At 73.9% G+C, this 53,617-nt stretch carries 60 protein-coding genes and 1 pseudogene (2 of these 61 cut by a window edge); 30 read left to right on the top strand and 31 right to left on the bottom strand.

The features are described 5' to 3' along the window. A protein-coding gene (locus IF88_RS0121625) for a carboxylesterase/lipase family protein (protein ID WP_037806529.1) crosses the window boundary here: on the top strand, positions 1-895 show its 3' portion. 731 nt of this gene lie to the left of the window's left edge; the window shows 895 of its 1,626 coding nt (coding positions 732-1,626); its start codon lies off the left edge, out of view; its stop codon occupies positions 893-895. Between the two features lie 82 nt (positions 896-977). Here the strand turns inward: IF88_RS0121625 and IF88_RS0121620 are convergent, their stop codons facing one another. Then, positions 978-2,063, bottom strand: coding sequence for a DUF2330 domain-containing protein (locus IF88_RS0121620; protein ID WP_030714787.1), 1,086 nt, complete (start codon positions 2,061-2,063; stop codon positions 978-980). Positions 2,064-2,149: 86 nt separating this feature from the next. Here IF88_RS0121620 and IF88_RS0121615 point away from each other — a divergent pair, with 86 nt between their 5' ends. The 4 genes from IF88_RS0121615 (at position 2,150) to IF88_RS0121600 (ending at position 6,497) form a co-directional block, all read left to right on the top strand. Next, complete coding sequence (locus IF88_RS0121615; RefSeq protein WP_158754494.1) at positions 2,150-2,662, top strand: hypothetical protein; 513 nt, start codon at positions 2,150-2,152, stop codon at positions 2,660-2,662. Positions 2,663-2,780: 118 nt separating this feature from the next. Beyond that, entirely contained in the window at positions 2,781-3,335 is a 555-nt protein-coding gene (locus tag IF88_RS40620; protein ID WP_107050587.1) for a DUF4232 domain-containing protein, read from the top strand. 289 nt (positions 3,336-3,624) lie between these two features. After that, positions 3,625-4,908 (top strand): SGNH/GDSL hydrolase family protein, encoded by a 1,284-nt coding sequence (locus tag IF88_RS0121605; protein WP_030714782.1) that lies wholly within the window; start codon positions 3,625-3,627, stop codon positions 4,906-4,908. 110 nt (positions 4,909-5,018) lie between these two features. Further along, on the top strand, positions 5,019-6,497 hold the full coding sequence (locus IF88_RS0121600; RefSeq protein WP_051837268.1) for a condensation domain-containing protein: 1,479 nt from the start codon (positions 5,019-5,021) through the stop codon (positions 6,495-6,497). 29 nt (positions 6,498-6,526) lie between these two features. Here the strand turns inward: IF88_RS0121600 and IF88_RS0121595 are convergent, their stop codons facing one another. The 3 genes from IF88_RS0121595 to IF88_RS0121585 form a co-directional block, all read right to left on the bottom strand. Beyond that, complete coding sequence (locus IF88_RS0121595; RefSeq protein ID WP_030714777.1) at positions 6,527-7,747, bottom strand: RNA polymerase sigma factor; 1,221 nt, start codon at positions 7,745-7,747, stop codon at positions 6,527-6,529. A gap of 68 nt (positions 7,748-7,815) precedes the next feature. Beyond that, positions 7,816-8,175, bottom strand: coding sequence for a YciI family protein (locus IF88_RS0121590; protein ID WP_030714774.1), 360 nt, complete (start codon positions 8,173-8,175; stop codon positions 7,816-7,818). Positions 8,176-8,301: 126 nt separating this feature from the next. Beyond that, a complete protein-coding gene (locus tag IF88_RS0121585) occupies positions 8,302-8,571 on the bottom strand; it encodes a hypothetical protein (RefSeq protein ID WP_030714771.1) in 270 nt (89 codons plus the stop codon). Between the two features lie 91 nt (positions 8,572-8,662). Between IF88_RS0121585 and IF88_RS0121580 the strand changes: the two genes are divergently transcribed. From IF88_RS0121580 to IF88_RS0121570, 3 genes are all read left to right on the top strand, one after another. Beyond that, positions 8,663-9,001, top strand: coding sequence for a thioredoxin family protein (locus IF88_RS0121580; RefSeq protein ID WP_030714768.1), 339 nt, complete (start codon positions 8,663-8,665; stop codon positions 8,999-9,001). A 123-nt stretch (positions 9,002-9,124) separates the two neighbouring features. Further along, entirely contained in the window at positions 9,125-9,478 is a 354-nt protein-coding gene (locus IF88_RS0121575; RefSeq protein WP_030714764.1) for a DUF1304 domain-containing protein, read from the top strand. Further along, complete coding sequence (locus tag IF88_RS0121570) at positions 9,475-10,053, top strand: TetR/AcrR family transcriptional regulator (protein ID WP_030714761.1); 579 nt, start codon at positions 9,475-9,477, stop codon at positions 10,051-10,053. Before IF88_RS0121575 ends, IF88_RS0121570 begins: the two co-directional genes overlap by 4 nt. Positions 10,054-10,137: 84 nt before the next feature. On the opposite strand, the gene IF88_RS0121565 is transcribed toward IF88_RS0121570, so the two are convergent. Together IF88_RS0121565 and IF88_RS0121555 are read right to left on the bottom strand one after the other, a co-directional pair. Next, on the bottom strand, positions 10,138-10,344 hold the full coding sequence (locus IF88_RS0121565; protein WP_030714758.1) for a cold-shock protein: 207 nt from the start codon (positions 10,342-10,344) through the stop codon (positions 10,138-10,140). Positions 10,345-11,061: 717 nt separating this feature from the next. After that, positions 11,062-11,430, bottom strand: coding sequence for an HGxxPAAW family protein (locus IF88_RS0121555; RefSeq protein WP_030714752.1), 369 nt, complete (start codon positions 11,428-11,430; stop codon positions 11,062-11,064). Between the two features lie 92 nt (positions 11,431-11,522). On the opposite strand from IF88_RS0121555, the gene IF88_RS0121550 reads away from it, so the two are divergent. Both IF88_RS0121550 and IF88_RS0121545 read left to right on the top strand, forming a co-directional pair. Next, positions 11,523-12,017 (top strand): MarR family winged helix-turn-helix transcriptional regulator, encoded by a 495-nt coding sequence (locus tag IF88_RS0121550; protein WP_030714749.1) that lies wholly within the window; start codon positions 11,523-11,525, stop codon positions 12,015-12,017. Positions 12,018-12,195: 178 nt separating this feature from the next. Then, entirely contained in the window at positions 12,196-13,572 is a 1,377-nt protein-coding gene (locus IF88_RS0121545; protein WP_051837303.1) for a DEAD/DEAH box helicase, read from the top strand. 71 nt (positions 13,573-13,643) lie between these two features. Here the strand turns inward: IF88_RS0121545 and IF88_RS0121540 are convergent, their stop codons facing one another. The 4 genes from IF88_RS0121540 to IF88_RS0121525 form a co-directional block, all read right to left on the bottom strand. Continuing rightward, positions 13,644-14,114 carry a hypothetical protein gene (locus IF88_RS0121540; RefSeq protein WP_030714743.1) on the bottom strand — a complete coding sequence of 157 codons (471 nt, stop codon included), beginning with the start codon at positions 14,112-14,114 and terminating at the stop codon, positions 13,644-13,646. A gap of 167 nt (positions 14,115-14,281) precedes the next feature. Continuing rightward, the gene (locus tag IF88_RS0121535; RefSeq protein WP_030714742.1) at positions 14,282-14,929 is read right to left on the bottom strand and encodes an N-acetyltransferase; all 648 of its coding nucleotides are present in this window, start codon (positions 14,927-14,929) and stop codon (positions 14,282-14,284) included. A 186-nt stretch (positions 14,930-15,115) separates the two neighbouring features. Beyond that, on the bottom strand, positions 15,116-15,673 hold the full coding sequence (locus IF88_RS0121530) for an SRPBCC family protein (RefSeq protein WP_078893036.1): 558 nt from the start codon (positions 15,671-15,673) through the stop codon (positions 15,116-15,118). 83 nt (positions 15,674-15,756) lie between these two features. Next, positions 15,757-16,905, bottom strand: coding sequence for an NUDIX domain-containing protein (locus IF88_RS0121525; protein WP_234323631.1), 1,149 nt, complete (start codon positions 16,903-16,905; stop codon positions 15,757-15,759). A 544-nt stretch (positions 16,906-17,449) separates the two neighbouring features. Between IF88_RS0121525 and IF88_RS0121520 the strand changes: the two genes are divergently transcribed. After that, the gene (locus tag IF88_RS0121520; RefSeq protein WP_030714736.1) at positions 17,450-18,406 is read left to right on the top strand and encodes a hypothetical protein; all 957 of its coding nucleotides are present in this window, start codon (positions 17,450-17,452) and stop codon (positions 18,404-18,406) included. A 22-nt stretch (positions 18,407-18,428) separates the two neighbouring features. Here the strand turns inward: IF88_RS0121520 and IF88_RS0121515 are convergent, their stop codons facing one another. From IF88_RS0121515 to IF88_RS0121505, 3 genes are read right to left on the bottom strand one after another with little or no spacing between them, the layout of a single operon-like run. Further along, a complete protein-coding gene (locus tag IF88_RS0121515) occupies positions 18,429-18,782 on the bottom strand; it encodes a UBP-type zinc finger domain-containing protein (RefSeq protein WP_030714733.1) in 354 nt (117 codons plus the stop codon). Then, positions 18,779-20,290, bottom strand: coding sequence for an ATP-binding protein (locus tag IF88_RS0121510; protein ID WP_051837264.1), 1,512 nt, complete (start codon positions 20,288-20,290; stop codon positions 18,779-18,781). The genes IF88_RS0121515 and IF88_RS0121510 overlap by 4 nt, the downstream gene beginning before the upstream one ends. After that, a complete protein-coding gene (locus tag IF88_RS0121505; protein WP_030714729.1) occupies positions 20,287-21,963 on the bottom strand; it encodes an FAD-dependent oxidoreductase in 1,677 nt (558 codons plus the stop codon). The genes IF88_RS0121510 and IF88_RS0121505 overlap by 4 nt, the downstream gene beginning before the upstream one ends. Before the next feature lie 215 nt (positions 21,964-22,178). Between IF88_RS0121505 and IF88_RS49060 the strand changes: the two genes are divergently transcribed. From IF88_RS49060 to IF88_RS0121485, 5 genes are all read left to right on the top strand, one after another. After that, a complete protein-coding gene (locus IF88_RS49060; protein ID WP_267884508.1) occupies positions 22,179-22,307 on the top strand; it encodes a hypothetical protein in 129 nt (42 codons plus the stop codon). Positions 22,308-22,331: 24 nt separating this feature from the next. Continuing rightward, on the top strand, positions 22,332-22,589 hold the full coding sequence (locus IF88_RS43810; protein ID WP_078893035.1) for a hypothetical protein: 258 nt from the start codon (positions 22,332-22,334) through the stop codon (positions 22,587-22,589). A 157-nt stretch (positions 22,590-22,746) separates the two neighbouring features. Further along, entirely contained in the window at positions 22,747-23,406 is a 660-nt protein-coding gene (locus IF88_RS0121495; RefSeq protein WP_030714727.1) for an NAD(P)-dependent oxidoreductase, read from the top strand. Between the two features lie 131 nt (positions 23,407-23,537). Beyond that, the gene (locus IF88_RS0121490) at positions 23,538-25,337 is read left to right on the top strand and encodes an RNA ligase family protein (RefSeq protein ID WP_030714725.1); all 1,800 of its coding nucleotides are present in this window, start codon (positions 23,538-23,540) and stop codon (positions 25,335-25,337) included. Next, positions 25,337-28,273 (top strand): poly(A) polymerase, encoded by a 2,937-nt coding sequence (locus IF88_RS0121485; protein ID WP_030714722.1) that lies wholly within the window; start codon positions 25,337-25,339, stop codon positions 28,271-28,273. Before IF88_RS0121490 ends, IF88_RS0121485 begins: the two co-directional genes overlap by 1 nt. 18 nt (positions 28,274-28,291) lie before the next feature. Here IF88_RS0121485 and IF88_RS0121480 read toward each other — a convergent pair whose 3' ends face one another. The 3 genes from IF88_RS0121480 to IF88_RS0121470 form a co-directional block, all read right to left on the bottom strand. Continuing rightward, positions 28,292-29,209 (bottom strand): NADP-dependent oxidoreductase, encoded by a 918-nt coding sequence (locus tag IF88_RS0121480; RefSeq protein WP_030714719.1) that lies wholly within the window; start codon positions 29,207-29,209, stop codon positions 28,292-28,294. A 202-nt stretch (positions 29,210-29,411) separates the two neighbouring features. Beyond that, on the bottom strand, positions 29,412-30,008 hold the full coding sequence (locus IF88_RS0121475) for an HD domain-containing protein (protein WP_030714717.1): 597 nt from the start codon (positions 30,006-30,008) through the stop codon (positions 29,412-29,414). A 26-nt stretch (positions 30,009-30,034) separates the two neighbouring features. Continuing rightward, positions 30,035-31,111, bottom strand: coding sequence for an RNA ligase (ATP) (locus tag IF88_RS0121470; RefSeq protein ID WP_030714716.1), 1,077 nt, complete (start codon positions 31,109-31,111; stop codon positions 30,035-30,037). Between the two features lie 161 nt (positions 31,112-31,272). Between IF88_RS0121470 and IF88_RS0121465 the strand changes: the two genes are divergently transcribed. Next, positions 31,273-32,025 (top strand): SDR family oxidoreductase, encoded by a 753-nt coding sequence (locus tag IF88_RS0121465; RefSeq protein WP_030714715.1) that lies wholly within the window; start codon positions 31,273-31,275, stop codon positions 32,023-32,025. Positions 32,026-32,141: 116 nt separating this feature from the next. Here the strand turns inward: IF88_RS0121465 and IF88_RS42245 are convergent, their stop codons facing one another. The 3 genes from IF88_RS42245 to IF88_RS47985 all read right to left on the bottom strand — a co-directional run bounded on the left by IF88_RS42245 (position 32,142) and on the right by IF88_RS47985 (position 34,046). Beyond that, on the bottom strand, positions 32,142-32,894 hold the full coding sequence (locus tag IF88_RS42245) for a peptidoglycan-binding domain-containing protein (RefSeq protein WP_030714714.1): 753 nt from the start codon (positions 32,892-32,894) through the stop codon (positions 32,142-32,144). 263 nt (positions 32,895-33,157) lie between these two features. Then, a complete protein-coding gene (locus IF88_RS47990) occupies positions 33,158-33,904 on the bottom strand; it encodes an MFS transporter (protein WP_063754823.1) in 747 nt (248 codons plus the stop codon). Beyond that, positions 33,870-34,046: a hypothetical protein gene (locus tag IF88_RS47985; protein ID WP_234323630.1), complete on the bottom strand. Its 177-nt coding sequence runs from the start codon at positions 34,044-34,046 to the stop codon at positions 33,870-33,872. Before IF88_RS47985 ends, IF88_RS47990 begins: the two co-directional genes overlap by 35 nt. A gap of 674 nt (positions 34,047-34,720) precedes the next feature. On the opposite strand from IF88_RS47985, the gene IF88_RS42240 reads away from it, so the two are divergent. Together IF88_RS42240 and IF88_RS0121445 are read left to right on the top strand one after the other, a co-directional pair. Beyond that, positions 34,721-35,161 carry a hypothetical protein gene (locus IF88_RS42240; protein ID WP_051837262.1) on the top strand — a complete coding sequence of 147 codons (441 nt, stop codon included), beginning with the start codon at positions 34,721-34,723 and terminating at the stop codon, positions 35,159-35,161. 99 nt (positions 35,162-35,260) lie between these two features. Beyond that, positions 35,261-36,100, top strand: coding sequence for a MerR family transcriptional regulator (locus IF88_RS0121445; RefSeq protein ID WP_030714711.1), 840 nt, complete (start codon positions 35,261-35,263; stop codon positions 36,098-36,100). A 12-nt stretch (positions 36,101-36,112) separates the two neighbouring features. Here the strand turns inward: IF88_RS0121445 and IF88_RS0121440 are convergent, their stop codons facing one another. Then, positions 36,113-36,409 carry a hypothetical protein gene (locus IF88_RS0121440; protein WP_037806522.1) on the bottom strand — a complete coding sequence of 99 codons (297 nt, stop codon included), beginning with the start codon at positions 36,407-36,409 and terminating at the stop codon, positions 36,113-36,115. Between the two features lie 127 nt (positions 36,410-36,536). Here IF88_RS0121440 and IF88_RS0121435 point away from each other — a divergent pair, with 127 nt between their 5' ends. After that, on the top strand, positions 36,537-36,998 hold the full coding sequence (locus tag IF88_RS0121435; protein ID WP_030714707.1) for a hypothetical protein: 462 nt from the start codon (positions 36,537-36,539) through the stop codon (positions 36,996-36,998). Positions 36,999-37,059: 61 nt separating this feature from the next. Further along, positions 37,060-37,950, top strand: coding sequence for a GNAT family N-acetyltransferase (locus IF88_RS49360; RefSeq protein WP_078893033.1), 891 nt, complete (start codon positions 37,060-37,062; stop codon positions 37,948-37,950). On the opposite strand, the gene IF88_RS0121425 is transcribed toward IF88_RS49360, so the two are convergent. The 4 genes from IF88_RS0121425 to IF88_RS0121410 all read right to left on the bottom strand — a co-directional run bounded on the left by IF88_RS0121425 (position 37,922) and on the right by IF88_RS0121410 (position 40,586). Next, entirely contained in the window at positions 37,922-38,350 is a 429-nt protein-coding gene (locus IF88_RS0121425) for a hypothetical protein (RefSeq protein ID WP_030714702.1), read from the bottom strand. The genes IF88_RS49360 and IF88_RS0121425 overlap by 29 nt on opposite strands. Positions 38,351-38,439: 89 nt before the next feature. Next, positions 38,440-39,150: a helix-turn-helix transcriptional regulator gene (locus IF88_RS0121420; RefSeq protein WP_037806520.1), complete on the bottom strand. Its 711-nt coding sequence runs from the start codon at positions 39,148-39,150 to the stop codon at positions 38,440-38,442. 65 nt (positions 39,151-39,215) lie between these two features. Then, positions 39,216-39,599, bottom strand: coding sequence for a hypothetical protein (locus tag IF88_RS46625; protein WP_158754490.1), 384 nt, complete (start codon positions 39,597-39,599; stop codon positions 39,216-39,218). Positions 39,600-39,617: 18 nt separating this feature from the next. Further along, the gene (locus tag IF88_RS0121410; RefSeq protein WP_030714696.1) at positions 39,618-40,586 is read right to left on the bottom strand and encodes a helix-turn-helix transcriptional regulator; all 969 of its coding nucleotides are present in this window, start codon (positions 40,584-40,586) and stop codon (positions 39,618-39,620) included. 136 nt (positions 40,587-40,722) lie between these two features. Here IF88_RS0121410 and IF88_RS0121405 point away from each other — a divergent pair, with 136 nt between their 5' ends. The 3 genes from IF88_RS0121405 (at position 40,723) to IF88_RS42235 (ending at position 42,944) form a co-directional block, all read left to right on the top strand. Further along, the gene (locus IF88_RS0121405; RefSeq protein WP_030714694.1) at positions 40,723-41,148 is read left to right on the top strand and encodes a DUF3224 domain-containing protein; all 426 of its coding nucleotides are present in this window, start codon (positions 40,723-40,725) and stop codon (positions 41,146-41,148) included. 74 nt (positions 41,149-41,222) lie between these two features. Then, the gene (locus IF88_RS0121400) at positions 41,223-42,311 is read left to right on the top strand and encodes a DUF5954 family protein (RefSeq protein WP_030714692.1); all 1,089 of its coding nucleotides are present in this window, start codon (positions 41,223-41,225) and stop codon (positions 42,309-42,311) included. Between the two features lie 210 nt (positions 42,312-42,521). Further along, positions 42,522-42,944, top strand: a complete 423-nt coding sequence (locus IF88_RS42235; RefSeq protein ID WP_051837260.1) for an STAS domain-containing protein — start codon at positions 42,522-42,524, stop codon at positions 42,942-42,944. Between the two features lie 628 nt (positions 42,945-43,572). Here IF88_RS42235 and IF88_RS0121380 read toward each other — a convergent pair. The 3 genes from IF88_RS0121380 to IF88_RS0121370 form a co-directional block, all read right to left on the bottom strand. Then, positions 43,573-44,823 (bottom strand): helix-turn-helix domain-containing protein, encoded by a 1,251-nt coding sequence (locus IF88_RS0121380; protein WP_030714683.1) that lies wholly within the window; start codon positions 44,821-44,823, stop codon positions 43,573-43,575. Between the two features lie 4 nt (positions 44,824-44,827). Beyond that, a complete protein-coding gene (locus tag IF88_RS46620; RefSeq protein ID WP_158754488.1) occupies positions 44,828-45,073 on the bottom strand; it encodes a hypothetical protein in 246 nt (81 codons plus the stop codon). A 562-nt stretch (positions 45,074-45,635) separates the two neighbouring features. After that, positions 45,636-46,136 carry a zinc ribbon domain-containing protein gene (locus IF88_RS0121370; protein WP_037806516.1) on the bottom strand — a complete coding sequence of 167 codons (501 nt, stop codon included), beginning with the start codon at positions 46,134-46,136 and terminating at the stop codon, positions 45,636-45,638. 413 nt (positions 46,137-46,549) lie between these two features. Between IF88_RS0121370 and IF88_RS43795 the strand changes: the two are divergent. Then, positions 46,550-47,164, top strand: a pseudogene (locus tag IF88_RS43795) (phosphatase PAP2 family protein); the annotation flags it as partial. A 105-nt stretch (positions 47,165-47,269) separates the two neighbouring features. Here the strand turns inward: IF88_RS43795 and IF88_RS0121365 are convergent. Together IF88_RS0121365 and IF88_RS0121360 are read right to left on the bottom strand one after the other, a co-directional pair. After that, positions 47,270-47,953, bottom strand: a complete 684-nt coding sequence (locus tag IF88_RS0121365; RefSeq protein ID WP_030714678.1) for a response regulator — start codon at positions 47,951-47,953, stop codon at positions 47,270-47,272. Beyond that, positions 47,950-49,470, bottom strand: a complete 1,521-nt coding sequence (locus IF88_RS0121360; protein WP_030714675.1) for a sensor histidine kinase — start codon at positions 49,468-49,470, stop codon at positions 47,950-47,952. The genes IF88_RS0121365 and IF88_RS0121360 overlap by 4 nt, the downstream gene beginning before the upstream one ends. An 81-nt stretch (positions 49,471-49,551) precedes the next feature. Between IF88_RS0121360 and IF88_RS0121355 the strand changes: the two genes are divergently transcribed. Both IF88_RS0121355 and IF88_RS0121350 read left to right on the top strand, forming a co-directional pair. After that, positions 49,552-49,875, top strand: coding sequence for a hypothetical protein (locus IF88_RS0121355; RefSeq protein ID WP_030714672.1), 324 nt, complete (start codon positions 49,552-49,554; stop codon positions 49,873-49,875). Between the two features lie 342 nt (positions 49,876-50,217). Beyond that, the gene (locus IF88_RS0121350) at positions 50,218-50,757 is read left to right on the top strand and encodes a GNAT family N-acetyltransferase (RefSeq protein WP_030714669.1); all 540 of its coding nucleotides are present in this window, start codon (positions 50,218-50,220) and stop codon (positions 50,755-50,757) included. Between the two features lie 8 nt (positions 50,758-50,765). Here the strand turns inward: IF88_RS0121350 and IF88_RS0121345 are convergent, their stop codons facing one another. After that, positions 50,766-51,200, bottom strand: a complete 435-nt coding sequence (locus IF88_RS0121345) for a VOC family protein (protein ID WP_030714666.1) — start codon at positions 51,198-51,200, stop codon at positions 50,766-50,768. A gap of 185 nt (positions 51,201-51,385) precedes the next feature. On the opposite strand from IF88_RS0121345, the gene IF88_RS0121340 reads away from it, so the two are divergent. Then, a complete protein-coding gene (locus IF88_RS0121340) occupies positions 51,386-52,303 on the top strand; it encodes a hypothetical protein (RefSeq protein WP_030714663.1) in 918 nt (305 codons plus the stop codon). 72 nt (positions 52,304-52,375) lie between these two features. Here the strand turns inward: IF88_RS0121340 and IF88_RS0121335 are convergent, their stop codons facing one another. Beyond that, the gene (locus IF88_RS0121335; RefSeq protein WP_030714660.1) at positions 52,376-52,633 is read right to left on the bottom strand and encodes a WhiB family transcriptional regulator; all 258 of its coding nucleotides are present in this window, start codon (positions 52,631-52,633) and stop codon (positions 52,376-52,378) included. A 219-nt stretch (positions 52,634-52,852) separates the two neighbouring features. Here IF88_RS0121335 and IF88_RS0121330 point away from each other — a divergent pair, with 219 nt between their 5' ends. Both IF88_RS0121330 and IF88_RS0121325 read left to right on the top strand, forming a co-directional pair. Continuing rightward, complete coding sequence (locus tag IF88_RS0121330) at positions 52,853-53,161, top strand: hypothetical protein (protein WP_030714657.1); 309 nt, start codon at positions 52,853-52,855, stop codon at positions 53,159-53,161. 55 nt (positions 53,162-53,216) lie between these two features. Further along, a protein-coding gene (locus IF88_RS0121325) for a DoxX family membrane protein (RefSeq protein ID WP_030714654.1) crosses the window boundary here: on the top strand, positions 53,217-53,617 show its 5' portion. 151 nt of this gene lie beyond the right edge of the window; only the first 401 of its 552 coding nucleotides appear in the window; the start codon lies at positions 53,217-53,219; its stop codon lies off the right edge, out of view.

Genomic DNA, 53,617 nt, shown 5'->3' with positions numbered 1-53,617 from the left:
GCTGGCGGCCCCCTCGGCCGCGGGTCTCTTCCATCGGGCCGTGCTGCAGAGCGGTCCGTGCACCCTGCTGCGTACGCCCGACAGCACGAGCGCCGAGGGGCAGGCACGGTCCTTCGCCGCGCAGGCGGGATGCGCCGTTCCGGCCGAGGTGGCCGCCTGCCTGCGCGCCGCCTCCGGTGCGGCGCTGGTCGAGGCGGCCCGTACGCTGCCCACCCCGGGTCCGGTGTCGGGTGACGGGCTGCTGCCGGTCCCGCCCGCGCAGGCCATCGGAAGCGGCGCGTGGAACAAGGTGCCGGTGCTGATCGGGAGCACGCGCGCCGAGGCCCGTTTCTTCGTCGCGCTGACACAGCCGCACCTGACGGCGGAGCAGTACACCACGCAGGTCCTGGCGGACTACGGGGCCGCGGGTCCCGAGGTGCTCGCCCGCTATCCGGTCGCGGCCCACGGCTCGCCGTACCTAGCGCTGTCGGCCGTCATGACGGACTCGACCTTCGCCTGCCACACGGCGTGGACGGCGCAGCTGTTCGCGTCCCAGGTGCCGACGTACGTCTACGAGTTCGACGACCCGCAGTCGCCCACGCTCGCGGGGGCGCAGGTGCCGGGCCTGGACGAGTCGAACGCGCACAGCGCGGAGCTGGCCTACCTGCACGACTTCACGATGGGCGAGCGCCCGCTGACCCCGGCCCAGGCCGCGCTCGGCACCCGGATGAAGCGCTACTGGGCCGCGTTCGCGCGCCTCGGCGCCCCCGTCGTGTCGGGTCAGACCACGTGGCCGCCGGCCGGCGCCGCCGGTACGGTCCTCACCCTGAACCCGTCGGCGACGCGGACGACGTCGTCCTTCGGCGAGGACCACCAGTGCGCCTTCTGGCGGGCCCGGCCTCCCCGGCCCCTCTGAACGACCGGGACCGACCGGCACCGGCCAGGACCGACCGACACCGACCGAGACCAGCCGGGACCGGGCCGCCCCGCGGGGGAGTTCAGGCGGCCTGGTCCTCGCGGAGCCGGCGGCGGCGCCGGACCAGCGCGTAGCAGGAGCCCGCCAGTGCCACCAGGACGGCCGAAACCGTCAGGAGCCAGGCGGGGATGCCGGGCCCCACGGTGAGCAGTTCGTTGTGGTAGACCGCCCGGCGGTACGGGGTGTCCTTCGCGGTGGCGCGCAGTTCGTGGTCGGCGTCGATGCGGCCCGGCTCCGGGAACTCCTGGTCGATCGCGGTCAGGAACACCGGCTTGCCGCCCGCCAGTTCGGCGATCGGTCCGTCCGTCGGGTGCACGCTGCCCGCGAAGGTCACCTTCGGCCTGGAGCCGCCGATCGGGGAGGCGGGCTCCATGCGGTGGTCGGCCAGCACGTACAGGCCGAGTGACTGGGGTGTCTTCGCCATCCGGGAGAGCCGCATCGGGTAGACCAGCCGGTCGCTGTCGAAGCGGATCTTCAGCGGGTCGAGCTCGCCGCGCAGCGCCTTGCCCTGTTGGCGGGGGGCGAGCCGTACCGCCACGTACTCCCAGTGCTGGTCGACGTACGGCTGGACCTCGGCGGCGAGCCGGTCGGGGAGCTTGAAGCCGTTGGTCTCCAGCCAGGTCTTCAGGGCGTTCGGGTCGGTGGCGGTGAGCCGGGCGACGTCGAAGTCGCCGAGCTGTTCGCGGCCGACGACACCGACGGCCGCGTCGCCGGCGCCCGGGGGTGCGGCGCCGGCGAGGTCGCCCCGGCCGGAGGAGAAGGGCCAGTCGCGGTCGCGGGGCCAGAAGTAGTACCGGGCCTTGGACTCGGGCCGGGTCAGGTCCCGCAGTTCGCCGAACATGTCCCCGTCGCCGAGCTCCACCGTGGCCCGCCCGGGCACCGGCATGATCCAGGCGGCCCGCTGGGCGTCACCGCGGACGGTGAACCGCATGACGATCTGCTCGGTCCGGCCGTCCCAGCGCACGACGGAGGTCTCCCGGTCGACGCCGATCCGGGACTGGCCGTCGGGAACCATGGCCCCGCATCCGCACGCGTACGCGGGGTTGACGAGGGCGCCGAGCTGGGTCACGAGCAGCGCGAGGAGCAAGGCCGGAATTCTTCGTTTCATCCACACGGGGTCTCAGACGAAGGCCCTGGTGATCCGGTTCCGACCCCCCTCGCAGAGCGGTGCGCCCTGGGCTCATACTGTGCCCCATGAGGGGGAGCGAGAAGCGGCAGCATGCTCTGCTGCGCCAGGGCGCCGTGCCGCGCAGTCCACTGGTTCCGGACGCGGTGGAGGCGGAGATCGCCCGGCACGACTGGGAGTCGACGGAGTGCGGCTGCGGCCGTTCGGCGGGCCATCTGGTGGCGGCCGTACGGGACGCCGCCGAGGGACATCCGGCCGCGTTCCACGCGCTGGAGGGCCATGTCTTCTTCGCGGAGAACCTCAAACCGCCCGCTCCGGCGGTGTGCGCCGTGCTGATGGCCGTGTGGTCCGCGCGGCCGCCGCGGCAGGCGACCCGCGAGGCGCTGCTGTGGACGCTGCTGGCCCTGCTGTGCACGGTGGACGACGGCGGCACCCACGAGGCCGGGCTGCACGGTCAGTGCGTGGCCTTCATCCGTACGGGCACCGCCGGCTTCCGCCGCGAACTCGCCGCGGCTCCCGGCTCGGGACCCGCCGCCTACGCGGAGGGCATCCTGGAGATCCTCGGCCTGCCGGCTTCCTAGCGGGTGCCTTGTCTCCAGGTCAGAGCGCTACGGGTGCCGTCTGGCAGGGGTGGTGCGGAGGCTGGGAGGAGATGTGGCCCGGCGTGAGCGGGCGTCCTGCGGACCTTGAGGAGACCGCATGAAGGGCACAACGCATGCAGGCATGGCCAGGACCTCGACCCTCTGGCTCGCGACGGGCGCCGTGACCTGCGGCCTGTTGCTGGCCGCGGGCCCCGGCGCCGCGGCGCAGCAGCCGGCCGGTCTGCGGGCCCCCGCCCCGCCCTGCACCAGCACACAGCTCGCCGCGGACGCGCAGCAGATCCGCGGCAGCCAGGTGCGGGTCACCGTGACCAACGAAGGCCCGGAGGCGTGTTCCCTGAAGGGGTTCCCCACGGTGGCCCTCGCCGGTCAGGGTTCGCCGGACCGCAACAAGCCCCTGAACGTGGTCCCCCAGGGCCAGGCACGCGCGGTGGAGCTGCCCGTGGGCGGCCGGGCCTGGACCCAGCTGACCTTCACCCCGGTGCTCGGTGAGGCCGACGGGTACTGTGCCTCCGGCGCCGAGCTGACCGTCGCGCCCTCGATCGTGGTGGGCGTGGGTGGCGGCGGACTCCAGGTCTCGCCCGACGGCGGCGGGGAGTTCGCGCTCTGCGGCACCACGGTGCGCGCCACGGCCTTCCGCGCTGCCAACTCCTGAGGACCGGTTGGCTGCCGGTTGGCTGCGCCGCTCGGGCGGGGGCAGGGGGTGGCCGGTTGTGCCGGCGTCGGGCGCCGGTGGGCTGCGCCGCTTGGGCGGGGTCGGGTGGGGGCCGGTTGGGACGGGGGCGGGCGCGCAAATTCAGCCTCGCCGGCGTTTGAGGCGCGGGGTCCGGGGCGGAGCCCCGGCAGCGGCGCCGCACCGGCTCCCCCGGAACGGCGCACCGGCGACCGCTGATCGACTTTCGTCACGGCTGTCACATCCCACCCCCGGCCCGGGTCAGAGGGGTATGACTGCCAAGAAGATCGTCCTCGCCCTCCCGCTGGCCGCCGCGCTCATGGCCGTGACCGCCACCGCTCCCGTCTCCGCCGCGCACCACGGCCCCTGGCACAGCGCCTGGGGAACCTCGCCGCAGGCGCCCGCCACCACCCCCTGGTTCCCCAACTGGTCCGAGGCGGGCTTCGCGAACGAGTCCGTGCGCCAGGTCGTCCGCGTCGGCGCCGAGGGGTCCGAACTGCGCGTCCGGCTCACCAACGCCTACGGCAAGACCCCGCTGCGGCTCACCGGCGCGACCGTCGCCAGGACCGCCGGGGGCGCCACCGTCCGGCCGGAGTCGCTCCGTACGCTCCGCTTCGAGGGGGCGCAGTCCGTCACGGTCCCGGCCGGCGGGCAGCTCTCCAGCGATCCGGTGACCCTTCCCGTGCAGGCCTTCGAACAGCTCACCGTCACCTTCTACTTCGCGGGTCCGACCGGCCCGGCCACCTTCCACAACGTCGCCATGTCCCTGTCCTACAAGGCCGGCGGGGACCACCGGCGCGACGCGGCGGCGGACGCCTTCGCCGCCGCGCAGCCGAGCTTCTCCTGGTACCACCTGGCCGGCGTCGACGTGAAGAACACCCGTCCGGGCGGCCCCGGGAAGGCGGTCGTCGCCTTCGGTGACTCCCTCACCGACGGTTTCGGGGCGACCCCCGGGGCGGACCGCCGCTATCCCGACGAGCTCGCCAAGCGGCTGGCCGCCGAGGGCCGTTCACGGCCGGTGCTCAACGCCGGCATCGGCGGGAACAGGGTGCTGAACGACTCGGCGTGCTTCGGTGACAGCGCCCTCGACCGGTTCCGGCGGGACGCTCTCGGCCGCCCGGACGTGGGCACCGTCATCCTCTTGGAGGGCACCAACGACATCGTCCTGCCGGACTCCCCCACCCCCGGCCCGTGCACCCTTCCCGGGCCCAGGGTCACCGCCGACGAGATCATCGCCGGATACCGGCAACTCGTCCGTGAGGCCCACGCCCACGGTGTCAAGGTCATCGGCGCCACCATCCCGCCCTTCCACGGCTCGGACTACTGGACCGAGCGCGGCGAAGACGTGCGTACGGCCGTCAACACCTGGATCCGCACCGGCGGCGCCTACGACGGGGTGGTGGACTTCGACCGTGTACTGGCCGCCCCCGCCGACCCCGAGCGCCCCAAGGAGGTCAAGATCAAGGACGAGTACGCCTACGCCGCCGACCACCTCCACATGAACGACGCCGGGTACAAGGCGATGGCCGACGCCGTGGACCTCGACGCGCTCTGATCCCCCCTCCCGGCCCCCGCCCCCCGGCCCGCGGCAAGTGGTTCGTCACTTCCCCGGCCCGGGGGTCGTTAGGGCCTGGGGGTTGATCCGGGGGACGAAGGGATGACGGTATGCGGCAGTTTCCTCTGGAAATGCACCACGTGGCGCCCGGCCGGGTGGTCGAGTGGCGGCTCCGGTCCACGGCGGCGGAGGCCGGCGGCACGGACGATCCGGCGGGCAGGAAGGCGTCCTTCAACCAGGACAAGCACTTCACCGTCGCCGAGGAGAGCCGGGCGGCCGACGACCCGGTCGCGTCCTGGGTCGCGGTCACCTTCGAGGTGACGGGCCCTCTCGACGAGGAGGCCCTGGCGCAGTCCCTGCTCTCCTTCGTCCGGCGGCACGAGGTGCTGCGGTGTGCCTTCCGCCGGCTTGCCGGCGAGCTGGCCTGCGAGCCCTTCGATCCCGCCGGACTCGTCCTCGACCCCCTGGACGTGGGCACCTTCGAGACCGCCGAACTGCTGAACGGATTCCTCGTCGAACGGTTCCAGCAGAGCATCGACACCCTCGCCTGGCCGCTGTTCATCATGGGCGCGGTGATCCGCGAGGACTCCGCGACGGTCTACCTCACCTTCGACCACATCGTCTGCGACGGCATGTCGATGCCGATCGTCGCCCGTGAGGTGATGACCACGTACGAGGGCCTGTGCCGCGGCGAGGACGTCGAACTGCCGCCCGCCCCCAGCTACCTCGACTTCGCCGACGAGCAGCGCCGTCGCTACCTGTCGATCGACGCCCGCGACGAACGCCTGGACTACTGGAAGTCCTTCATGGGCCGGGCCGGCGAGTTCTTCCCCCGCTTCCCGCTCGACCTGGGCGTCGAGCCCGACCGGATGTACCCGATCGTCAACGAGGCTTCCCTGCTGCTGGACGCCGGCGAGGCCGAGGTCTTCGAGAAGACCTGCCTGACGGTGGACGGCAAGCCCTTCATGGGTGTGCTCGCCTCCGTCGCCGTGTGTCTGCGCGAGGCCGGCGGGCCGGGCGTCTACCGGGGCCTCATGCCGGTCAGCGAGCGCGGCCGGGACACCTGGACGAACTCGGTGGGCTGGTTCGTCAACACCATGCCCATCGAGTTCGACGCCTCCCCCGGCCGCGACTTCGCCCAGGTCATGGCCTCGGTGCGGGCCGGCTTCACCGAGATGATCGGCCACGTCGACGTGCCGTTCGTGCGGGCGTGGGAGCTGCTGGCGCCCGAGGAGTTCGCCGCCCGCTCCTGGCCGCATCCGGTGAACTTCTTCTCGTACATCGACATGCGCAGGTGCCCGGGCGCCGAGCGCCACGAGGAGTGGCGGCCCACCACCCACGTGTGGTCGGCGCGCGCCAACGGGGCCTGCTCGTGGTTCCAGCGGGACACGGACGGGCTGCACATGAACTCCCTCTACGTCGACACCCCGGCGGCCCGCCGGACCATGGGCGACTTCCAGGAGGCGCTGCGCCGCACCCTCCAGGAGATCGTCCGCTCCGGCGGCTTCCGCCGGCCCATCGCGCTGACGCCGCCGCGGCGGCCGGTGGGCACCCCGCTGGACGTGGCCGCGCACGCCCGGCGCCGCTGACCCCGGGGCCGGGGGTCGTCGTCCCGTGCTCAGAGACGGGCAGCGCGCCGCAGGAGCAGACTGCGCTCCTGCGCGTTGCGCGTGAGCGAGGCCGCGCGCTCGAACTCCGCGCGGGCCTCCTGCGGCCGGCCGAGCCGCTCCAGCAGGTCGCCCCGTACGGACGGCAGCAAGTGGTAGGCGCGCAGGGCCGGTTCCTCCGCCAGGGCGTCGACCAGCGGCAGGGCCGCCCGCGGCCCCTCGGCCATCGAGACCGCGACGGCCCGGTTGAGCTCCACCACCGGCGAGGGGACCAGCCGGACGAGGCGGCCGTAGAGCGCGGTGATCCGCGGCCAGTCCGTGTCCTCGTAGCGGACGGCTGCGGCGTGGCAGCCGGCGATGGCGGCCTGCACGGAGTAGGGGCCGTTCCCGGCGCGGCCGAGGGCCCGGACACCGCGGGCGATGAGCAGGCGGCTCCACCGGGCCCGGTTCTGGTCGGCGAGCAGCACCGGTTCCCCGTCGGGGCCGGTGCGGGTGGCGGTCCGGGACGCCTGGAACTCCAGCAGCGCGGCGAGGCCGTGCACCTCGGGTTCCCGGGGCATCAGGCCCTCAAGGACGCGGGCCAGGCGTAGCGCGTCCTCGCAGAGGGCGGGACGCAGGAGATCGTCCCCGGCGGTGGCCGAGTAGCCCTCGTTGAAGATCAGGTAGATGACCTCCAGGACCGAGGAGAGCCGTGCCTCTCGGTCGGCTCCGTACGGGACCTCGAAGGGGACCCCGGCCTTGGCGAGGGCCCGCTTCGCCCGGACGATCCGCTGGGCGACGGCGGGTTCGGTGGCCAAGAAGGCGCGGGCGATCTCCTGGGTCGTCAGCCCGCCCATCAGGCGCAGGGTGAGGGCGATCCGGGCCTCGGTGGCCAGGACGGGGTGGCAGGCGGTGAAGATCAGGCGCAGCAGGTCGTCGTCGATGTCGTCGGGGTCCGCCGGTTCGGCCGGCGGCGGCACGTCCTCCAGGGTGCGGCCCACCTCGGCGAGCTTGCGCGCGTAGGTCTCCTTGCGGCGGACGAGGTCGATGGCGCGGTGCTTGGCGGTGGCCGTGAGCCAGGCGCCCGGCCGGTCCGGGACGCCGGACTCCGGCCACTGTTCGAGCGCCGCGACCAGGGCGTCCTGGGCGATCTCCTCGGCGATGCCGACGTCCCGCACGATCCGGGCGACGCCGGCGATGATCCGCGCGGACTCGATCCTGAACACCGCTTCGACCGCCTGGGCCGCACTCACTGCCGTCACGGCCACCCATCAGAGCAGCCGTGACGAGCCAGGGCAAACGCGGCGCGAACGCCCCGGGATCACATCTCCTCGATCTCCCGGACCTCGGCGCCGACGTTCCACTCGGCCGGGTGGATCTCGAGGAACCGCTTGGTCCACTCCAGGGCCTCGGCCTTGTCCTTGCACTGGATCAGGGAGTAGCCGCCGACGACCTCCTTGGTCTCGGTGAAGGGGCCGTCGGTGTAGCTGATCTTCCCGCCGGACCAGTTGACCCGGGTCCCCTCGGGGGTGCGGAGCAGCCCGGCCGTGTCGAGCATGACCCCGGCCTTGGTGATCTCCTCCATGTAGGCGCCCATCTTCTGCAGGAACTCGGGCGGGAACTCGGTGTCGGTGGTGAGCTCCTGCTCATTGATGCGGATCAGCGTCAGGAAGCGCGGCATGGTGACTCCTCGGTCGGGAGGGCGGGGACTGTCCCCGCCTCTCACCCCTGCGTCGAACGGGAGACGCCCCGATCGACAGCTCCCGGGAAATTCTTCGAAGATTTTCCGGGGACGGCCACCGCGACGTCAGCGACTGTCACCCGTCCAGTCCCAGTGGCCCGGGTCCCCGGCGCGGCGGCGGTAGTGAGCGCGGCCGCCCGCTCCGTACCGTCCTATCTCCGTGGGGAGCCGGGCCTCCTCGGCGAGCTGGGGCGCGGTCCAGCCCGTGATGTCCAGGAGCAGCCCGTCGAGCGGCCCGCCGACCAGTTCGCCGTATGTGTGGTCGGGGCGCGGGCCGGGGTCGGGGTCCTCGTGGTCGGCGCCGTAGACCCGGCGCCGGAGCATCCTGTCGTCCATGCCGATCAGCTTCACAGGTGCCACTGACAATCCGGCGATGATGGGGGCCGCCTTCCGGATCGCGGGGGCGTACGAGCGAGGAGCGACACGCATGGCACGTCGGGTGCACCAGCCACTGGAGAACCAGGAGTTCGATTTCATCCTGTCGATGACGAGCGGGCCCGTTCTCGCCTACTTCTGCGGCAGCTGGCCGAAGGCCGTCGAGGCGTGCCGTGCGATGGACGCGGTGGTCGGCGAACTGACCGAGGAGTACGGCACGCGGTTCACCGCCGTCCGCGCCGACATGACGCGGTGCCCAGAGCCGACCCGGCGCTACGGGGTGACCGCGGCGCCGACCGCCGTGCTCATCAGGGACGGCGAGGCGGTCGCGAGCCAGGCGGGCCCGATGACGCGCGAGGAGTTCCGGGCGTTCCTGGACGCCAACCTCTGAGCCTGGGAGCAGGGCAACGGGGCACGGGGCACGGGCACGGGCACGACCATATTTCCTGTACAGTCGTCCAGGAAATAGCGTCCCCCTTCAGTCCCCCTTCAGCCCCCAGAAGTGGAGGCGGCCATGCACACGGTCGCTCAGATCCTGATCGGCCTCGTGGCCGCGCTGCACGTGTACTTCCTGGTCCTGGAGATGTTCCTGTGGCAGCGCCCGCCCGGCCGCGCGCTGTCCGGCTTCGACGCCGACACCGCCCGCCTCACGGCGCCGCTCGCCGCCAACCAGGGCCTCTACAACGGCTTCCTGGCCGCCGGTCTGATCTGGTCGCTCGTCATCGACTCGCTGGCCACGCAGGTGTTCTTCCTCGTCTGCGTGATCGTCGCCGGGGTGTACGGGGCCGCGACCGCCAACCGCCGGATCCTCGTCGCGCAGGCCCTGCCCGGCGCCCTCGCCTTCGGCGCGGCGCTGCTGGCCGCGTGAGCCCGGCGGGCGCCCGCGCACCGGACCCGCGCACGGCCCGGACGAAGGCGCGGCTGAGGGAGGGCCTGCTCGCGGAGTGCGCCGCCACACCGCTCGCGGAGGTCAGCGTCGCGGCGGTGGTCCGCCGGGCCGGCGTCGGCCGGGCCACGTTCTACCTGCACTACGAGGACCTCACCGCGCTCGCCGTGGACGCCTGCGCCGATGTGGTGCACGCCGCAGTGGACGCCCTGCACGCCTGGCAGACCGGTCCGGCGGCGCCGCCCCCGGCGCGGCCGCCCGCCGAACTGGCCGGATTCCTGGCCGGGGCGGCCGAGCGGGGGCCGCTCTACCGCACCCTGCTCCTCCCGGGCGGCGGCGGCCCGCTCGGCGACCGCCTCCACCGGGAGCTGCGGGAACGCGCCCGCGCCGAGCGCGCGGCCGCGGGAGCCCCGCACCCGGACCTGGTCGCCTCGGCGGTGGCCGCCGCCTTCACCGGCGTACTCGCGGACTGGCTGCACGGCGCCGTCCCCGCCGATCCGCCCGCCCTGGCGGACCACCTGTGGCGCCTGCTCCTGGCCCTCCACCGGGCGGGGTAGCGGCCCGGTTCGGGCCCCGGACGTGCGAGAGCCCCGCCGGGGACCGGCGGGGCTCGGCTCACGGGCCGGGCCCGTGAAGCGGCACTACGAGAGGGGGACCACCTGCTCTGCCTGCGGGCCCTTGGGGCCCTGGGTGACGTCGTACTCGACCTTCTGGTTCTCCTCCAGCGACTTGAAGCCGGTGGTCGCGATGGCGGAGAAATGCACGAACACGTCCGGGCCGCCGTCGTCCTGCTGGATGAACCCGAACCCCTTCTCCGAGTTGAACCACTTCACGATGCCTGTTGCCATCTGGCTGATCCTTCTCAACGTTCCACTGCGGGCCGCATATGCGGCCGTCTCGATCCTGCCCAACGGTCCCCTACAGCACACGCTGAACGCGGCCAACCGTGGCGCGGCGCGCATTCGAACTTCCTGTCGACTTGTCCGTGAAAAGGGGGAGCAGCTCCTTCCGGAGGCCTTACGGAAGCCTTCGAGAGGGGACGGACACGAGCGGGTTCGCGACATTCCGGGGGCCCGACCGGGTGACGGGGAGCCCGGTCCGGAGTACCGCGCTGCCAGGGAGGCCTACCTCGCGGGGGTGGGTGCGCTCGGCGAGCGGCTGCTGCGGCTGGTGGCGCTCGGGCTGGGCCCCGGCATCGGGTTGAGCCCCGGCCTTGGGCTTGGGTCCGGCCGGTGTCGACCGGCTCGCCGCGCTGACCCGCGGCGGCCGGCACCACATGCGGGTGCTGCGCTTCCCGGCCGCCTCGCGCACGACGGACGCGGCATCCGGCTGGTCGTCCGTGACCCCCGTACCGGGGGTGCTGACGGTGTTCCCCGGGGACATCCTGCAGTTCCTGACGGGCGGCGCGCCGCTGTCGACCCCGCACAAGGTGCGGCGCGGACCGGGAGCGCCACACGCTGGCCTCTTTCCACGAGCCGCGCTTCGACGCCATGGTCCGGCCGCTGCGGCCGGAGCCGGGGGGGGACGACAGGCGATCCACGACGGGGAGCACTTCACCCGCATGTTCATGCGCTGCTCTCCGCGGCGGGCAACGACACGGCGGATCGAGGCCGAGGGGCTGCTGCTGCGGCTCGGCGCGGTCCGCTGACCCTGCAGCCCAGGCAGTCGGCGTGCCCGGCGCGGGCGGTGGTGTCCCGGTTGCGCCAGTCCCAGTCGGCTTCCGGGCGGGGCCCGCTCGGCTTGCCCCAGCCGGCGAGGTGCAGCAGCCAGGTGACGATCCCGGCCGCGGCGACGACGCCGAGGCCGAGCCAGATCCCGGGGGTCCAGGACGCGCACACGGCGACGCCCGCTCCGGCGAAGCCCAGCAGGGCCAGGGTGGTACCGGTCCAGCCGGCCACCGTGTGGCCGAGATCGACGTGGCCGTGCGCGCTCATGGTTCTCCCTGGTCGGACCGTCGGCAGTAGGCTCGGAGAGAGGAATCATTTATCTCACGAGCTAAGTTACTTAGATGCTAAGGAGTATCGGCGTGGAGGGCAAGCCCCGCCCCGCGGCCACGGCCGCGGAGGCGATGTCGCGCATGGACCAGTACGTCGCCCTGGGCATCGTCGGCCAGCAGGAGGTGGCACAGCGGCTCGGGCTCAACGTCACCGACCTGACCTGCCTGGGACACATCCTGGGAGCCGGGGACACCCCGCTGGCCGCAGGTGACCTCGCCGAGCTGGTGGACCTCACCACCGGCGCCGTCACCGGGGTCCTCAACCGCCTCGAACGCGCCGGATACGCCCGGCGCCGGCCGGACCCCACCGACCGGCGCCGGGTACGGGTGGTGGCCGAGCCCGAGGCCGCCGCCCGGGTCGTCGCGGTCTACCAGCCGTTCTACGACCGGCTCGGCGCCCTGTTCGCCGACTACACCCCCGACGAGGTCGCCGTCATCGCCGACTGGTTCGAACGGGCCGCGGTCGAGGTCCGCGCCCACTGCGCCCAGGTGCGCTCCGGAGAGCTGGACACCGAGGAGGCTTAGGGCCCGCTGGTACCATGGGCGGTTGACCAACTTCTTCTCATCTGCTTATTGCTTCGAAAGGCCCTGCATGAGGAACCCGTCAGTTCACGGACGCTTCGGTGTGAAGGGCGGTGCCCGGCCCGGAGCCAAGTCCGGCGGCAAGACCCCCCGGAGCATCGGGCCGCAGGGCGAGTTCACGATGCACGAGCCGAAGGTGCCGGGGCTGGCGCCGGTGGAGTCGTTCTCGGAGCTCGACCTGCCCCTTGAGCTGGTGACGACCATGGCCTCCCTGGAGGTCACGGAGCCGTTCCCCATCCAGGCGGCGACGCTGCCGAACGCACTGGCCGGGCGGGACGTCCTCGGCCGCGCCCGGACCGGCTCCGGCAAGACCCTCGCCTTCGGCCTGGCGCTGCTGGCGCGTACGGCGGGACAGCAGGCGGACCCGAAGCGCCCGCTGGCGCTGGTCCTCGTACCGACGCGCGAGCTGGCGCAGCAGGTGACCGAGGCACTGGAGCCGTACGCGGCGGCCCTGAAGCTGCGGATGGCCACCGTCGTCGGCGGGCTGTCCATCGGGCGGCAGGTGAGCGCCCTGCGCACCGGTGTCGAGGTCGTGGTGGCCACCCCGGGGCGGCTCAGCGACCTGGTCGGACGTCGGGACGTGCACCTGGAGCGCGTGAAGATCGCCGTGCTCGACGAGGCCGACCAGATGTGCGACATGGGCTTCATGCCGCAGGTCACCGAGATCCTGGACCAGGTGCACCACGCGGGGCAGCGGATGCTGTTCTCGGCGACCCTGGACCGCAATGTGGACCAGCTGGTCCGCCGGTACCTGAAGGACCCGGTCTCGCACTCCGTCGACCCGCAGGCGGGCGCGGTGACCACGATGGACCACCACGTGCTGCACATCCACGCGGCCGACAAGATCTCGGCAGCGACCGAGATCGCGGCCCGGGACAACCGGGTGCTGATGTTCCTCGACACCAAGCACGGCGTCGACCAGTTCGTGAAGCACCTGCGGGCCATGGGCGTACGCGCGGAGGGGCTGCACAGCGGCAAGTCGCAGCCGCAGCGCACCCGGACCCTGGCCCAGTTCAAGACCGGGGAACTCACCGTCCTGGTCGCGACCAACGTCGCCGCGCGCGGCATCCACATCGACGACCTCGACCTCGTGGTCAACGTGGACCCGCCCGCCGACCACAAGGACTACCTGCACCGGGGCGGCCGCACCGCCCGCGCGGGCGAGACCGGCCGGGTCGTCACCCTCGTCACCCCGAACCAGCGCCGTGACATCGTCCGGCTGATGGCCGACGCCCGGATCCGGCCGACGATCACGCAGGTCCGCTCCGGTGAGGCGGCGCTGAGCCGGATCACCGGCGCCAAGACCGCCCCCGGGGTGCCGCTGGCCGGCTCCGCGCCGACCGACGCCAAGGGCCGGCCCTCGGGCTCGGACCTCGGCTTCCGCGGCATCGGCACCCGGCCGGGCCGACCGGGGAAGGGCAAGGAATCCCGCAAGACGGTGGAAGCTCGCCAGCAGGCCGAGGCTCGGCGCGCGGCGCGGGTCCGCCGGGGTATCTGACGGGCGCGGCGCCCGCCGGGGCATCTGACGGGCCGGGCCGCGGCGCCCGCCGCGGCCCGGCCGTTTCCGTTTCAGACCGCGGTCCGCCTGCGCAGGCGGATCGCCGCGGCGTTGCGGACGCGGCCGGTGCGGGCGCTGGTGGCCAGCAGGTGCAGGGCCTCGTACGAGGTGAGCGACTGGGCGGCGGTGCGCTGGCACCAGTCGGAGGCCGCGGTGAGCTCCGCGGCGGACCAGGTCTCGCCCCGGGTGATGGCCTTGAGCAGGATCCACTCCCGCAGCCGGCGCTCGGGGAAGGCCCGCCCCGCGAGCGCGTCGGCCATCGCCCGGGCCCAGGCGGGGAAGGCCTCGTCGGCGAGCAGCCGCGCCGCCCTGCGGTCGAGGTGGGTGACCACGGCGCTCTCGGCCATCACCGGATCGGGATCGCGCAGCACGGCGGCCACGGCCTCGGCTTCGGCGCTCTCCCCCGGCGCGACGGCCAGCGCCTCCAGGTGGCGGCCGTAGCGCCAGTGCTCCGGGGGCCTGGCGGCATCGGAACGGTTCATCGGGCGACGCCTTCGCGCACGCGCCCGGCCCGGCCGGCGTCCGGCACGACCAGGACCCGCTCCGGCACGCCTATGGCGGGTCGCCGCTGCTGCTTTCCTCTCCCCATGGCACCCATTCCACACGACCCCCGTGAACGGCCTGTCGCCAGGGTGCCGTCGGGGCGTTCTCAGCCTGCCGGCGCCAGCAGCAGCGACTCCGCGCCGACCGGCCGGTATCCGGCGGCCTGGAAGGCGCGGATGCTGCGCGCGTTGCCGGCGGCCTGCTGGGACCAGACCGGCTGCCCGTCGGGGACGAGGTGGCGGGCGGCGCGGGCCAGTTCCCGGCCCAGGCCCCGGTGCCGGACGCCCTCGTCCACCTCGATCGCCGTCTCCCAGCGTCCCGCGACGCCCCGGCCGAGGACGAGGACTCCGCCGTCGGCCGACCAGACCCGTACGTCGTCACGGCGCTTCAGGGCCCGCCGCACCCGGGGGTGGTCGGGGTCGGCCATCTCCCGGAGCTCCAGCGGGGGTTCGCCGGGCAGCGGGTCCGCGACGGTGAGCAGGTCTATCGTGTCGGTGCTGCGTCCGGTGCGGTCCAGCAACGCGGCCAGGAAGCGGGCGTTCATGGTGGCCGCGAGCGCGTCGCAGTCGAGGGCGGCGAGGGTGGAGCGCACCCAGTCCGGGTCCTCGTCGGTGAACACCACGGAGTGCGCGGTGAAGGCGATGACACCCGCGTCGCGCCGGTTCTCTTGCGGGACCACGGTGGTGGCGCCGTCCGGCGGCGGGAACCGCCCCTCGGCCGCCGCGTCCAGGATCTCCGTCAGCGTTCGCCCCATGCCGTCAGCCCTGCCGCTCGCGTGCCATGTCCGCGCTCCTGATTCGTGGTTGCTACACATGGTCTCAGGTGCGGTACGGGGCCGTTCGGCCGGGGACGGCGGAGAGCCGGGGACGGCGGAGAGCCGGGGACGGCGGAGAGCCGGGCCGCGCCGTACCCGCCGGGGCACCGGCCCTCCGCCGCGCGGTCACTCCTCTTGCGCCCGGCGGTTCGGGCGGGTCTCGTGCGCCTCGTGACCGCCCGCCCCCTGGCCGCCCTCGTGCTCGGGCTCGGGCAGCGGAGCCCCGGTCTCCAGCAGGGTCTTGAGGCTCGACGCGAGCATCGGCCAGGCCCGCCCGCACATGCCGATCAGGGTGCCGCCGGGCTCGAACCCCTCGTGCAGGATGGTCAGCCGTGCCAGGGTCTCGCCGACCGGCTCGATCTCGTACGTCACCTTCGTGCGCCGCTCCTTGGCCAGTTCGGCCCGCAGCTCCTCGCCGATCCCGACCGAGGCCGCCCACTGCGGGGTGAAGGTGTGCCAGGTGTAGGAGAGCACCCGGTCCGGGATGCAGTCGAGGACCACCTGCTCGGGGTCGCTGGTGCGGGCCCCGCGCTCGACCCAGTCCATCGCCGAGCCCACCGCCCAGTCGGTCTCGAAGGTCAGGCCCCAGTACCGGCGGGTGAGGGCGGGGTCGGTGAGAGCCTGCCAGACCCGGGCGGGATCGGCCTGGATGTACAGGGTGTAGGTGATCGCACTGTCGCTCATGGCCCCATGCTGCGGGACCGGGGACGGCTGACGCCGGATTTCCCGATCATGGCGGTCGCCGGGGCCGGGACGGGGCCGCCGCGTCACCAGCGCACGCCGTCCTCCGGGAGTTCCGTGGGCGGCGTCCGGGTGGGGACGGGGAGGGACAGCCGGGCGCGGGCCGTGTGCACCGCCGCGAGTTCCTGCGCGCCGGCCGGGCCCCAGTCGCTCAGCTCGCGGACCTGTTCGGGAGTGGCCAGCAGCCGGGCGTACGACGGGTCCGTGGCGGGCGGGAGGCCGGTGAGGCGGGCCGCGGTACGGGCGTGGGCGCCCTCGCCGACCCGACGGTAGCCGAGCGCGACGGCCCCGGTGGTCGATCCGGCCCTCGGAGGCGGCAGATGGGCCGTGCCGGTGGCCCGCGCGATCAGGAGCAGCACCCGGCCGTCGGGGCCGAACAGCCAGCCGCAGTGGTCCCGTACGGGCAGCTGCGCCGGGACCGGACCCGGATGCCAGGTGCCGTGCTGCGGGGTCCGCCGGGTACGGAGCACTCCCAGCCGGTCGAGGGCGGTCGGCGCGGTGGGGCGGCCGTCCTCCAGCAGGGCGGTGCCGGAGCCGTTGATGCGGGCGCGCAGGGCGGACAGGGCGCGGCGGGCGTCTCCCGCGTCCATCAGGGCGGGCAGGTCGGCCGGCTCGGCGAAGTGGATGCCGAGGATCTCCTGGTCCGGGAGCCGGACGGCGGCGATCCGCTCGGCGGTCCAGGTACCGCCGTCGTAGACGTGCAGGATCTCGCCGGGAAAGCGCATCGCGGGGGCGAAGCCGGGGGTGTCGGCCGGGATCCAGTCCACGGCGAGGCCCCGCGGGTAGCGGCCGTCGATGCCGAGTTCCTCGCGCAGCTCGCGGGCGGCGGCCGCGGAGGGTGCCTCGCCCGCGTCCACGGCTCCGCCGGGGAGCAGCCGGTCGGCGCGGTAGTCGACGCTCTGGACGAGGATCCGGCCGTCGGTGTCGGTGACGAGGACGACGGCCGCGGTCCACACGGCGGCGCGCGAGGCGCCGTACTCCTCGGGGGTCATCCAGGTGCCCGCCCGCTCGGTCCCGGCCTGATCGGTCCCGGCCTGATCGGTCCCGGCCTGATCGGCAGGAGTCTGCTCGACAGCGGTCTGATCGATCTCCGCCTGGCCGATCTCGGCCTTGTCGATCTCGGCCTGGTCGATCGCGGCTTGGTCGATCGCGCCCTGGTCGGTCAGCTGCGGCATCGGACTCCGTTCACCGTGGGTGGACCCGCCGGCTGTGCAACAGCGGGCGCGGCCCCCGGGTTACGGCGGCCCCCGCGCCACCGCCTCCGACCCTCGCCTTTGCCACCCCTATACCTCCTTATTACGCGGTTATGCCGTCCTTGGTACCTTCCGCTGGCGGACTGGCGGCATGAAAACCGCCGGTCCGACCACGTCACCGCCCCGCACCGCACCCCACCCGGCCGGACCGAGGAGAGACCCCCCATGCGACGCGCTTCCCCCACGGAAGCCGCGGCTTCGCTCACGGCCCCGGCAGCCGGCGGGAGCGGCGGCCGGCTGGCCGGGGTGGACGCCGTGCGGGGTCTCGCCGTCCTCGGCATGTTCGCCGTGCACGTCGGCCCCGGCCCGCGACCCGAGGGCGCCGGTTACCTGCTCGTCGCGGCCGACGGCGCTCTTCACCCTCCTCGCCGGCTTCTCGCTGGTCCTCGCCCAGCACGGCCCGGACGCGGCGCGGCAGCCCGACAGCTGGGACCGGCGCTGGCGTCCGCTGCTGATCCGCTGCGCCGTGCTCGCCGTACTCGGGCTGTTCCTTGCCTCGTTGCGGCCCGGGATCCAGGTCATCCTGGCCTTCTTCGCCGTGTACTTCCTGGCCTCCGAGCCCTTCACCCGGCTGTCGGCACCGGTGCTCACCGCCGTCGCGGGCGTCTCCGTGCCGGCGGGGCCGCTGCGGTCGTTCCTGCTGGGTCCGGTCTTCGGGTACGGGTCGTCCGGGCGGGGCCTGGTCCCGCAGGCCGCCGACCTGGCGAGTTGGTCCGGGCTGGGCACGGTGGTGTGCGAGCTGCTGCTCACCGGGGCGTATCCGCTGGCCACTTACTTCCCGTACGTCCTGGCGGGAATGGCCCTCGCCCGGCTGTTCGACGTGCGGGAGCGGGCGGCGGCACGGCGGATGGCGGGGTGGGGCACGGCGGCCGCGGTCGCCGGATACGGCTCCGCCTGGCTCGCCTCCCATGTGTTCGGGTCCCGGCAGCGACTGCTGGAGGCGATCGCCCTCCACCACCCGGAGGCCCTGGCCGCCGCCGACCCCGTACGGGAAGTACTGAGCGGGCAGTTCGGCGCCGTGCCCAGCACCTCCTGGGGACTGGCTGCTGGTGGCCGATCCGTACAGCCAGACCCCGCTGGAGACCCTGGGCAACGCGGGGGTGGGATGCGCCCTGATCGGCCTGTGCGCCCTGGCAGCCGGCACCGGCTGGGCGCGCGCCTGCTGTGGCCGCTCGCGGTGCTCGGGGCGATGGCGCTGAGCGCGTACGTGCTCCACGCGCTGGTGCTGGCCGGTCCGGCGCACGGCGCCGCGTCCTGGTCCGCCTGGCTCGTCTTCAGCGGCACGGCGCTGGCCCTGACGTGGGCCTGGCAGCGGATCTGGGCGGACAGCCCACTGCGCCGCGGCCCGGTGGAACACGCGCTCCGCCTGGCCACGCGGGCGGGGAGCCGCACGCTCCTCGGCGGCTCGGGGCGCGGAAGGTGACCGCGGGGGGTGGCGCGCCCCTTCAGCGGTGGAGCCGCTGCGTCCAGTCTTGCGGAACCCGATCGGCCGGTCCCGGCACCGACTGGTCCGCGGGATGGCCGCCCGGCGGCGCCAGCTCCGGCCCGGACTCGTACATCTCGTTGCGGCCGTAGTCCCAGAACCAGTCCTCGCCCGGTTCGAAGCTCTGCACCAGGGGGTGACCGGCGGACTTCCAGTGGGCGGTGGCGTGCTGGGCCGGCGACGAGTCGCAGCAGCCGACGTGGCCGCATTGGGCGCAGCGCCGCAGGTGGAACCACCAGCCGCCCACCGCGTCGCAGTCGGCGCAGCCGGTACCGGTGGGCGGGACGCTCGGGTCGATTCCCTTGATGTCGGTCATACGGGCTCCTCGGCGGTCTCGGCTTCGCTCTCGGTCCCGGCTTCGCTCTCGGTCCCGGTCTCGACCTCGGTCTGGGTTTCCGGTGCGGTCAGCGGCAACAGCACCTGGAATCGGGTGTCGCCGGGCTCGGACTCGACCTGGAGGCTGCCGTGGTGCTTGTTGACGACGATCCGCCAGGAGATGTCCAGGCCCAGACCGGTGCCCTCACCCACCGGCTTCGTGGTGAAGAAGGGATCGAAGATGCGGCTGCGGATGTCGGCCGGGATGCCGGGCCCGGTGTCGCGGAACTCCACCAGCAGCCGGTCCCCCTGGCGCGCCGTGTGGACCGTCAGCGTGCCCTCGCCACCGGTGCTCCCGATGGCGAAGACGGCGTTGTCGATGAGGTTGGTCCACACCTGGTTGAGCTCCGCCGGGTAGGCGGGCACGTCCGGGAGGGAACGGTCGTAGTCCTTGACCACCCGGATCCGGCGACCGATCTTCCCGGACAGCATCAGCAAAGTGCTGTCGAGGAGTTCGTGGACGTCGACGACCCGGTGCGGGGCCCGGTCGAGCTGCGAGTACTGCTTGGCCGCGTCCACGAGGTGGGAGATGCGCGTGGTGGAGTCGTCGATCTCGTCCATCAACAGCTCGGTCTCGACCGAGTAGTTGAGCCAGCCGATGGCCGCCGGCAGGATGTCCTCCGCCACGGTCGCCGCGACCTGGTCCAGCCAGTCCGTGTCCAGTCCGGCCTGTACGAAGGTCGGCGCGATCCGCCAGCCCTCCTGGATGCCGTGGTCGTCGAGCCAGTCGGTGAGCTCGTCCTCCCGGTCGGAGGCCTCCAGCGGGCTCAACACCGGCGCCTTGGCGACGCGTTCGACGGTGCGTTCCTGGATCTCGATGAGGTCGGCGATGGTCTCGCGGGAGTAGCCGCCCTGGGAGATGACGGCCAGCTTGTGCCGCATCTTGCCGACCCGTTCGCGCAGGGTCGCGGTGGCCCGGACGGCCGCCGCGGCCGGGTTGTTGAGCTCGTGGGTGAGTCCGGCGGACAACGATCCGAGGGCCTGGAGCCGTTCGCGCTGACCGATGGCCCGCTGGGTGTTCTTCGCGCCGAAGAAGAGTCCTTCCAGCAGGTGGGCGGCCATCGGGAACCATTCCTGCATGAAGTCCGCGAACGACTGCGCGGGCAGCACGAAGAACCGCGTCCGCTCGGTCACCCGCATCGAGTTGGTGTACGTCTGCGGCACCCGGTCGCCCAGGTAGGCCTGCATGGCTCCGGCGTACACCCCGCGCTGCGAGGTCCGGCTCACCTCGACGTCGTCGCCGCCGACCCGGCGGAACAGGACGACGGTGCCCTCGATCATCACGTAGAAGCAGGTCGCCGGGTCGCCTTCGGTGTACACGGGACCGGCTTCGAACCGTTCCACGCGCCCCTCGGCGCACAGCCGCCCGAGCTGCTCCGGGGACAGCTTCTCGAACAGGAACAGCGAGGCGATCTCCTGCGGGCTGCAGGGCATCGCCTGCCCGCTCATGACTGCTCCAGGTACCGGTGGACGAGCATCACGGCCATGGCTCCCTCTCCGACGGCGGACGCGACGCGCTTCGCTGACCGGGCCCGCGCGTCGCCGGCCACGAACACGCCGGGAATGTTGGTCTCCAGGTGGTACGGAGGCCGGTCCAGCGGCCACTCGGCCGGTGGCCGTCCGTCCGCGGTGAGGTCCGGTCCGGCCAGGATGAAGCCGCGTTCGTCGCGCAGCACCGTGCCGTCCAGCCAGTCGGTGCGCGGGGCCGCGCCGATGAAGACGAACATCCACTGCGCGTCGACGCGTTCCGTCGCGCCGCTGTCCACGTCCCGCAGCACCAGCCGTTCCAGGTGCTCCTCGCCGTGCGCCGCCTCGACGACGGTCCGGGTGCGCACCGAGATGTTCGGCGCCTCCTGGATCTGCTGGATCAGGTAGTACGACATCGACGCGGTCAGGGACTCCCCGCGCACCAGCAGCGTCACCGACTTCGCGCCCCGCGCCAGGTACATGGCGGCCTGCCCGGCGGAGTTGGCGCCGCCCACGATGTAGACGTCGTACCCCTGGCAGGAGGAGGCCTCGGTGAGCGAGGAGCCGTAGTACACCCCGCGGCCGGTCAGGTCCGCGCAGCCCGCTGCCTGGAGCTGCCGGTACGACACGCCGGTCGCCAGGATGACGCTGTGCGCGGCGACCGACGAGCCGTCGGAGAAACGGACGACGCGCGCCGGGCCGTTGACCTCCAGCCCGGTGACCTCGCGCGCGGTGAGGATCTCGGCGCCGAACCGGCCGGCCTGGCGGCGGGCGCGTTCGGTGAGCTGGCCGCCCGAGACGCCGTCGGGGAAGCCGAGGTAGTTCTCGATGCGGGAGCTCTGCCCCGCCTGCCCGCCGGTGGCCGACCGCTCGACGAGTACGGTACGCAGCCCCTCGGAGGCTCCGTACACGGCCGCGCCGAGCCCGGCCGGGCCGCCGCCGATCACGACGAGGTCGTAGAACTCGGCGGTCGGCGTCGTCGCGAGGCCCACGTGGGCGGCCAGGTCCGGCGCCTCCGGCTCGACCAGTACGGTGCCCTCCGGGGTGATCACCAGCGGCAGCCGCTGCCCGTCGACCCCGGCCGCCTCCAGCAGGCGCAGTCCCTCGGGCTCGTCGGAGGAGTACCAGCGGTACGGCACCTGGTTGCGGGCCAGGAACTCCCGCACCTGCGAGGAGCGCGCCGACCAGCGGTGCCCGACCACCTTGGTGGCGGGTACCGGCCGGTAGTCGCTGGATCGCCAGGCGGTGAGCAGGTCGTCCACGACCGGGTAGAGCTTCTCTTCCGGCGGGTCCCACGGCTTGAGCAGGTAGTGGTCGAGGTCGACGACGTTGATCGCGTCGATCGCCGCGTTGGTGTCGGCGTACGCGGTCAGCAGCACGCGCCGCGCGCCCGGGTACACGTGCAGGGCCTGCTCGAGGAACTCGATGCCGTTCATCTGCGGCATGCGGTAGTCGGCCAGGATCACGGCCACCAGGTCGCCCCGCAGCTTCAGCTCGTTCAGTGCCTCCAGGGCGGACTGACCGGACTCGGCGCGCACGATGCGGTACCCGGCGCCGTAGCGACGCCGCAGGTCACGGGCGACGGCACGGGAGACTCCGGGATCGTCGTCCACGGTCAGGATGACGGTCCGTGCTGGGTCGGCGACCTCTGCCATACGTCTCCCACGACGGCCTGGACCGGCGGCACGGCGGGCCGCCCGCCCCGGTTCCCGCCCATCGTATGTTCGATCCTCCGGATCCGCTCCGGGAGCCGGTCCCGGGAGCGGCGGTATCGGCACCCGCGCCGCCGCCACCGCAACCCGAGCCGGTGTCGGCCCCGCAGGGGTCCCGCCGCCGCCCCGACCGCACCGGACGGGATCGATCGGTTCGAATGACCACGACATCCACCCGACCGCCCGCCATCATGGTCGCCATGGACACACCGAGCACCGACTGGGTCACGATCACGGCCTACGAGCACCTGGGGCGCCTCCACCCGCTGGCGGCCGCCCGCGCTTGACTGCGCGACCGTGGCATCGACTGAATGCCGTTCGATCCGGGCGACGTCCGCTGCGACTTGTCCTGCGGCATCGGCCCGGACGGCCACTGGCACGGCTGGTTCACCGTCCGCGTCCATGCCGACGCACTGCGCGGGCTCGGCCTGCATCCCGACCAGCCCACTGCCGGGATCACCCGCCCCTCCCCGCCCGGCTGGTGGCACGCCGCCGCTGAACGCCATGCCCTCCGAGGACCATCCCGTCCTCCCGGCCCGAACGCGGTGCGGCGCCGTTCGACCTGGTAGGAACGGCCTGCGCGTTCTCGTTCTCGCTGCTCCCCCGGGCCGGATCATCCGAGTGGCTTCGGCCCGGCTGACCGGTGGGGGTGGGGCGGTTCGGTTGGATGGGTGGGGCGGGGCTCGACCGGGGTTCCGTACAGCCCTTCATCCCCAGGGAGTTGCCATGGCGAAGATCGCCCTCTTCGGCGCGACCGGCAGCATCGGAACCCAGGTGCTGCGCGAAGCGCTCCGGCGCGGCCACGAGGTCACCGCCGTCGTACGCGATCCCGCGAGGCTCGCGGACTCGGGCGGCGGGGCCACGGCGGTGGTGCGCGGCGACGTGCTCGACCCGGCGTCCGTGGCCGGGGCGGTGGCCGGACAGGACGTGGTGATCAGCGCGGTCGGCCCCGGCTCCGGGGACCCCGCCGTCCTCGTGGCCGCCGCGAAGTCGCTGATCGGCGGGGTGCGTTCGCTCGGCACGGACACGCCCCGGCCGCGGGTGGTGGTCGTCGGCGGGGCGGGTTCGCTGCGCACCCCCGGCGGCCCGCTGGTCTGGGACCAGGCGGGCGTCCCCGAGCCCGTCCTGGCCCTGATGCACGCCCACGGGGACGCCCTGGACTTCCTGCGGACCGTGCCCGTGGAGGAGGTCCACTGGACGTGTCTGAGCCCGGCCGCGCAGATCGCTCCGGGCGAGCGCACGGGGACGTACCGGCTGGGGATCGACGACCAAGTGGTCGACGACGAGGGCCGCAGCCGGATCTCGACGGAGGACTACGCCGTCGCCGTGCTCGACGAGATCGAGCTGGACGCGCACGCGGGCCGGCGGTTCACCCTCGGCTACTGAGCGCCGCACAGGCCCCGGCTCCCCCGTGGGATGGGTCCCCGTGGGCTGCTCCCCGTCGGGTTAATGGGTGGATGGGTCTGCGCCGGATACTTACAGTGACGAGGCACCACGTCGTCGAGCAGGAGCGGATCATGCGCACCCACTATCCCCGTACGCCGCACCTGCCCTGGTCCCCCGGGGCCTCGGCGGACGACGTCCGGGCCGTCGGACTGGAGGGGCTGGCGGGGCGCGAGGTGGTGGTGACGGAGAAGCTCGACGGGGAGAACACCACCCTGTACGCGGACGGCCTGCACGCCCGCTCGCTCGATTCGGCGCACCATCCCTCGCGGGCATGGGTCAAGGGGCTCCAAGGCAGGATCGGCCCGGGGATTCCGGCCGGCTGGCGGGTGTGCGGCGAGAACCTGTACGCCCGGCACTCGATCCCGTACGAGGACCTGGACAGCTGGTTCTACGGGTTCTCGGTGTGGGACGGGGACCACTGCCTGGACTGGGACCGGACCGTACGGTTCCTGCGGGGCCTCGGGGTGCCCACGCCGCGCGTGCTCTGGCGGGGCACCTTCGACGCGCGCACGCTGCGCAAGCTGAAGCTCGACACCGCGCGGGAGGAGGGCTACGTCGTGCGGACGGCGGCCGGTTTCGCACGCGAGGACTTCGGGCGATGCGTGGCCAAGTGGGTGCGGGGCGGGCACGTGCAGACCGGTACGCACTGGATGTTCGCCGAGGTCGTGCCCAACGGGCTCGGTCCGGCGGCCCCGTTGTGGGCGGTGCGCTCGGGAGCCGAGCCGGACCTGGCCGGGCTGGCCGCCGCCGTCGGGGCGGACGGGGCCGCCGATGACGCCGGGCGGGATGTGGCGGCCGGTGAGGTGGCCGAGGCCACCGCTCGGATCGACGGGGCGGGGCGGCGCGGCGAGGACCGGCTGGCCGGCGTGCTGGCCGCCCTGCTGCGGCGCGAGCCGCGCGGCCGGATCGCGGCGCGGCTCGCGGCCGGGCCGGCCGGGATGGGACTCGCGCGCCGGGTCGCCGACCTGGTGGGCCTGTACCCGTACGTGCAGCGGCCGTTCCCCGACGCGGACCGGCGGGCCGGGCTGGTCCGGATGGCCATGGCGGCCGATCTCGGGGTGCTGCACGCGCTCGCCGGGGCGCTGGCCGACGGGGCGGAGGCGCGGGAGTCCGTGGAGTGGTCCGCGCTGTGGGCGGAGGAGGCGGGGCTGCTCGGCGCCGAGGACCCGCTGGAAGCCTTGCGCGCCGCGCTGCGGGAGCCCCTCGCCGGGCTGGAGGCGGAGGCGGCGGACCGTTGCTGGGCGGAGGCCCGGCGCGCGTTCGGGCAGGGAAGGATCGCGGCCGCGCGCCTCGGCCGGGGTCCCGGAGTCGGCTGCGTCGCCGTCGAGGAGGCGGTGGCGGCGACCTGGCAGTGGCGTGACGGAACGTTTCCCCGACTGGTGCAGCTCAGCGGCCCCTCGGGCAGCGGGAAGAGCACCTTCGGCCGCGGCCTGCCCGGCGTGGACGCGTACATCAGTCTTGACGACCTGCGCTCCGCCCGGGGTTCCCGCGCGGACCAGCGGGCCAACGCGGACGTGCTGAGCCAGGGCCTCGACCGCCTCGACGCCGCCCTCGCCCGGGGCGGAACCGTGGTGTGGGACGCGACCTCGCTCACCGACCAGCAGCGCGGCCTGGCCGGCTCGGTCGCGCGGCGCCGCGACGCGCTGGTCACCCACGCCGTGGTGCTGGTCGACGAGCCGGAGCTGCTGCGCCGCAACGCCGTGCGCACGCACCCGGTGCCGGATCAGGTGTTGACCTCCCAGCTGCACCGGTTCAGTCCGCCGTACGCCGGCCAGGCGCACCGCACGTGGTACATCGGTGCGGGCGGGGACGTCGAGGACACGGCGGGCGGCCTCGCGGACGGCCCGGATCCGATCTGCGGGGAGTTCTGATGCGTACCAGTGAGCAGCTCTACCACCAGGTCCGCTGGGACCCCCGGTTCGATCCGGCGCGGTTCGTGCTCGGCCTGCTCCAGCGCGGGGCCGCGCCGAAGCGGGTTCCGCTGCCCTCCTTCGTACCCGGCGGCGACATCCCCTGGCACCGGGTGCTGTTCGTCGAGGCGGACGGCGAACTCGTCTGGAACCGGGCCACCGGCGTGGACCGGATCGATGTCAGCGCGGCGGGGCGGGTCCGCGATCCGCGCCTGCTGCGGGCTCCGTTCTTCACCGCGCGCACCCCGTACGCGTGGGACCCGGCCGACGGCGGCGCCTGGCGGCCCGCGCAGCCGCCGCCCCCCGGCACCGCGGCGGGCCCCGCCGCGGTGCGGCTGCTGACCTGGAACACGCTCTGGGACCGGTACGACGCCCCGCGCATCGCCACCGCCCGGCGCAGGCCGTTGCTGCTGGCCGATCTGGCGGCCGCCGACGCCGACGTCATCGCGCTCCAGGAGGTCGAGCCCGAGCTGGTCGGCATGCTGCTGGCGGCGCCGTGGGTGCGGGCCGGGTACACCCTCGGCACGGATCCCGGCGGCCGGGACGTCGCCGAGTGCGGGCTGCTGGTGCTGAGCCGGCTGCCGGTGCGGGAGGCTGCCATGCACCTGCTCGGCAAGCACAAGGCGGTCACGGCCGTGACCGTGGACACCGCGGCCGGCGCCCTGGTCGTCGCCGCCACGCACCTCACCAGCGACCACACCGAGAACGGGCACCTGCGGCGGGACGCCGAACTGGCCCGGCTCGCGGAGGGCCTGGGCGGCATCGACGCCGCCGTGGCCCTGCTGGGCGACTTCAACGACGGCCGCCACGGGGCCGAGGGGCCCGCGGCCGCGCTCGGCATGCGGGACGCCTGGGGCGACGTACACGGGGCGGCGGACGGTACGCCGACCTTCGATCCGGTGGCCAACCCGCTGGCCGCGGTGGGCTCGCTGTCCGGGCGGGCCGCCCGGCTGGACCGGATCCTGCTCGGGTCCACGGGGGCGCGGGTGACGCGGGCGGCGCTGCGCGGCGACGCGCCCGCCGCGGAGGGGCTGTTCGTCTCCGACCACTTCGGTGTCGAGGCGACCGTGGAGTTCGGGGCGCCCGGCGGCGGCCCGGCGCGGCTCGACGTACCGGCGACCGCGCGGACGGCCGTGGCGTGGCTGCCGCCGCAGCTGCCGGAGGCGGTGCGGGAGGTGCGCGAGCGGCACGACCCGCAGGCCGGCCGCTGGCCCGCGCACGTGAACCTGCTCTTCGGCTTCGTGCCGGAGTCCTCCTTCGACGAGGCCCTGCCGCTGCTGGCCGAAGCGGCCGCCGGGACGGCCCCCTTCGACGTCCGGCTGGAGGGCGTGCACAGCTTCGGGCACCGTGAGGACGCCACGCTCTGGCTGGATCCGGCGGCGGCCGGTGAGGGGCCGTGGCAGGAACTCCGGCGCGCCCTGACGGAGCGGTTCCCGGCCTGCCGCGGGCGCGCCGAGGGGTACACCCCGCACCTGACGCTCGGGCGCAGCCAGGACCCGCAGCGGGCGGTCGCCGAGTTCACGGCACGGCTCCGCGGCGCCGTGCCCTCGCGGGTCGGAGAGCTGGCGGTGCTCTCGCGGCGCGGGGACGGACCGATGCGTGTCCGCGCGACGGTGGCACTGGGAACGGGCGAGGTGCGCTGGGAACCGGAGCCGGAGCCGGAGCCGGGCCCGGAGCCTGAGTCCGGTGAGGCGCACGGTCGTACGCCCGCCCGGGCCGAGCAGGTCACCGCCCGCGTCCGGGCCGCCCTCGGCGGGGCACAGGTGCACCTGGCCGGATCGCGCCGGATGGGCTGCGCGCTGCCGGAGGCCGACCTGGACCTGGTCGCGGTGCTGCCCGGGCCGGACGAGGTCGGCGCCGTACGGGACCGGCTGGCGGTGGCCCTGCCCGAAGCCGGGCCGCTGCGCGAGGTGACGGGGGCGCGGGTGCCGGGTCTGCGGTTCCGCGTCGGGGCGCTGCCGGTGGACCTGGTGACGGTGGCCGCCAACGGCCTGGAGCCCGCGCAGGCGGTGGCGCGGCGGGCGGAGCTGGGTGAGGCGGCCGCCGTCGCGCTGAGCGCGGTGAGCGACGCCGACGCCGTACGGGAGCGGGTGGGCGCCGAGCACGCCGCCTTCGCCCGGCTGGCGCGGGAGGTGAAGGCGTGGGCGCGGGCCCGCGGGCTGGACTCGGCGCCGTTCGGCGGGCTGCCGGGGCTGGCCTGGGCGGTCCTCGCGGCGCGTACGGTCCAGGAGGCCGGGTCGCCGGCCCCGGACGACCTGCTGCGGGAGTTCTTCGGCCGGTGGGCCGCCTGGGACTGGCGGGAGCCGGTCGGGCTGCTGCCGTCGGTCGCGGCGACGGCGGACCCGGCTACGGCGGAGCCGGCCGCGGCGCGCGGGCAGGACACGGTCGCGGCGGGCAGCCCGGACCCCGTCACGGTCATCGATCCGGTCACGGTGCTCACGCCCTCGGAGCCGGTGCGCAGCTGCACCGCCCAGGTGGGGCCGGGCCTGCGCGACCTGCTGGTCCAGGAGTTGTACCGGGCCTGGGAGCTGCTGGAGGCCGGCCCCGCCGACGCCGGCCGGGCCCTGGTGGCCCCGCCGCCGCTGCACCGCCGGCACGCCGCCTGGGCGGTGGTGAGCGTACGTGCGCCCGGCGGGGAGTTCGAGGAGACCCTGGGCCGCGTGCGGGGGCGGCTGCGGGCGCTGCTCGGCGCGCTGGAGGGGGCAGGTGTCACGGACGCGCACGCCTGGCCGCGCCCCTTCGAGTCCGCCCCGGGCCTCGCCCGTTACGCGATCGGCCTCGGCTCCGCCCCGCCGGACGCGGCGGACCTGGCCGCGCTGGCCGGCCCGTGGCGGGCCGGCCTGCCGGGGGTCGAGGTCACCCGGGCGGCCTGCGGCGAGGTGCCGGACCTGACCTAGATCGCCCTGCGGGCGGGATCAGACCTCGATGACGATCTTTCCCGGGGTGTGTCCGCCCTGGCTCAGTTCGAAGGCCGCGGCGAGTTCGGCCAGCGGGAAGGTCTTGGCCACCGGCACCTTCAGCTGCCCGGCGTCGGCCAGCCGGCCCAGCTCCGCCAGGTCGCTGCCGACCGGGCGGACCCAGATCCACTCGCCGCCCGATCCGAGCACGCTGGGGTCGGCGACGGAGGCGTGCCGGCCGTCGTCGTGGAGCACTTCCCGGGTGACCCCGCCGACGCCGCCGACGAAGTCCGCGACGACGGTGGGCCCGTCGGGCACGAGGGCGCGGACGCGGTCGGCGAGCCCCTCTCCGTACTCGACGGGTTCGCCGCCGAGTTCGCGCACCCGGTCGTGGTTGCGCGAGGAGGCGGTGCCGATGACGCGGGCGCCGAGCGCGCGGGCGATCTGCACGCCGAACGAGCCGACACCGCCCGCGGCGCCGTGGATGAGGACCGTGTCGTCCTTGCCGGTGCCGAGGCGGGTGAGCAGCTGGTAGGCGGTGAGCCCGGCCAGCGGGAGCCCGGCGGCCTCGGCCCAGCTCAGCGAGGCGGGCTTGTGCGCGAGGGCGCGTACGGGCACGGTGACGAACTCGGCGAAGGTCCCGCCGTGCACGTAGTCCTTGCGTGCGTAGGCGATGACCTCGTCGCCCTCGGCGTACTCGGGGACGTCGATGCCCACGCGCTCGACGGTGCCGGCCACGTCCCAGCCGGGGATCACCGGGTAGACGACGTCCATCAGGGCGTCGAGCCCGCCCGACATGATCTTCCAGTCGACGGGGTTGACCGCGGCGTACTTCACCCGGACGAGCACCTCGCCCGGGCCGTACTTGGGCACCGGCAGCCGGATCTCGGAGAGCACCTCCGTCCCGCCGTACGTCTCGTACGCCATCGCCCGCATGGTTTCCTGGCTGCTCCGGCCCGACTGGGACATGTACCCGACCTCTCCGTGTGCTGGTGGACCCGCCCCCGGTCCATCCCACCACGCACGCCGCGCCCGCCCCACGATGCGGGGCGAACGCGGCGCGGCGCGGCGCGTCCCACACGGGCCCGGCCCACACGGCCGCCCGGCCCACACGCCCCGGCCGGTCAGACGCAGCCGGTCACCCGTGCACGGGAAAGGCCGCCTGGAAGTCGAGCCGCTCGTCCGCCCCCTCGGCGATCCGCCCGAGCACCCCGTCCAGCTCCAGGTACGCCGCCCAGCGCTCGGCTCCGGTCGCCGCGGCGAGCCGGTCCACCACGAGGTCCTCCAGGTCCTGGACCCGCTTGCCCTTCCACACCTTGTCCGCGAGGCTGACCAGCAACTCCTCGATGGTCACCCCGTCTTCGCCCCACGTGGCGTGCGTCGCGGCGAACCGGGCCCGCCCCTCCGTGAACCCGTGCGCGAGCAGCAGCGCCCGCCCGGCCGGCTCGTGCTCGGCGCCCGGCCCGCTGAGTTCGGCCGGGTGGACGGTCTTGCCGATGTCGTGCGTGGCCGCCCCGAAGAGCACCGCCTCCCGGTCGAAGGCCAGGCCCGGGCAGTGCCCGGCCCACCAGTCGGCCAGCTCGTAAGCGACGTCGTGCACGAGCCGCAGGTGCGCGGCCAGCCGGGGCGGGGCGGCCAGCGTGCGCAACAGCCCGGACACGGTGGGCGGAAGGGGCCGCAGCGGCGGTTCCCCCGAGGTGTCGAGCGCCCTCGACAGGGCATCGGTACGGGACATCGGATCATCCTAGGAGCGCTGGACGATCACTCGTACTCGGTACCGCCCTTACGGGTCAGGTAGGCCGGGCTGACCGCCTTGGCGATGGCGCGGCCGCCGACGACCGGGCTGTAGCGCTCCGCCGAGGGGCGGATCACGACGCCCTCGCGCAGGTGCACGGCCCGCCCGGACACGGTCTCGCGACCGCTCGCCAGCTCCAGCACGGTGTCGAGGTCGTACGGGCCCTCGTACAGCCGTGGCACCAGCGGCAGTTCCCCTTCCGTCAGGACGGCGGTCGGGTCCAGCCAGTGCACCTGCCCGTCGATCTCGGCGGACACGTCGAAGACGGCGTATCCGGGTGGCGTGTCGGCGGTCCGCACGTCGGTCCCGTACGCCAGGTCCTGGACGCCCGCGCCGTACACCTCGGCGAAGATGCCGACCCGGGTGGCGCCGAGGCGGGCGGCCAGGGCCGCGGCGACGGCCGGCACGCCGTGGCCGCGTACGGCCCGCCAGTAGAGGTTGCGCTCGTCCTCCTTGAGCGCCAGCCCCTTCGAGCCGAATCCCTTGGACGAGACGATCGACCGCTCCTCCTGGACCACGTACGTGAACAGGCAGGCGGTGCCGTGCAGTTTCTCCGTGAGGACGACCTGCTCGCCCGGCTCGAAGATGTGCGGGTAGCGCTGGAGGTTCTCGATGTCGACCCACGGCATCAGGTCGGCGGCGGCTTCGACGTCGCCGTTCATGGTGGTGGGGATGGGCGGGGACCACTTGGTGATGCCGAGCAGCTCCGCGAAGTCCGTGCCCTCCTCGGCGGCCTGTACGAGGTCGACGTCGGCGAGCGCGCGCGGGCGGCACACCAGGCCCTGCGAGAGCTCGCCGCGCAGCCGCACCGCCTTGACCCGGTCGGCGGAGCTGCCGGCCAGCCGTCCGGTGAGGCCGAGCTCCTCGATCAGCTCGGCCGGCAGCACGGCCTGTTCGGGTATGTAGAGCGCGAACTCGCCCGTATGGTAGGCACCCTTGGCGATCACGGCGCGGTACAGGCCCACCTGGGCCAGCTCCAACGCGTCGGCGTTCGGGTGCTCGTGGACGGTCAGCTCTTCGGCGGTGACTCTCAAGGTCGACATGGACGGCTCCTGCAGTCGTCAGGGACGCGGACGACGTGCCGGTCCTGCGGCGCGTCGGTGACGATCACTCTCCGGGCGCCATTTTCGCTGGTCCAGCGAATATCACGGTGTTAGCCTGCCGCACCGCGCGCGCTGTGTTCCACGTTCCGCAGGAGGCTCCCGTGTCACGTCCTCTTCCTCGTCCGGTCACCGTCATCACCGGCGGCAGCAGGGGCATCGGTGCGGCGGCCGCGCTGCGGCTGGCCGCCGACGGGCACGACCTGGCGCTGGGCTACGTCCGCGACGAGGCGGCCGCCGAGGCCGTCGCCGAGGGGGTGCGGGCCACCGGGGGACGCTGTGTGACCGTACGCGGCGACACCTCCGAGGAGTGCGCCGTAGAGCGGCTCTTCGACATCGCCGGCGCCGAACTCGGCACGCTGACCGGCCTGGTCAACAACGCCGGGGTGACCGGCCCGCTCGGCCGGCTCGCCGACGCCCGGACCGAGGACCTGCGGCGGGTGGTCGAGGTGAACCTCCTCGGGTACCTGCTGTGCTGCCGCCGGGCCGCCCGGGACATGGCGGAGTCGGGCGGCGGGGCGATCGTGAACGTCTCTTCGGCGGCCGCCACCTTCGGCAGCCCCGGGGACTACGTGCATTACGCGGCGACCAAGGCGGCCACCGACGCGCTGACCGTGGGCCTCTCCAAGGAGCTCGGCCCGGACGGGATCCGGGTCAACGCCGTGGCTCCCGGCATCATCGAGACCGACATGCACGCGGCGATGGGGGATCCCGACCGGCCGGCACGGGCCGCGGCCGGAATCCCGCTCGGGCGGCCCGGCCGGCCCGAGGAGATCGCCGGGGCGATCGCCTGGCTGCTGTCCCCGGACGCCTCGTACACGACGGGAACGGTGCTGCGGGTCGCGGGCGGCCGCTGAGCCCCGTCGGGCGCGGCGGCCGCCGGAGGCCACCGGAGCCGGGAGGGCGCCGAAAGCCGCCCATGGCCGCCGGCGGCCTCCGAAAGCCGCCGGTCGCCGCCGAGGGCCGGGCGGCGCTACCTCATGGCCGCCTGGGTCGCGGGCCCGTAGACGCCTGGCGGGTCGCCCTTGATGGACCGGTCGCGCTGGAGCTGGCTGACGCCGCGCTTGGTCTGGCCGTCGAAGACGCCTGTGACGGAGACGTACGTGAACCCCTGCCCGTAGAGCATTTCCTGCAGGGCGCGCACCTCGGGCCCCTTGTCCCCCATCCGCAGGGTCACGGGGGCACGCGACGGTCGCGGCGCCGACGCGCTCGGCGAGGGCGTCGGCTCGGGTCCTTCGCTCGCCTTCGCGCTGTCGGAAGGCTTCGCCGTCGCGGAGGCCGGGGACGCCCCGGCCCGAGCGGACACGGCCGGCCCGGGTTTCCCGCTGACGCCGGCGTCCGGGCTGCGCGCCGGGAGCACCGGCAGGGACAGCTCGGGCGGTCGCCCGGCCCGGGGCGGTTCCGGTTCGGGCCCGCTCAGCAGGAGCACCAGGGCGCCGACCACGGCGAGTGCGAGCACGGTGCCGACGGCCAGCGGAAGCCGACTGCGGCTGCCGCTCGCGCCGTCCACGGCATCACGCACGCCTGCGGGGGTCGCAGCGGGGGCCGGGACCGCGGCGGGGCCACCGGGCTGCGGGCCGCGCGCCGGGCCGGGGAAGGCGAGGGGTCCGGTCTGCGGCCAGGCGGGCGCCGTCGACCGGGGCGGTCGGCCCGAGGGGCCGACGTACGGGCGTACGAGCAGGTGGTCGTCGGGGACGACCCCGCTCTCCTGAGGGTCCTGGGACATGGTGGCTCCCCGGCTGGGACGGGGGCCGGCACGGCGGTGCGGTGCCGGCCCCCACCCGGCCGGTCAGGCTCTGCGCCGCCGGGCGGCGGGAGCCAGGGGGGCACCGGTGGCGGGGACGCCGGGGGTGCCGAGTGCCGGAGAACCGCCGACCGTGGCCGGGGCGAGCGATGTGCGAACGAATGGGGACATCTGGCGTATCTCCGAGGTGCGGCTCAAGCGGTGGTTCTTGATCGGCGCACTCTTTCCCTCCGGCACGGTCCGGGTCAAGCCGGTTGTCCGGTATCCGCCTGGTCATCCCGTCTTTCGGTGCGGCGGACCGCCGTAGCCCAAACGGTGCACGCGGCCACGAGCATCAGGGCGGCCCCGCCGAGCGGGGCGGCGGGTGCGGCGATGCCGTCGACGGCGAGGCCGCCGAACAGCGCGCCCGCGGCTATGGCGAGGTTGAACATGGCCACCATCAGCGAGGAGGCCGCCTCGGGCGCGTCCGGGGACGCCTTGATCATCCAGCCCTGCACGCTCACGGAGACCCCTCCGTACGCCAGTCCCCAGGCGAGCAGCAGCGTGGTGCCGGCGACCGGTCCCGGGAGGACGGCGATCAGCGCGAGGATCACCGTGAGGGAGGAACTGACCACGAGCAGGATCCGGTACGCGTCGCGGGTCCCGGCCAGGAAGTTTCCGGCGACACCGGCGACGCCGTAGCCGAGCAGGAGCGTGCTGACGTATGCCGCGTCGATGCCGGAGACGTCCTGCAGGATCGGCCGGACGAAGGTGTAGGCGGCGAACTGCCCGGTCACCACCAGGAACGTGACGATCACTCCCGCACGGACCGCGGGGTTCTCGCGGAGCAGGGCCGGCAGTTCGGGGAAGGTGATGTGCCGGGTCGGCGGAAGCGGGGGCAGCAGCAGGAGCAGGGCGGTCAGCGTGACGAGGCCGAGGGCGCCGACGGCCGCGAAGGCGGCGCGCCAGCCGCCGAGTTCACCGAGCAGGGTGCCTGCGGGTACGCCGAGCACGGAGGCGGCGGGAAACGCCGCCGAAGACGAGCGCGGTCGCCCGGCCCACCTGGTGCGCGGCGACGAGGCGGACGGCGAGTCCGCCCGCGATGGCCCAGAATCCGCCGACGCCGACGCCGACCAGCAGGCGGGCCGCCAGCACCACGGCGAAGTTCGGGGGCGAGGGCGGCGGCGAGGTTGGCGGCGGCCATCAGGGCGATGAGCACGCACAGCACGAGCCGCCGGTCGAGCCGGCCGGCGCCGACGGTGACCAGCGGGGCGCAGCATCCGGCGACCAGGCCGGGGACGGTGACCATCAGCCCGGCGGTCCCGTCGGAGACGCCCAGGTCGGCCCCGACGGGGGTGAGCAGCCCGACGGGGAGCAGTTCGGAGGTGATGAGGCAGAAGATCCCGAGGGCGACGGCGCACACGGCCGCCCAGGCCTTCCACGGCGCGAGCCCGCTCCCCGGCGCGAGCGCGCTCTCCGATCCGGGTCCGCTCTCCGATCCGGGTCCGCTCCCCGGTGCGGATCGGGCCTCGGGCAGGGAGGCGGCAGAGGGAACGGACGCGGCCGAGGGCGGGGACGCGGGGCGGGCCGGGGGCTCCGAGGGCGGGGAGGGGCTGCCGGGCGCGGCGGCTGAGGTCATGGACGGGCACTCCGTACGGGCGTTCGGCGGGCAGGACACGACGGCGCGGGGCGCCGGAGGTCGCGCCTCCCCCGTCACCCGCACTGCCGTTCCAATTTCCCACACGCCCCGGCCGCAACCACGGGGGCCGTGTCACCCGGACGCGTGAGGGGGGAACCGGGCGGGCCGAACCGTACGGCAAGGTGGTCGGATGCAGTTACGCCGGGCCGTGCCCCTCTCCCTCCTCGCGCTCCTCGCGAGCGCCGGCTGTGTCTCCGTCGCACCGCAGGATTCGGCTCCGGTTCCCGTACGCGGCTCCGTACCGCCCGCCGACGCGCCCGAGTTCCCCACTCCCCTGGCCCTGCCCCTGGGGGAACTGCCCGCGCCGCCCGAAACCGACCCGCGCCCGGACCCGGAACCAGCGGCGGAACAGGGCTCCGGCCCGGAGCCCGAACCGTCCCGCGAGCGGGCCCGCGCCAAGGCGGTGCCGCCCCGGCGGACGCGGGTGCCCGGGCCCGCGACCGCACACCCGCACCCGCACCCGCGCCGGCGGCCGGCCCCGCCGCCCCGCATGGACGAGCTCTGCGCGGCCGCGGACGGGGTCGTACCGCCGTCCATCGTCGACCTGTGCCTGCGGCAGTACGGACGCTGACCGTCCCCGCGGTCCGCGGCCGTACTGCCGCCGGCCGTCCCCGTGCCGGATGCGAGGCTTGACCCTCTCCCTGTGTCAGACCTTGTAGTGGAGCGCGTCATGTTCACCATCGGAGACTTCGCCAAACACGGCCGGGTGTCGGTCCGCATGCTGCGTCACTACGACGCCCTCGGACTGCTGCGCCCCGCGCGTGTCGACCCCTTCACCGGCTACCGCTTCTACGAGGCCGGGCAGCTCGCCCGCCTCAACCGTGTCATCGCGCTCAAGGAACTGGGGTTCAGCCTCGACCAGGTCGGGACGATCCTCGACGAGCGGGTGGGCGCGGAGGAGTTGCGCGGCATGCTGCGACTGCGGCAGGCGGAACTGGAGAGCGCCATGGCCGCCGCGGCGGCCCGGCTGGTCCAGGTCGAGGCGAGGCTCCGGACCATCGAAAGCGAGGGAACCATGCCTGCCGACGACATCGTCGTGAAGAGCCTCCCGCCCGTCCGGCTCGCCGAGCTGACCGGTACGGCCGGGAGTTTCGCCCCGCAGGACATCGGCCCGGTCATCGGCCTGCTCTACGACGAGCTGTGCCGCCGCGTCGAGGAGGCCGGGGTCGTCCCGACCGGTCCCGGCACCGCCTACTACGAGGACGCGCCGGGCGCGGATTCCGGAACGGCGATCCTCGTGCACGCCGGTCTTCCGGTGGCGGCCTCGGTCCGCGCAGAGGAACTCGGGGGCGAGGTGCGGATCGTCACGCTGCCCGGGGTGGAGCGGGCCGCGACCGTGGTCCACCGGGGCGCGATGGACGGCGTACTGCCGACCGCGCAGGCCCTGGCGCGGTGGATCGACGCGCACGGCCACCGCTCGGCCGGGTACGCGCGGGAGCTCACCCTCTCCTGCCCGGAGGACCCGGACCAGTGGGTCACCGAACTGCAGGAGCCCCTCGCCGGGCCCTGACGCCCGGAGGCATCAGGGGCGGCGACCGCAGACGTGGGCGCACCGGCGGGCCGTGTCACGCCGCACCGTACGGAACCTGCGCAGGGTGCTGTGGCCGCGCCGCTTCCACTCGCCCCGCGGCAGGGCGGCCCGCTGGCCGCCGCCCGCGATCAGGGCGTTGACCGGGGTCATCGGGTCGGCGGCCATCGCCTTGGCGAACAGGACGCCGACGACGAGCGGGACCAGGGCCACGGCCAGGGCCGAGCCTGCGGTGGTCACGTGCTGCATGCGCGGGCGGACGGTCGCGCTGCGCGGGGCGTCGGAAGTCATGACCCCATTCGACCAGCGGCGGCCCGGCGGGGAATCGGGGCGGATACTCAGGCCGTTGGGCACAACGTACTCAGACGGGTGCGCGAGGCGCCCACCGGGCACTCGACGAGCGGGAGGGTGTGAGCCGATGACGGTACCCGGGCAGGGCTTCGAGCCCGCTACCGGTGACGGCCCGGCCACGCCACCCGGCCGGCGGGAGGCCGAGCTGCGGACGGCCTACGAGGGGCTGCTGCAGATCCGTCGTCTGGTCAACGGCCCGGCGGGCGTAACGGTTCCCGCGCCGTGGGAGGTACGGCAGCTGCCGCGCGCGGTGGCCCTTGTACTGGAGGCGGCGGGGATCACCCCGTCGGCACTGGACGCGGAGGGCCGGCGCACGCGGACGGGGTACCGGGTGGCTGCCGCGCCGGAGCCCGGGCGGGTGCACGTGACCTGGCTCGGGCCCCCGGGCGGCGGCGCGGCCGAGGAGGAGCAGGAGCGCCTGACCGCCTGCGCGGCCGTACTGGAACCGCTGGGGTGGGTCTGCCTCCTGTACCGGGGCCCGCGCCGGCGCCGCTTCCTGGAGGTGGAGCCCGGCGCGGCCGCCCACTAAGGGCTGTCCGGGCGGGAGAAATCCGGTGGCCGGGAACACCGCGCCCCGCGAGACTCGCCCGATGGGCATGCTCGACACACAGGCGGACCGCGTCGGCCGGGGCGAGACCGTGGAGTTCCGGCCGACCGGCGGATCCATGGAGCCGCTGGTCCACAGCCGGCAGCGGGTCCGGGTCGCACCGGCCGAACCGGCGCTGGTCGAGGTCGGCGACATCGTCCTGGCCCGCGTCTCGGGCACGGTGTACCTGCACCTCGTGTCGGCGGTGGACGCCCCGCGCCGGCGCGTGCAGATCAGCAACAACCGCGGTCGCGTCAACGGCTGGACCGGCTACGACCGGGTGTTGGGCATCTGCCTGGCCGTGGACGGCGTACCCCGCCCGGGCGCCGCGGCCAAGGTGCGCCGGCCCGCCGTCCGGCCCGCCGTCCTCGCCACCCGCCGTCTGGACCTGCTCCCGCTGCTCCCCGTGCACGCGGACGAGATGAGCCTCGTCCTGGCCGACCCCGCCCTGTACGCATTCACCGGCGGCGCACCGCTGTCGCGGGAGGAGCTCCGCATCCGCTACGAGCGGCTCAGCGCCGGCTCCCCCGACCCCGCGGCCGTCTGGGCCAACTGGGTGCTGCGGCTGCGCGGGCAGGGGCGGCTGATGGGCACCGTCCAGGCCACGATCGTCCCGGGGCGCGGCCTGGCCGAGCTCGCCTGGGTCGTGGGCACCCCCTGGCAGGGCCACGGCTTCGCCTCGGAGGCCGCGCGGGCCGTCGCGGCCTGGTTGAGGCCACTGCCCGTCGACCTGCTGGTCGCGCACATCCGTCCGGACCACGCCGCCTCGGCGGCGGTCGCCGCGCGCTGCGGACTGCGCCCGACCGGGCGGCTCCAGGACGGCGAGGTCCGCTGGGAGTCCGGCGACGGCCGGGGCGAGCGCCTCTTCAGGCGTCGAAGCGACGGTTGCCGGTGAGCGACCACACGGCGGAGATCCGGCCGTCCGTGACGGCGAACATGTCGATGCCGCTCTTGACGACGACGTCTCCGCCGCCGGTGTGGCTCTCGAGCCACCGGCAGGCCATCTCGCCGCGCTCGGTGTCGACCAGCGGTGCGGCGTCGGCGGCGAACGTCAGGCCGGTGAGGGCGAGGCTGTTGGCCGAGATGAACGCCGTCAGTTCGTCCCGGCCGAAGGTGGCGGCGGACCCGGTGCCGTCGAAGTCGTCCGCGAAGTGCAGCCGGAAGCCGGGGGCGAGGATCTGCTCGGCGAGGGCGAGCTCTCCGTTCCAGAGCGCCGTCCAGCCCTCCACCAGCCGGGTGCCGGCCTCCCGGGTCAGCGGCGCGGAGTCGGTGGTGGGGATCGTCGTCACAGACATGGGTGCCTTCCAGGGTCGGTTCGTGGTCACCCAGCCTCCGGGCCGGAGGCGACAACCCTCTGTCGGTGTTTAGCCCTCCGGGCAGCGGCTCAAGTGAAACTGTAGAGCTCGTCGAGCGCGACGAAATCCCGTCCGAGGCAGTCCAGTTCGGACAGGTCCACGGGACGGGGCTCCGCCGTCTCCTCCAGTGCCCGCGCCTCCCGGATGCGGTCGAGACGGAAGCCCCGCACGGCGGAGTGCAGCCGGCACCAGCCGACGAGGTACCAGGGGTCGCCGCCGAGGAAGCCCAGGGGTTCGACGGTGCGGTCGGTGACCTCGCCGTGTGCGTCGTCGGCGTAGCGCAGGCGCAGCAGCCGGTGGGTCGAGAGCGCCTCGCGCAGGGTGTGCGGCAGCGCGGACGGCCGGGCGGGGTTCACGGCGAGCCGTACCCGGGCCGCGAGCTCGCGCGCGGCCTGGCGTTCGCGCTGCGGCATGACGGCGAACACCTTGGACAGCGCCGAGTGGGCGTCCGCGGCGAACGGTGTCCCCGAGAGCCCGTGCAGGGCGACGGCCAGGGCCGCCACCTCGGCCGCGGTGACGGTCAGGGGCGGCAGGGTGTGGTCCTTGTCCACCACGTACCCGCCGCTGCGGCCCGGTTCGGCGTAGAGCGGCACGCCCGACTGCTGCAGGGCACTGAGGTCGCGCTCGATCGTGCGGCTGCTGACGCCGAAGCGCTCGGCGAGCCACCGCGCGCTGCGCGGCCGGGGCGAGACCGCACGTAACTCCTCCACCAGGGCGTACAGACGCTCGGTACGGTTCACAGCCAAGGACCGTAGCCGATGCCCCGTGATCACGAGGCGTCGAGCCTCTGATCACCCCAACGTGCTCAGCCTCCGCGATAGCTGTTGAGCGTAGTCCCTGCGCCGCTGGCCGACTTCAGGAACTCGTTCTCCGCCACCAACGCCGCCAGCTCTGCCAGCAGGCCGCCGGCCATGGGCTTCAGTCCGCCGTTCTCAGCCGCCAGTTCGTCGTTCTCAGCCGTCAGCTTCTGGTTCTTCCAGGCGAGAACCCCCGCGGCGGTGGCAGCCAGAACGCCGAGGGCGACCTCAGCCACCGCCCTGCCTTTGACTGACTTGCGTTCGGTTGGCCGGGCCGCTTCCAGCAGGCCGTCCTTGTCGCGGATGCCGACGTGCCCCGTCCGCTGCGAGTGCTGTCGAAGCTCGTCGAGATCGTCGCTGCCATAGGAACACGGCGGATCCCCGTCTGGCACTGGCCGTGTGTCGACACGTCAGGTGTAGCGTCCGGCCAGTGTGGCCACCGTTTCGGCGAGGACGCGGCGCAGTTCGGGCGGCCCGAGCACCTCGGCCTCGGCGCCCAGCCTCAGCAGGTCGCCGACGGCGATCGCCTCCGACTCGACGGGCAGGAGCACGCGGACCCAGCCGTCGGCGTCGGCCGGGCCGGCCTCGGCAAGAGCCCGGTTGGCCGCCGCCCCGAACTGCATGGGGAGCAGCCGCTGTCCGCGCGGGGACAGGCGCAGCTCGGCGGTCTGCTGGTGGAGTACGGCGCCCAGGCGGCGGGTGGACTCCTCCCAGTACGCGGCGAGTTCGAAGCCCGCGGGCCGTTCGAACTCCTCCTCCGCGGTGTCCACGGCCAGGAACCGGGCGACCCGGTAGGTCCGTACGGAGCCGCCGCCGTCGACCTCGGCCACCAGGTACCAGATGCCCGCCTTGAGGACCAGACCGAGCGGGTGCAGCTCCCGCCGCACCTCGCCGCGCCAGCGGCGGTAGTGGGCGCGCAGGACGCGCTGGTCCCACACGGCCTGGGCGATCTGCGCGAGGTACGGGACGGGGTCGGCCTCCCGGAACCAGGCGGGCGCGTCGAGGTGGAAGCGGTCCTGGATCCGCCGGGCCCGTCCGGCGAGTGCGGCGGGCAGTGCGGCCTGGAGCTTCAGCTGGGCGGCGGCCAGGTCGGCGCCGAGGCCGAGCTCCTGCGCGGGTCCGGGGGCGCCGGCCAGGAAGAGGGAGCCGGCCTGGGCGTCGGTGAGGCCGGTGAGGCGGGTGCGGTAGCCCTCGGCCAGCCGGTACCCGCCGGCCGGGCCCCGGTCGGCGAGGACGGGGACGCCGGAGGCGCCGAGGGCCTCGACGTCCCGGTAGACCGTGCGCAAGGACACTTCCAGCTCGGCGGCGAGCTCGGGCGCGGTCATCCGGCCGCGGTTCTGCAGCAGCAGGAGCAGGGAGAGGAGCCGGTCGGCGCGCATGGATCCCATTGTCCGCCATACCTGACAGAAGGTGTCAGGTACCGCTGCCAGTCTGGGGACACCGCCCGATCAACCGCCGGGCGGACCAGACCGTTTGACCGACTGACCGACCGACTGACCGACCGATAGGACAGCCATGCCCACGCCCGCGCCCGTAGAGACCGGTGGCCACTTCACCTTCGCCAACTGGGAGGAGACCCCCGTCGGATCCGCGGAGGCCGTCCCGCGGCTCGCCCACGCCCATGTCACCAACGCGTTCACCGGCGGGATCGAGGCCGCGAAGACGGCCTGCGACTACACGATCGCCTACACCGGGGAGAACGTCGGCAGCTACAGCGGCATGGAACTGCTCACCGGCAGCGTCGACGGCCGCAAGGGCAGTTTCGTTCTGGAGGAGCGCGGCACCTTCGACGCCGGCGGCACCGTCTGCCGCTTCGAGGTCGTGCCCGGCTCCGCCACCGGGGACCTCGCCAGCCTGACGGGCTCGGGAGGATTCACGTACCGCCACGGGGAAACCGCCGTCGCCTACTCCTTCACGTACGACCTGGGGTCCTCCGCATAGTCGATCCCGCACCCGACCGGACGGGAATCGGCGAATCAGGGACGGTGCCGTACCGCGGTCGGCAGGATGGGCGCATGGACCGTGGGGATGTGGGGGCGGGCGGGTCCCGACCGATGGTGGTACGGGTACCCGTGGAGCCGGTGGAAGCCGCGGTGGAGGCCGACGCGGTTGACGCGGTGACGCGTACCGCCGGCGTGGTGGTACGCGGCCCGTTGTTCGGGGTGGCGGCACAGGGCGCCGGGGACGAACCGCGGTGGCGGGTGGTGCTCGCGGTGACGGACGGCTGCCCGCAGCAGGCGCGCGACGGGCTGAACTCGCGGCTGTGGTTCCGCGCGAAGGACGATGCGCGCGACAGGGCGGAACGGCGCGCACTGCTGGCGGCGGTCGCCCGGCTGGAGAGCGAGCGCGTCGACGAACTGGAAGTGGCGGGGACCCGGTACCGGGTCGTACGCGCCGAGGAGTACGCGGGCGCGGGCCCGGACGGCATCGAACAGCCGCGTCCCACCGATCCCGACCCCCTCTCCCCCGACTGGGACCGCGCCGCCAAGGGACCGGGGGTCGACGACGACCTGCTCCTGGACCCGGACGCACCGGTCACCCCCACCCAGGCCGTGGAGCGGCTGGCGCTTCGGGGCCTGTGCTACACCGGCGAACGGTTCCCCGAAGACGTGCGCGCCGACGCGCAGCGGGCCCTGGACACCCACCCGGACGTACTGCTGCTGCCCCCGACGTTCACCGTCGTGGAACGGACCGCCTCCCGCGGCTGGCGGCCGGTCAGCGGCCCGCACGCGAGCGCGCACGAGGCCCGCAAGTCACTGGACTTCGCCCTCACATGGATGTGGCCGCGCATGCACGGCCACATCCCCGGCGACGCCGGCCCGCAGGCCGATGCCCGCACCTGGACGGCGAAGGACGGGGCGTCGGCTGCCTCTCGGCCCGCGGAGCTGGCCGCGTACGCCGAGGCCGCCGACATCCTTAGGGCCGGACGCGTCAACCAGCTGGAGTTCCAGGACACCGTGTACCGGATCGCCCGCACCCGCCGCCTGCTGCGCTGGGGCCCCGACGGCCCCGAGGGCCCGCGCCCGTCCGACACCAACAGCCAGGACCCCGCACGCATCCACCTCCCCCTCGACGAGGACGGCCGCGTCCTCCCCCAAGACTGACCGGAACCGCCGGTGCCTGACCGGCGCCTGCCCGCTGCCTGCCCGCTGCCTGCCCTGCCCCTGCCCGGCGCGACGAACGCGGCACGGCGGGCGCCTGACGCCTCATCCGGGTGAAAACTTTCCTCTTGTCGGGGATCGATGCTGGTCACATGGGGTGAAAGCACCGCATGGCTCGTTTCCCGAGACCGGGTGGGACGCGTTGATGGGGACGTGAGTACCTCAAGCACCGCCCCGATACTGCCCGCCGCTTTCGCGCCCCTGGCCCCTCCCACCGTGCACGAGGCGGGCGCTGACACCGCGCCCGGCGTCATAGACATCCGCTCCTGCACCACCCTCGGCGCCACCCTGATCGTCCGCCTCAGCGGGGAGATCGACCACTTCAGTGCCGCCCCACTGCGGGCGCTGCTGGCCTCGGCGGCCGAAGACGGCTACACCGGCCTCGTGCTCGACACCTCCGACGTCACCTTCGCCGACTCCGGCCTCCTGGCCGTCCTCGACTGGTGGCCCCGGCACGGGCGTCGCCTCAGGCTCGCCAACCGCTCCCCGGCCGTGAGACGCCTCCTGCGGGCGGCCGCCGCGACGACACGACAGCCATCCCAGACCGCCTCACTGACGGCGCAGGCGATGTCATGACCTTCATACTCCTGACCTGCACTCCGATACTCGCGGCGGTCCTCCTGCTCCACTGGGAACGGGCCGAGCCGCGGAACCGCCGCCCTCCGCGGCCACCCCTGAGCAGACCCGCCAGGACCCTGATCCACTGCCCCCTGGCGCCCCCGGTCTTCGGCGCGATGGGGTAACCCCGGTAACCCCGGCCAGGTGGGCCCGCGATGACCGCGGGCCCACCGTCTGGGCCCTGCCTCGTCCCTGCGCTGGGCCGGGCCGGGCTGAGCTGGGCTGAGCTGAGCTGGGCGCCGACCGCCGGTCAGCCGAAGCTTCGCCTGCGGTCACCCGTCTGCTGCGGCGGGATGTGGTGCAGCCGGCGACGGGCATGCCGGCTCCGGCCGGCCCTGCGTGCGTCCCCACCACCGGACCGAGTTGCGGCCTGGTCGGGTTCCGCGGGTGCCACCGCCGGGGCGAGCGCGATCGCAGCGATGACCGCCGTCACCACAACGAGGATGATTCCGATGCTCACGGACATGATTCCCGCCTTTCGCGTTGACCCTTACCTCTTGTAGCTACTCAGCGTTTCCAATACCGGCTGCGATAAACACGTTGAGTGATGTTTAGAACCGTCCGCCACACTGACGGCAGGTGAAGGTCAAGCGCGTTGGGCGCCCGGGATGTTGACGCGGATCCGGGTTGTCAGGGGCGGCGTCGGAGCCTCTTCGGGTGCCCCGGCGCGGGTGCGTTCACAGGCCGCGCAGTGGCAGTTGGGGTGCGGGATCCAGCCGGATGCCCGTCGGCCCGGTGTCGGCGGAGGCGGTGGAGGAAGGGCGCTGAACGGGTCTTCCGTCGCGGATGCCGCGGGCGCCGTTTCGGCAGGGCGCGGCCACGACGCCCCGGGGGTCCGTTGTGGCAGGGGTGGCGGGGCGAGGAACGCGTTCGGGCTCCGCCGTGCGGGTGCGCCCTGCTGCTCCGCCCCGGACGAAGGGATCCCGGCCCGTTCCGGGGTGCAGTTGCCGCACAGGGCTCTCGTCCATCCCGTCGCGCCGTCATAGGCGAACGAGGGCCGACGACAGCGTGGGCAGGCGAGTTCTCCCCGCCGCTGCGCCTGGTCGACCAGGAGTTCCCTGGTCATGCGGCGGGCGGACCGGCTGACGGTGGCCGCTCCCGGGTCGGGTACGGCCACCAGGAGCTTCAGTCCCGGCTCCTTGCGGGCCGAGGACTCCAGGTCGCTCATCAGCAGCTGTAGGTCGCGGGGCGTGACGCGGTCGTGTGCGGTGAGGAAACCGCCCGGGTGGTCGATGCGCGGGCGCCTGCGGCGCATGCGCGTGCTGTGGAGGTCGGCATCCGCTCGGTCCCAGGCCTTCCCCCATTCCGGCAGGCCGCCCTTCCGGACGCCGCAGGCCTCGGCGAAGGCCAGTAGGAACGCCCGGCTGGGCGTCGACTGGCCGTTGAGGACCCGCCCGGCCGTGCTGTGGGGCAGACGTCCCACTCCCCCCGCCCGGCCGTCCAAGCTGCGCAAGGGCGGGCATCCGTCGTCCTGGTAGAGGTCGACGATGGCGGAGTGCAGGTCGGCGAAGTCCTTGGCGACGGTGATGTGGCCCCCGCCGCGGTGGCCTGCGAGCACGCCCTGCGCGCGGACTTCATCACGGCGGGCGTTCTTCCATAACCGCTCTGCCTCTTTGACGTTGCGGCCGCAGCCCTGGGCGTAGGCGACGACGACGCTCAGGTTCTGCGGCACGCTGCGTCCGGAGGCGGCGCGCGCGAGGGTGTCGGCGCTGAACGGGGTGCGGACCGCCAGCTGCTGGTAGGTCAGCCCCGCCGCCGCGCGGCCGGCCCGCAGCCACGTGACCAGCGCGAGCAGGGACTTGCCGCACTGGGCGACCGGGTTCTCACGGCGCGCCATGAAGCTACGCCGCCGTCAGGCCCGGCGCAGGCCGACTGCCATTGCTACTGATGCTGCTGCTGCGGAGGCGCCGCAAGAGCCGAATGCCGAGCGTCGTCGCCTCCGCGACCAGGACGGCCATGCTCAGGAACTCAAGTCCGGCGACGGCCAGGCCGACGGCGATGACGACGATGACGATCACGGCTCCGGTCTCCGGGGCCGTCAGTGGGCGCGGCGCGGCGGAGGATGCGCCGCAAGGTGTGTGGTTCACGGGTGGACTCTCCAGACGTGTACTGCGGGCGAACGTGGGCGAAGGTGCTGGTTACACAAGGCGGTTGCCACCGCCTTCGGGTAGTGATGTTGCAGCATCCGGGCCTGCCGGACTAAGCCTCGTACGGTCCAATCCGCGTGTGCGTCCTTGTGCCGAGCCGGCCCGGGTGGCGGGGCGGCCCTGGAATCGGGCCAGGTCAGCCGTCGGATGACGCTCCGGAATCCGCAGCTGCGACCCACCTTCTTCGTGAGCGATCGAGTCGGTGTCCGGCTTTCCGCAGCCGCGTCCCGTGAATCCGCGAGGTCTTCCGGTATGGCTCAACCCCCGCCTCCCCAGCTCAAGACGGCGCGGCGCGGCGGATTCCCGCAGTCGTGCCCCGCAGGTTGACCCGATGGACCGCATCGCCGATCTTTGGGCATGCGCCCGCTTGCCGGTCACGGCCGGCTGCGGGGCTCTCCGATGTACTGCGGGCCATCGGATACCGCGGAGAGAGTGGACTCGTTGCCGCGGGTCTGCTCACGGTCCTGGTGCCGCCGGACGGCACCAGGACCCCGCCTCCTTCTCAGGCCTGCCTCGTCGGGTTCTCAGGCAGCAGGGCCGTGCCGCAGGCGCTGCAGTAGCGGGCGTCCGCCTCGATCGCGTGCCGCTGGCACCGGCCGCACACCAGGTGCAGCTCGCACGGTCGGGGCGCGGCGGCGGGGGCGGTCCGTCCGATGCGCATGCCGCGGCGCCTGCGGTGCACGGTCAGGACGAGCAGTCCTTCGGAGCCGGCCAGCAGCGCCCGGGACGTGCCGCGCGGCAGCACGCCGAGGAATCCGGGGGACAGCTGGGACTGGGCACCGTCGAGGGTGAGCGTGCCGCCGCCGCCGAGGACGACCAGCATCACGTCGACCTCGTCCTCGGTGTGCGGCGCCCCGCCGGTCCCGGGCAGGTGGCGCACCAGGTTCGCGTCCAACTGCCGGTCGATGCCTTCCAGCCGCCACAGCGCGCCGCTCTGCCCCTGCGCCACCGCCGCGACCAGACCCGCGACCGTCACGAACTCCGCCTCCCGCGCAGCCTCCATTGCCGTACCTTCCGCGCCCGAGCCGAACCCCACCACACCACACATGATCGCGCACCCGGGCCCCCTCGCGGGAACGGCGGTCCACGCCGCCGGCGCGCCGAGGGAGTGAGGACGCCCGCCCGCGGGTGCCGGGCCCCGCCGGCTTGCGGCCGGGCGTCGGCCGTCACCGCGCGCCCCGCGCCCTCGCCGGCGCGGACCGCTTCCCGCTCCGCCGGAGCCCGCCGCACCCGAACGGGTGACAGCCTGAACGTCCTCAGACCGCGGCCGCGGTCGAGGGCCCGTACATCACCGTGGACGGGGTGGAGTTCCACTAGGCCGACCGGTCCCGTACCGGTCAACCCTGACGATCGTCGGGGTACCGAGCTGCCGTTCGGCCAGGGTGCCCGGCCTGCGGTGTTCCTACCGTGGGCGCCATGGATTCGATCAAGCGATACGGAAACGGGTACGGGTACGGGTATCGGTACCGATGGGGTCGACGCATACCGATGGCCGTCATGTCGGCCGGGGCAGGGGCAGCGGCCGTGGTCTGGCTGACGCCAGGCGGCGCTCTGGGCACGAACGCACCGGTGCACGTCACCGCGGGCTACTCGGCGAAGGCTTACGAGGCGCTGACGGAGAGCGTGGCGGACGGGCCGTCGTGGGCCGAGTCCGCCCTGGAAGCGGCGAGCGAGGGCACGTTGATCCTCCTGGGCCTGCTCCTGGCCTGCGTCGCGTGGACCGCCCTGCGGCGCCGTGACGCGCCGGGCCTGGCCGGGGTTTCGGTCGCCGCCGCCGGGACCGTCGTCGCCTACGTGCTCAGTGAGGCGATCAAACTCCTCGTCGACGAGGAACGCCCGTGCAGGGCCCTGCCAGGGGTCTCGGCCCTCGCCTCGTGTCCCCCGGCGGGCGACTGGTCCTTCCCCAGCAACCACGCCACCCTCGCGGTCGCGCTGGCGGTCGGCGTGGCCTTGGTACGTCCTCGGTTTTCCGTCCTGGTGCTGCCGGTGGCCGCGGCGGCCGCTCTGTTGCGGGTGTTGGTCGGGGTGCACTACCCGCACGACGTCCTGGCGGGCGCGGTGCTCGGCGCCGCGGCCGTGGTGACCGTACGGCTCCTGGTCCTGCCGATCGCCGTACGGCTGGTGTCGGCGTCCCTCCTACGACAGGCGGTCGGGCGGCACGGGGACCACGCCGGCCTCGTGGGCGACCACGGCCGCCGCGGCCCGGTTGTCGACGCCCAGGCGCGCGAGGATCGAGCTGACGTGGGCTTTGACCGTCCCCTCCGCCAGGCGCAGTCGGCGCGCGATCTGACCATTGGAGAGACCGCTGCCGAGGAAGCCGAGTACGTCCCGCTCCCGGGCCGTCAGGGTCTCGATGCGGGCGCGGGCCGCGGAGCGGCGGCCGGCCTGGGCGCCCGCACCGCCGGCGGCGAGATGCGCGACGACGCGGGCGGCGACCTTCGGTGACAGGTAGGCGGCGCCGTCGGCCACCGCCCGGATACCGGCGCTCAGTTCCTCCGGCTCGCCGGACTTGATCAGGAAGCCGGTGGCGCCTTCGCTCAGGGCGCGCAGGATGTACTCGTCTTCGCCGAAGGTCGTCAGCATCACCACGCCCGTGTCGGGGACGGTCCTTCGGATCTCGGCGGCGGCCTCGATCCCGCCGGTCCCGGGCATGCGGATGTCGAGGACGGCCACCTGCGGGCGGTGGCGCTGTACGAGTTCCACCGCCTGGTGGCCGTCGGCCGCCTCGGCGACGACGGTGATGCCGGGGTCGGTGGCGAGGACCGCGCGGACACCCGCGCGGATCATGGGTTCGTCGTCGGCGATCAGGATCCGGATCATCGGACGGCCTTCCCGGTGTAGTCGTCGGTGGAGACCAGGCGGTCGGCCCGGAAGCAGAGACGGTAGATGTCTCCCGAGCGGTCGTCGAACGGGTCGCCGGTCTGTACGTAGAACTCGCAGACCGCGTCTTGTGGTGCGGGCGCGGGTGCTGCCGGGCGGCGGGTCGTCTGGCGCTCTGGCAGGTACGGCGCCACGTCCGCGCGTGGCTGGCCGACGTACAGGAGGGCGTAGTCCCGGGGTGCGAGTACCGACTGCCGCGCCGTCACGGTGTCCCACGTCCGCACCCCGCCGATGAGCAAAGCGGTGGTGCACAGCGGTACCAGGACGGCCGCGGCGGCGGTACGGCCCAGTCGGCGACGGGCACTGCGGTGCTCGGGAGGCAGTGCGCCGGCCGGCCCGCCGGGCTCGGCGCGGCGCGGCGGGGGCACGGCCCCGGGGCGGTGCGGGAGCCTGGCCCGGACGGCGAAGCCGCCCTCCCCGGGGCCTTCGGGGCCCTCCGGGCCCGATGTGAAGGTGCCACCGGCCAGTCGGACGCGTTCGTCCAGGCCGATGAGCCCGAAGCGGTGGTTCTCGCCGGGCGCGGAGGCGGCTCGGACCCCCGGTGTGGGGCGCATGGCGTGGTCGTGATGGGCCGCAGACGTGGTGGGCACCGGGCCGTTCGTCACACTGACCTCGGTCCATCCGTCCGTGTGGCGGACGACGACGGTCGCCCGGTGCCCGGGCGCGTGCTTGGCCACGTTCGTCAGCGCCTCCTGGACGACGCGCTGCACGGCCCGTTCGACGGCCGACGACGGGTCACCGGCCGCCGGTTGGCCCTCCACGCGCAGCCGGACGTCGAGCCCCGCCGCGGCCGCCCGGTCCACCAGGCCTTCGATTGCCGTGAGCCCGGCCTCGGACGCGGACTCCGTAGCGGTATCCGACGGCTCGCGCAGGAGGCCGATCACCTCACCGAGCCGGTCGACGGCGGCTCCCGCCCGGGCCCGGATGTCCCGGGCGGTGGCCCGGTGGTCCTCGGACAGGCCGGGGGCCAGCTTCAGTGCCCCTGCGGACAGGGCGATGAGGCTGAGGTCGTGGCCGAGGAGGTCGTGCATGTCCTGTGCGATCCGGGTCCGCTCGCGCAACCGGGCCTGTTCGGCGACCAAGTGCTGTTCGCGTTCCAGCCGCGCGGCCCGCTCCCATCCGGCCCTCACCAGTTCGCGGTACTGGCGCAGGAACCGGCCGGCGAACCACGGCAGCATCGCCGCCACGAGCAGCAACCCCACGAACTGGCTCGCCCAGCCCAGCCACGCCGGCACCAGGAGCACCGCCACCACGGCGGCCGCGAGCACTCCGGCCAGGGCCGCCACCGTGCTCCGGTTCCGTCCCGGCTGCCAGCCGGCGAGGAAGGCGCAGACCGCCGCGGGTATCCCCCACCAAAGGGTGACGACGCCCGTGCCGACGGCCACCACCGCCCCGACGAACAGGCCTGCGGACAGCACCGGTGCCGGTACCCGCGCCTTGATGATCACTGTTCTCACGCACGCGACCCTACGGAACTCCATTGCCCCCGCGGCACTGCCGAAAGTCCACTACCGCGGGCCCGGGCCGAGCACGTAGGGGTGGCGTCGTCCGGGACCCGGCCGGTCCCTGCGTCCCGGCCGCCCACCGCTGGCCGCCCGCCCCCGCTGTCACTGGCCGACCCGGCCGGGCTCCCGCTCCGGCTCGCCGACCGCGCGGCGAACACCCCGTTCCACGACCTGGTCATCGGCGCCCTGCGGGACGCCGGTGCCCGGCCGCCGCTCGGCCCGCCGTTCACCGGCCTGCGCGAGGCGCTCACCGCCATCGCCTCGTCCGCTACCCCTTCCCGGACCGTCTTCTACAGGTCACGGGCCTGCCCACGCTCCCCGGCACCGCGATCCGCCCGTTCACCGCCCCGCCCCTGACCACCTGGCTCGCGGTTCCCGCGGGCCCACCGACTCCCGCCCTGCGGCGCCTCTTGGCGGCGGCCACCGCAGGCGAGCCGCTCCAGCGGCGCGCCGCCGTCTGGATCCGGAATCTCTCGTGTCATATGCCTATCGGCCCGTCCGGCCCCGCGCATATGGTGTGGCTCCGGATCATCCCGGGCCCGTCGCCCTCCCGGCTCCCCACGGGAGGTCGCCGCGCGTCCGCAGGGCGTCCGGCGGGGCGGTGGCCGTGTCCAGGGCTCGTCCGACGGCCGGCAACGTCGTGGGGTCACCAGAAAATGGGATTGCCCCGGGGCCGGACCTTCGCGTTGGCTGGGCAGCATGACCGAACTGCGTACCGCTCGCCTCACCGTCCGTCGATGGCGTGACTCCGACCTTGAACCGTGGGCGGCGATGAACGCCGATCCCGAGGTCCGGGAGCACTTGGGCGACCTGCTGACCCGCGAACGGAGCGACGCCTCCGTGGCGCGGTTCCAGGCCGAGTTCGACCAGCGAGGCTACGGGTGGTCGGCGGTCGAGGTGCAGGCCACGGGTGAGTTCATCGGCTTCGCGGGCTTGGACCAGGTCGATGACGGCATGCCGTTCACCGGAGTGGAGATCGGCTGGCGGCTCGCCCGCCCGGCCTGGGGCCACGGCTACGCCTCCGAGGCCGCGCTGGCGGTCCTCGCCCACGGGTTCGACACGCTTGGACTTCCCGAGATCCTTGCCGTGACAACGGCGACCAACCACCGCTCACAGGCGGTGATGCGCCGCATCGGAATGACGCGGAATCCGGCCGACGACTTCGACGACCCCACCGTGCCCGAAGGGCCACTGCGTCCGAACGTGCTGTACCGCATCGCCCGTAGTGCCAGGACCTGACGGTACGTTCACGATCCGCCGAAGTCGGGCAGGGTGACCGAGCCGTCCGCGGCGAGGGGGAATCCCGGGTTGTACGCGACTTCCCAGGAGTGCCCGTCGGGGTCCACGAAAGCGCTGGAGTAGAACCCGATCGCGTTGACGGCCGCGGGCTTGGTGACGCTGCCGCCTGCCCGTCGTACCGCGGCGAGCAGCTCGTCCACCTCGGTCTCAGAGCGGACGTTGTGTGCCAGGACGATCCCGCCGAACCCGCCGACGGGTCCGGGCTCCACACCGCAGTCACGGGCCAGCTCGTCCCGGTCCCACAGCACCAGCCCGAGTCCGCCGGCCTGGAAGAAGACCGTCTCCTCGACCTCCTGTCCCCGCCAGCCCAAGGCCTCGTAGAAGCCCTTGGCACGTGCGAGATCGGAAACTCCCAGGGTGACCAGGGTGATGCGCTGTTCCATGCGATCACGCTAATGCCCGGAGAGGCGGAGAGTCCATCACGTGGGCACCGGCGCATGTGCCGTCAGGCGTTGCGGAGATCGAGGCGGCGACCCGCGGCGCAGCGTGGAAGCGGTCGCAGACCGTGGCGCGGTTCTGAGTACGGGAACTCATGTGCGCCGCAGCGCCGACTGACAGGATCCGCGCTGTGAATAGCAGCAAGGGGGCGCTGACGGCCCTGCATCTGTTCCTGGTCTGGGCGGTGATGGCGGCCGTGGTGCCGACGCTCGGCGTCGGGCTGCTGTTCGCGGCCTGGGACGGCGGGGCCGGTGAGCTGGTGGGGGTCCTCGCGTTGGGGTTACCGCTGGCGGTGGGACTGCTGGCCACGGCGGGCATACCCGCACGGACCGTGGTCCCGCTGTGCGGCTCCGTGCGCGAGCGGTTCGGCTGGGCAGCGCTGGTCTTCGTCCTCGGAACGCTCGGCGTCCTGGCGGGCCTGGCCGCCTACGCCCGGGACGTGCCCCTGGGGAGCGCCAGTACCCGGCTCGCCCTGACGGGGGTGCCGTACGCCGTGGCCGCGGCGTTCTTCGTGCCGAACCGGTGGGTACGGGCGGGGGCGATGGCCGCGCTGGCGACCGCGGTGGCCTACGGGGGCTTCGCCGGCCCGGCGCGGGCACAGGAACGCCGGCACGACGCGCAGCTCGCCCGGTACCGGGAACATCCGCAGCTGCTGTACCTGGGCGACGCGCCGCCGGGCATGCGGGTGTCCCATGCCCAGGTGGAACCCGCCGGCTTCATCGTTGACTACCGCCCCGTCCGGGAGGAGTCCGATCTCGGGTACGTGGGCCTGGTCGTGCGCTCGGGGCTCACGCCGACGCCACGATGCCCCGAACCCACTGACGAGGCAGTGTCCTGCACGGTCGGCGCGAACGGCGAGATGCGCACCGTCCGCGACTCCCCCCGCCTGGTCACCCTCACCCGCCGCCACGGGAACGAGGAGGTCGAGGTCAGCAGCCAAACCCTCGACGAATCCGGGCTGCGCCGCCTCCTGGACACCCTGCACCCGCTGTCGGACACCGAGTTGGGGACGCTGGTCCGGGACGAGAGGATCAGCCACGTCTTCTGAGCCGCGCCCGCTCCGGGGCCCTCGGCCCCGAATCCGGCGCGCCGGGCGAGCGGGCCGTCTGCCGGACGCGGGTCAGCCCGCCGATCGTCCGCGGGCGGCCCGAGCCGCGCGCCGCTTGGCCGCCCGGCGTTCCTCCTCGCTCATGCCGCCGCACACACCGAAGTCCTGACCTCCTTCGAGGGCCCACTGAAGGCAGTTCTCGCGGACCGGGCATCGGCGGCACACCGCTTTGGCCTCCTCGATCTGGACGAGGGCCGGGCCGCTGGAGCCCACCGGGAAGAACAGATCGGGATCTTCCCACCTACAGGCGGCCTCGTGGCGCCAGTTCATCGTCATTCCTCCATCCAATTCGTCCGAATCCTCACTCATCCCTCCTGGCCGGTACCGGCCGCTCTATTCAGTGCGGGCGCAACCACTTGCCGGCCCCCCGCCCCGGGCAGGGGGCCGCGCGGCGACACCCGGCAGGCCGATGTGCCGGGCTTGGGGAGGTTTGAAGCGCGAGACTGGGGCATCCACAACGCAGCCCTTTGCCCACTGACAGGAGCAGCAGTGACCACCTATGTCATCACCGTGCCCGGAACGTTCCTGAGGGACGTCGACGACGCAGCCCGCTCCAAGCTGGCGAGGAGGCTGGCTTCGCACCACACGGACTTGAGCGAGGCCGAGGACGTGGAACTGCTCACGGTCCACGAGGGCGGAACCTTCTCCGCCCGGCTCGAAGTCGAGGCCCCGGACCGGGCCACGGCCGAGGACGAAGCCGTACGCCTGCTGGCGGGTGCCCTCGCAGAGCTCGGGTTCTCGGAGAAGGACGCGCCCCTGGGACCGCCGGCGGTCACGGGGCTCGAAGGTGAGTCCTGAGATCCTTTCAGCTCACGGACCGGATGGACGCGCCGGGACGGGGCAACAGCGGGACATGGCTGTCGTACGAAAGCTCGCCCGTCCCCTGCTCGCCGCCCCCTTCGTCACCGGCGGACTACGCACCCTGCGCCGCCCCGAGGCCGTAGTGGAAGTCGCCCAACCCATCGTCCAGCCCGTCGTCCGAGCGGTCGGGAAGCGCGTGCCCGCCCTTGCCGGGGATCCGCTGCGGCTCGTGCGTGCCACCGGCGCGATCCAGGCCGCGGCGGGACTGCTGTTCGCGACGGGGCGTGCCCCGCGCCTGGCCGCGCTCACGCTCGCGGCCACGCTGGTGCCGACCTCCCTCGCCGCACACGCTTTCTGGACGGTGGAGGACCCGGAGGAGCGCGCGCGGCAGCGCGCTCACTTCCTGACCGACCTGTCCGCACTGGGAGGGCTCCTCATCGCCGCCGCGGACAC

Source organism: Streptomyces sp. NRRL F-2580 (assembly GCF_000720115.1).
Classification (GTDB): Bacteria; Actinomycetota; Actinomycetes; order Streptomycetales; family Streptomycetaceae; genus Streptomyces.
The sequence above is the reverse complement of the archived record's forward strand: the minus strand, read 5'-3'. Positions and strand labels throughout refer to the sequence as shown.

What these genes read in the sequence shown, in the direction of transcription:
- IF88_RS0121620 (WP_030714787.1), bottom strand. Translation starts at nt 2,063, where the DNA reads ATGAAACGAAGAATTCCGGCCTTGCTCCTCGCGCTGCTCGTGACCCAG.
- IF88_RS0121615 (WP_158754494.1), top strand. Translation starts at nt 2,150, where the DNA reads ATGAGGGGGAGCGAGAAGCGGCAGCATGCTCTGCTGCGCCAGGGCGCC.
- IF88_RS40620 (WP_107050587.1), top strand. Translation starts at nt 2,781, where the DNA reads ATGAAGGGCACAACGCATGCAGGCATGGCCAGGACCTCGACCCTCTGG.
- IF88_RS0121605 (WP_030714782.1), top strand. Translation starts at nt 3,625, where the DNA reads ATGACTGCCAAGAAGATCGTCCTCGCCCTCCCGCTGGCCGCCGCGCTC.
- IF88_RS0121600 (WP_051837268.1), top strand. Translation starts at nt 5,019, where the DNA reads ATGCGGCAGTTTCCTCTGGAAATGCACCACGTGGCGCCCGGCCGGGTG.
- IF88_RS0121590 (WP_030714774.1), bottom strand. Translation starts at nt 8,175, where the DNA reads ATGCCGCGCTTCCTGACGCTGATCCGCATCAATGAGCAGGAGCTCACC.
- IF88_RS0121585 (WP_030714771.1), bottom strand. Translation starts at nt 8,571, where the DNA reads ATGGACGACAGGATGCTCCGGCGCCGGGTCTACGGCGCCGACCACGAG.
- IF88_RS0121580 (WP_030714768.1), top strand. Translation starts at nt 8,663, where the DNA reads ATGGCACGTCGGGTGCACCAGCCACTGGAGAACCAGGAGTTCGATTTC.
- IF88_RS0121575 (WP_030714764.1), top strand. Translation starts at nt 9,125, where the DNA reads ATGCACACGGTCGCTCAGATCCTGATCGGCCTCGTGGCCGCGCTGCAC.
- IF88_RS0121565 (WP_030714758.1), bottom strand. Translation starts at nt 10,344, where the DNA reads ATGGCAACAGGCATCGTGAAGTGGTTCAACTCGGAGAAGGGGTTCGGG.
- IF88_RS0121555 (WP_030714752.1), bottom strand. Translation starts at nt 11,430, where the DNA reads ATGAGCGCGCACGGCCACGTCGATCTCGGCCACACGGTGGCCGGCTGG.
- IF88_RS0121545 (WP_051837303.1), top strand. Translation starts at nt 12,196, where the DNA reads ATGCACGAGCCGAAGGTGCCGGGGCTGGCGCCGGTGGAGTCGTTCTCG.
- IF88_RS0121540 (WP_030714743.1), bottom strand. Translation starts at nt 14,114, where the DNA reads ATGAACCGTTCCGATGCCGCCAGGCCCCCGGAGCACTGGCGCTACGGC.
- IF88_RS0121535 (WP_030714742.1), bottom strand. Translation starts at nt 14,929, where the DNA reads ATGGGGCGAACGCTGACGGAGATCCTGGACGCGGCGGCCGAGGGGCGG.
- IF88_RS0121530 (WP_078893036.1), bottom strand. Translation starts at nt 15,673, where the DNA reads ATGAGCGACAGTGCGATCACCTACACCCTGTACATCCAGGCCGATCCC.
- IF88_RS0121525 (WP_234323631.1), bottom strand. Translation starts at nt 16,905, where the DNA reads ATGCCGCAGCTGACCGACCAGGGCGCGATCGACCAAGCCGCGATCGAC.
- IF88_RS0121515 (WP_030714733.1), bottom strand. Translation starts at nt 18,782, where the DNA reads ATGACCGACATCAAGGGAATCGACCCGAGCGTCCCGCCCACCGGTACC.
- IF88_RS0121510 (WP_051837264.1), bottom strand. Translation starts at nt 20,290, where the DNA reads ATGAGCGGGCAGGCGATGCCCTGCAGCCCGCAGGAGATCGCCTCGCTG.
- IF88_RS0121505 (WP_030714729.1), bottom strand. Translation starts at nt 21,963, where the DNA reads ATGGCAGAGGTCGCCGACCCAGCACGGACCGTCATCCTGACCGTGGAC.
- IF88_RS49060 (WP_267884508.1), top strand. Translation starts at nt 22,179, where the DNA reads ATGACCACGACATCCACCCGACCGCCCGCCATCATGGTCGCCATGGAC.
- IF88_RS43810 (WP_078893035.1), top strand. Translation starts at nt 22,332, where the DNA reads ATGCCGTTCGATCCGGGCGACGTCCGCTGCGACTTGTCCTGCGGCATC.
- IF88_RS0121495 (WP_030714727.1), top strand. Translation starts at nt 22,747, where the DNA reads ATGGCGAAGATCGCCCTCTTCGGCGCGACCGGCAGCATCGGAACCCAG.
- IF88_RS0121490 (WP_030714725.1), top strand. Translation starts at nt 23,538, where the DNA reads ATGCGCACCCACTATCCCCGTACGCCGCACCTGCCCTGGTCCCCCGGG.
- IF88_RS0121485 (WP_030714722.1), top strand. Translation starts at nt 25,337, where the DNA reads ATGCGTACCAGTGAGCAGCTCTACCACCAGGTCCGCTGGGACCCCCGG.
- IF88_RS0121480 (WP_030714719.1), bottom strand. Translation starts at nt 29,209, where the DNA reads ATGCGGGCGATGGCGTACGAGACGTACGGCGGGACGGAGGTGCTCTCC.
- IF88_RS0121475 (WP_030714717.1), bottom strand. Translation starts at nt 30,008, where the DNA reads ATGTCCCGTACCGATGCCCTGTCGAGGGCGCTCGACACCTCGGGGGAA.
- IF88_RS0121470 (WP_030714716.1), bottom strand. Translation starts at nt 31,111, where the DNA reads ATGTCGACCTTGAGAGTCACCGCCGAAGAGCTGACCGTCCACGAGCAC.
- IF88_RS42245 (WP_030714714.1), bottom strand. Translation starts at nt 32,894, where the DNA reads ATGTCCCAGGACCCTCAGGAGAGCGGGGTCGTCCCCGACGACCACCTG.
- IF88_RS42240 (WP_051837262.1), top strand. Translation starts at nt 34,721, where the DNA reads ATGCAGTTACGCCGGGCCGTGCCCCTCTCCCTCCTCGCGCTCCTCGCG.
- IF88_RS0121445 (WP_030714711.1), top strand. Translation starts at nt 35,261, where the DNA reads ATGTTCACCATCGGAGACTTCGCCAAACACGGCCGGGTGTCGGTCCGC.
- IF88_RS0121440 (WP_037806522.1), bottom strand. Translation starts at nt 36,409, where the DNA reads ATGACTTCCGACGCCCCGCGCAGCGCGACCGTCCGCCCGCGCATGCAG.
- IF88_RS0121435 (WP_030714707.1), top strand. Translation starts at nt 36,537, where the DNA reads ATGACGGTACCCGGGCAGGGCTTCGAGCCCGCTACCGGTGACGGCCCG.
- IF88_RS49360 (WP_078893033.1), top strand. Translation starts at nt 37,060, where the DNA reads ATGGGCATGCTCGACACACAGGCGGACCGCGTCGGCCGGGGCGAGACC.
- IF88_RS0121425 (WP_030714702.1), bottom strand. Translation starts at nt 38,350, where the DNA reads ATGTCTGTGACGACGATCCCCACCACCGACTCCGCGCCGCTGACCCGG.
- IF88_RS0121410 (WP_030714696.1), bottom strand. Translation starts at nt 40,586, where the DNA reads ATGCGCGCCGACCGGCTCCTCTCCCTGCTCCTGCTGCTGCAGAACCGC.
- IF88_RS0121405 (WP_030714694.1), top strand. Translation starts at nt 40,723, where the DNA reads ATGCCCACGCCCGCGCCCGTAGAGACCGGTGGCCACTTCACCTTCGCC.
- IF88_RS0121400 (WP_030714692.1), top strand. Translation starts at nt 41,223, where the DNA reads ATGGACCGTGGGGATGTGGGGGCGGGCGGGTCCCGACCGATGGTGGTA.
- IF88_RS0121380 (WP_030714683.1), bottom strand. Translation starts at nt 44,823, where the DNA reads ATGGCGCGCCGTGAGAACCCGGTCGCCCAGTGCGGCAAGTCCCTGCTC.
- IF88_RS0121370 (WP_037806516.1), bottom strand. Translation starts at nt 46,136, where the DNA reads ATGGAGGCTGCGCGGGAGGCGGAGTTCGTGACGGTCGCGGGTCTGGTC.
- IF88_RS0121365 (WP_030714678.1), bottom strand. Translation starts at nt 47,953, where the DNA reads ATGATCCGGATCCTGATCGCCGACGACGAACCCATGATCCGCGCGGGT.
- IF88_RS0121350 (WP_030714669.1), top strand. Translation starts at nt 50,218, where the DNA reads ATGACCGAACTGCGTACCGCTCGCCTCACCGTCCGTCGATGGCGTGAC.
- IF88_RS0121345 (WP_030714666.1), bottom strand. Translation starts at nt 51,200, where the DNA reads ATGGAACAGCGCATCACCCTGGTCACCCTGGGAGTTTCCGATCTCGCA.
- IF88_RS0121335 (WP_030714660.1), bottom strand. Translation starts at nt 52,633, where the DNA reads ATGAACTGGCGCCACGAGGCCGCCTGTAGGTGGGAAGATCCCGATCTG.